This is a genomic window from Streptomyces sp. NPDC055189 (assembly GCF_053606765.1).
Genome location: NZ_JBSGSG010000002.1, coordinates 113462 through 170208, shown reverse-complemented (window position 1 = coordinate 170208; position 56747 = coordinate 113462). Strand labels below are relative to the sequence as shown.

51 protein-coding genes (2 of these 51 running past the window's edge) are annotated in these 56747 nt (G+C 70.6%); 37 read left to right on the top strand and 14 right to left on the bottom strand.

The window, feature by feature from the left end; all coding sequences use genetic code 11:
* Both ACWFR3_RS02550 and ACWFR3_RS02545 read right to left on the bottom strand, forming a co-directional pair.
* Window positions 1-288, bottom strand: the start of a protein-coding gene (locus tag ACWFR3_RS02550) for an ATP-binding cassette domain-containing protein (RefSeq protein ID WP_453732661.1). The gene continues 2007 nt to the left of window position 1, outside the view; 288 of the gene's 2295 nt are visible here — the first part of the coding sequence; the start codon lies at window positions 286-288; its stop codon lies beyond the left edge, outside the window.
* A 10-nt stretch (window positions 289-298) separates the two neighbouring features.
* The gene (locus ACWFR3_RS02545) at window positions 299-1930 is read right to left on the bottom strand and encodes an ABC-F family ATP-binding cassette domain-containing protein (RefSeq protein WP_453732660.1); all 1632 of its coding nucleotides are present in this window, start codon (window positions 1928-1930) and stop codon (window positions 299-301) included.
* Window positions 1931-2241: 311 nt separating this feature from the next.
* On the opposite strand from ACWFR3_RS02545, the gene ACWFR3_RS02540 reads away from it, so the two are divergent.
* Window positions 2242-2925: a GOLPH3/VPS74 family protein gene (locus tag ACWFR3_RS02540; RefSeq protein WP_453732659.1), complete on the top strand. Its 684-nt coding sequence runs from the start codon at window positions 2242-2244 to the stop codon at window positions 2923-2925.
* 98 nt (window positions 2926-3023) lie between these two features.
* Window positions 3024-3896 (top strand): isocitrate lyase/PEP mutase family protein, encoded by an 873-nt coding sequence (locus ACWFR3_RS02535; RefSeq protein WP_453732658.1) that lies wholly within the window; start codon window positions 3024-3026, stop codon window positions 3894-3896.
* A gap of 25 nt (window positions 3897-3921) precedes the next feature.
* On the opposite strand, the gene ACWFR3_RS02530 is transcribed toward ACWFR3_RS02535, so the two are convergent.
* On the bottom strand, window positions 3922-4338 hold the full coding sequence (locus tag ACWFR3_RS02530; RefSeq protein WP_453732657.1) for an SsgA family sporulation/cell division regulator: 417 nt from the start codon (window positions 4336-4338) through the stop codon (window positions 3922-3924).
* Between the two features lie 171 nt (window positions 4339-4509).
* Between ACWFR3_RS02530 and ACWFR3_RS02525 the strand changes: the two genes are divergently transcribed.
* Window positions 4510-5634, top strand: a complete 1125-nt coding sequence (locus ACWFR3_RS02525; protein ID WP_453732656.1) for a WD40/YVTN/BNR-like repeat-containing protein — start codon at window positions 4510-4512, stop codon at window positions 5632-5634.
* A gap of 18 nt (window positions 5635-5652) precedes the next feature.
* Here the strand turns inward: ACWFR3_RS02525 and ACWFR3_RS02520 are convergent, their stop codons facing one another.
* Window positions 5653-5949 carry a YciI family protein gene (locus ACWFR3_RS02520; protein WP_453732655.1) on the bottom strand — a complete coding sequence of 99 codons (297 nt, stop codon included), beginning with the start codon at window positions 5947-5949 and terminating at the stop codon, window positions 5653-5655.
* Between the two features lie 137 nt (window positions 5950-6086).
* Here ACWFR3_RS02520 and ACWFR3_RS02515 point away from each other — a divergent pair, with 137 nt between their 5' ends.
* Window positions 6087-6653, top strand: a complete 567-nt coding sequence (locus tag ACWFR3_RS02515; protein ID WP_453732654.1) for a hypothetical protein — start codon at window positions 6087-6089, stop codon at window positions 6651-6653.
* Entirely contained in the window at window positions 6650-7405 is a 756-nt protein-coding gene (locus ACWFR3_RS02510) for an endonuclease V (protein WP_453732653.1), read from the top strand. The genes ACWFR3_RS02515 and ACWFR3_RS02510 overlap by 4 nt, the downstream gene beginning before the upstream one ends.
* On the opposite strand, the gene ACWFR3_RS02505 is transcribed toward ACWFR3_RS02510, so the two are convergent.
* Window positions 7377-8597, bottom strand: coding sequence for a saccharopine dehydrogenase family protein (locus tag ACWFR3_RS02505; protein WP_453732652.1), 1221 nt, complete (start codon window positions 8595-8597; stop codon window positions 7377-7379). The genes ACWFR3_RS02510 and ACWFR3_RS02505 overlap by 29 nt on opposite strands.
* 183 nt (window positions 8598-8780) lie before the next feature.
* On the opposite strand from ACWFR3_RS02505, the gene ACWFR3_RS02500 reads away from it, so the two are divergent.
* The 6 genes from ACWFR3_RS02500 to ACWFR3_RS02475 all read left to right on the top strand — a co-directional run bounded on the left by ACWFR3_RS02500 (window position 8781) and on the right by ACWFR3_RS02475 (window position 16626).
* Window positions 8781-9929: a CaiB/BaiF CoA transferase family protein gene (locus ACWFR3_RS02500; protein ID WP_453732651.1), complete on the top strand. Its 1149-nt coding sequence runs from the start codon at window positions 8781-8783 to the stop codon at window positions 9927-9929.
* Window positions 9929-10954: an LLM class F420-dependent oxidoreductase gene (locus tag ACWFR3_RS02495; RefSeq protein ID WP_453732650.1), complete on the top strand. Its 1026-nt coding sequence runs from the start codon at window positions 9929-9931 to the stop codon at window positions 10952-10954. The genes ACWFR3_RS02500 and ACWFR3_RS02495 overlap by 1 nt, the downstream gene beginning before the upstream one ends.
* 19 nt (window positions 10955-10973) lie before the next feature.
* Window positions 10974-12116: an acyl-CoA dehydrogenase family protein gene (locus ACWFR3_RS02490; RefSeq protein WP_453732649.1), complete on the top strand. Its 1143-nt coding sequence runs from the start codon at window positions 10974-10976 to the stop codon at window positions 12114-12116.
* Between the two features lie 40 nt (window positions 12117-12156).
* Window positions 12157-13377: an acetyl-CoA C-acetyltransferase gene (locus ACWFR3_RS02485; protein ID WP_453732648.1), complete on the top strand. Its 1221-nt coding sequence runs from the start codon at window positions 12157-12159 to the stop codon at window positions 13375-13377.
* Window positions 13378-13626: 249 nt separating this feature from the next.
* Window positions 13627-15795 carry a 3-hydroxyacyl-CoA dehydrogenase NAD-binding domain-containing protein gene (locus tag ACWFR3_RS02480; protein WP_453732647.1) on the top strand — a complete coding sequence of 723 codons (2169 nt, stop codon included), beginning with the start codon at window positions 13627-13629 and terminating at the stop codon, window positions 15793-15795.
* A gap of 108 nt (window positions 15796-15903) precedes the next feature.
* Window positions 15904-16626, top strand: a complete 723-nt coding sequence (locus tag ACWFR3_RS02475) for a hypothetical protein (protein ID WP_453732646.1) — start codon at window positions 15904-15906, stop codon at window positions 16624-16626.
* Window positions 16627-16663: 37 nt separating this feature from the next.
* On the opposite strand, the gene ACWFR3_RS02470 is transcribed toward ACWFR3_RS02475, so the two are convergent.
* Window positions 16664-17398, bottom strand: coding sequence for a MerR family transcriptional regulator (locus ACWFR3_RS02470; RefSeq protein WP_453732801.1), 735 nt, complete (start codon window positions 17396-17398; stop codon window positions 16664-16666).
* Between the two features lie 162 nt (window positions 17399-17560).
* Between ACWFR3_RS02470 and ACWFR3_RS02465 the strand changes: the two genes are divergently transcribed.
* The 6 genes from ACWFR3_RS02465 to ACWFR3_RS02440 all read left to right on the top strand — a co-directional run bounded on the left by ACWFR3_RS02465 (window position 17561) and on the right by ACWFR3_RS02440 (window position 24265).
* The gene (locus ACWFR3_RS02465) at window positions 17561-19372 is read left to right on the top strand and encodes an AMP-dependent synthetase/ligase (RefSeq protein ID WP_453732645.1); all 1812 of its coding nucleotides are present in this window, start codon (window positions 17561-17563) and stop codon (window positions 19370-19372) included.
* A gap of 215 nt (window positions 19373-19587) precedes the next feature.
* Window positions 19588-21045: an amino acid permease gene (locus tag ACWFR3_RS02460; RefSeq protein ID WP_453732644.1), complete on the top strand. Its 1458-nt coding sequence runs from the start codon at window positions 19588-19590 to the stop codon at window positions 21043-21045.
* Between the two features lie 43 nt (window positions 21046-21088).
* Window positions 21089-21568, top strand: coding sequence for a macro domain-containing protein (locus tag ACWFR3_RS02455; protein WP_453732643.1), 480 nt, complete (start codon window positions 21089-21091; stop codon window positions 21566-21568).
* 151 nt (window positions 21569-21719) lie between these two features.
* On the top strand, window positions 21720-22199 hold the full coding sequence (locus tag ACWFR3_RS02450) for a F0F1 ATP synthase subunit B family protein (protein ID WP_453732642.1): 480 nt from the start codon (window positions 21720-21722) through the stop codon (window positions 22197-22199).
* 79 nt (window positions 22200-22278) lie between these two features.
* The gene (locus ACWFR3_RS02445) at window positions 22279-23088 is read left to right on the top strand and encodes an alpha/beta fold hydrolase (protein WP_453732641.1); all 810 of its coding nucleotides are present in this window, start codon (window positions 22279-22281) and stop codon (window positions 23086-23088) included.
* A gap of 310 nt (window positions 23089-23398) precedes the next feature.
* Window positions 23399-24265, top strand: coding sequence for an oxygenase MpaB family protein (locus ACWFR3_RS02440; protein ID WP_453732640.1), 867 nt, complete (start codon window positions 23399-23401; stop codon window positions 24263-24265).
* A 56-nt stretch (window positions 24266-24321) separates the two neighbouring features.
* On the opposite strand, the gene ACWFR3_RS02435 is transcribed toward ACWFR3_RS02440, so the two are convergent.
* Complete coding sequence (locus tag ACWFR3_RS02435; protein ID WP_453732639.1) at window positions 24322-25824, bottom strand: M1 family metallopeptidase; 1503 nt, start codon at window positions 25822-25824, stop codon at window positions 24322-24324.
* Between the two features lie 216 nt (window positions 25825-26040).
* Here ACWFR3_RS02435 and ACWFR3_RS02430 point away from each other — a divergent pair, with 216 nt between their 5' ends.
* From ACWFR3_RS02430 to ACWFR3_RS02410, 5 genes are all read left to right on the top strand, one after another.
* Window positions 26041-28008, top strand: a complete 1968-nt coding sequence (locus ACWFR3_RS02430) for a Xaa-Pro dipeptidyl-peptidase (protein ID WP_453732638.1) — start codon at window positions 26041-26043, stop codon at window positions 28006-28008.
* Window positions 28005-29303: a M14 family metallopeptidase gene (locus ACWFR3_RS02425; protein WP_453732637.1), complete on the top strand. Its 1299-nt coding sequence runs from the start codon at window positions 28005-28007 to the stop codon at window positions 29301-29303. The genes ACWFR3_RS02430 and ACWFR3_RS02425 overlap by 4 nt, the downstream gene beginning before the upstream one ends.
* A gap of 133 nt (window positions 29304-29436) precedes the next feature.
* Window positions 29437-31101 carry a BCCT family transporter gene (locus ACWFR3_RS02420; protein WP_453732800.1) on the top strand — a complete coding sequence of 555 codons (1665 nt, stop codon included), beginning with the start codon at window positions 29437-29439 and terminating at the stop codon, window positions 31099-31101.
* Window positions 31102-31367: 266 nt separating this feature from the next.
* The gene (locus ACWFR3_RS02415; RefSeq protein ID WP_453732636.1) at window positions 31368-32396 is read left to right on the top strand and encodes an oxidoreductase; all 1029 of its coding nucleotides are present in this window, start codon (window positions 31368-31370) and stop codon (window positions 32394-32396) included.
* A 96-nt stretch (window positions 32397-32492) separates the two neighbouring features.
* Window positions 32493-34139 (top strand): ABC-F family ATP-binding cassette domain-containing protein, encoded by a 1647-nt coding sequence (locus tag ACWFR3_RS02410; protein ID WP_453732635.1) that lies wholly within the window; start codon window positions 32493-32495, stop codon window positions 34137-34139.
* Between the two features lie 78 nt (window positions 34140-34217).
* Here the strand turns inward: ACWFR3_RS02410 and ACWFR3_RS02405 are convergent, their stop codons facing one another.
* The 3 genes from ACWFR3_RS02405 to ACWFR3_RS02395 form a co-directional block, all read right to left on the bottom strand.
* Complete coding sequence (locus ACWFR3_RS02405; protein ID WP_453732634.1) at window positions 34218-36599, bottom strand: Tex family protein; 2382 nt, start codon at window positions 36597-36599, stop codon at window positions 34218-34220.
* Window positions 36600-36662: 63 nt separating this feature from the next.
* On the bottom strand, window positions 36663-36818 hold the full coding sequence (locus ACWFR3_RS02400) for an LPFR motif small protein (protein WP_453732633.1): 156 nt from the start codon (window positions 36816-36818) through the stop codon (window positions 36663-36665).
* A 106-nt stretch (window positions 36819-36924) separates the two neighbouring features.
* Window positions 36925-37815, bottom strand: coding sequence for an SCO6745 family protein (locus ACWFR3_RS02395; protein ID WP_453732632.1), 891 nt, complete (start codon window positions 37813-37815; stop codon window positions 36925-36927).
* A gap of 164 nt (window positions 37816-37979) precedes the next feature.
* Here ACWFR3_RS02395 and ACWFR3_RS02390 point away from each other — a divergent pair, with 164 nt between their 5' ends.
* Together ACWFR3_RS02390 and ACWFR3_RS02385 are read left to right on the top strand one after the other, a co-directional pair.
* Window positions 37980-38990: a GlxA family transcriptional regulator gene (locus ACWFR3_RS02390; protein ID WP_453732631.1), complete on the top strand. Its 1011-nt coding sequence runs from the start codon at window positions 37980-37982 to the stop codon at window positions 38988-38990.
* A gap of 7 nt (window positions 38991-38997) precedes the next feature.
* Window positions 38998-39654, top strand: coding sequence for a DJ-1/PfpI family protein (locus ACWFR3_RS02385; protein WP_453732630.1), 657 nt, complete (start codon window positions 38998-39000; stop codon window positions 39652-39654).
* On the opposite strand, the gene ACWFR3_RS02380 is transcribed toward ACWFR3_RS02385, so the two are convergent.
* The gene (locus ACWFR3_RS02380; protein WP_453732629.1) at window positions 39620-40381 is read right to left on the bottom strand and encodes an enoyl-CoA hydratase/isomerase family protein; all 762 of its coding nucleotides are present in this window, start codon (window positions 40379-40381) and stop codon (window positions 39620-39622) included. The two genes, ACWFR3_RS02385 and ACWFR3_RS02380, sit on opposite strands and share 35 nt — an antisense overlap.
* Before the next feature lie 217 nt (window positions 40382-40598).
* Between ACWFR3_RS02380 and ACWFR3_RS02375 the strand changes: the two genes are divergently transcribed.
* Both ACWFR3_RS02375 and ACWFR3_RS02370 read left to right on the top strand, forming a co-directional pair.
* Window positions 40599-41183 (top strand): HdeD family acid-resistance protein, encoded by a 585-nt coding sequence (locus ACWFR3_RS02375; RefSeq protein ID WP_453732799.1) that lies wholly within the window; start codon window positions 40599-40601, stop codon window positions 41181-41183.
* 135 nt (window positions 41184-41318) lie between these two features.
* Complete coding sequence (locus ACWFR3_RS02370; protein WP_453732798.1) at window positions 41319-41807, top strand: ATP-binding protein; 489 nt, start codon at window positions 41319-41321, stop codon at window positions 41805-41807.
* Between the two features lie 33 nt (window positions 41808-41840).
* Here ACWFR3_RS02370 and idi read toward each other — a convergent pair whose 3' ends face one another.
* The 3 genes from idi to galE all read right to left on the bottom strand — a co-directional run bounded on the left by idi (window position 41841) and on the right by galE (window position 44625).
* Window positions 41841-42434 (bottom strand): isopentenyl-diphosphate Delta-isomerase, encoded by a 594-nt coding sequence (gene idi, locus ACWFR3_RS02365; RefSeq protein ID WP_453732628.1) that lies wholly within the window; start codon window positions 42432-42434, stop codon window positions 41841-41843.
* A gap of 112 nt (window positions 42435-42546) precedes the next feature.
* Complete coding sequence (locus tag ACWFR3_RS02360; RefSeq protein WP_453732627.1) at window positions 42547-43476, bottom strand: cation diffusion facilitator family transporter; 930 nt, start codon at window positions 43474-43476, stop codon at window positions 42547-42549.
* A 165-nt stretch (window positions 43477-43641) separates the two neighbouring features.
* A complete protein-coding gene (gene galE / locus ACWFR3_RS02355; RefSeq protein ID WP_453732626.1) occupies window positions 43642-44625 on the bottom strand; it encodes a UDP-glucose 4-epimerase GalE in 984 nt (327 codons plus the stop codon).
* A gap of 257 nt (window positions 44626-44882) precedes the next feature.
* Here galE and ACWFR3_RS02350 point away from each other — a divergent pair, with 257 nt between their 5' ends.
* From ACWFR3_RS02350 to ACWFR3_RS02300, 11 genes are all read left to right on the top strand, one after another.
* On the top strand, window positions 44883-46691 hold the full coding sequence (locus tag ACWFR3_RS02350; protein ID WP_453732797.1) for a DUF5941 domain-containing protein: 1809 nt from the start codon (window positions 44883-44885) through the stop codon (window positions 46689-46691).
* Window positions 46688-47425 carry a phosphocholine cytidylyltransferase family protein gene (locus tag ACWFR3_RS02345; RefSeq protein ID WP_453732625.1) on the top strand — a complete coding sequence of 246 codons (738 nt, stop codon included), beginning with the start codon at window positions 46688-46690 and terminating at the stop codon, window positions 47423-47425. Before ACWFR3_RS02350 ends, ACWFR3_RS02345 begins: the two co-directional genes overlap by 4 nt.
* Window positions 47413-48477 (top strand): iron-containing alcohol dehydrogenase family protein, encoded by a 1065-nt coding sequence (locus ACWFR3_RS02340; RefSeq protein WP_453732624.1) that lies wholly within the window; start codon window positions 47413-47415, stop codon window positions 48475-48477. Before ACWFR3_RS02345 ends, ACWFR3_RS02340 begins: the two co-directional genes overlap by 13 nt.
* Complete coding sequence (locus ACWFR3_RS02335) at window positions 48455-49234, top strand: CDP-alcohol phosphatidyltransferase family protein (RefSeq protein ID WP_453732623.1); 780 nt, start codon at window positions 48455-48457, stop codon at window positions 49232-49234. Before ACWFR3_RS02340 ends, ACWFR3_RS02335 begins: the two co-directional genes overlap by 23 nt.
* 20 nt (window positions 49235-49254) lie before the next feature.
* Complete coding sequence (locus tag ACWFR3_RS02330; RefSeq protein WP_453732796.1) at window positions 49255-50127, top strand: glycosyltransferase family 2 protein; 873 nt, start codon at window positions 49255-49257, stop codon at window positions 50125-50127.
* A gap of 95 nt (window positions 50128-50222) precedes the next feature.
* Complete coding sequence (locus ACWFR3_RS02325; protein ID WP_453732622.1) at window positions 50223-51158, top strand: ABC transporter permease; 936 nt, start codon at window positions 50223-50225, stop codon at window positions 51156-51158.
* Window positions 51133-51936, top strand: a complete 804-nt coding sequence (locus tag ACWFR3_RS02320) for an ABC transporter ATP-binding protein (RefSeq protein ID WP_453732795.1) — start codon at window positions 51133-51135, stop codon at window positions 51934-51936. Before ACWFR3_RS02325 ends, ACWFR3_RS02320 begins: the two co-directional genes overlap by 26 nt.
* A gap of 345 nt (window positions 51937-52281) precedes the next feature.
* Window positions 52282-53187 carry a squalene synthase HpnC gene (hpnC, locus tag ACWFR3_RS02315; RefSeq protein ID WP_453732621.1) on the top strand — a complete coding sequence of 302 codons (906 nt, stop codon included), beginning with the start codon at window positions 52282-52284 and terminating at the stop codon, window positions 53185-53187.
* Window positions 53184-54134, top strand: coding sequence for a presqualene diphosphate synthase HpnD (gene hpnD, locus ACWFR3_RS02310; RefSeq protein ID WP_453732620.1), 951 nt, complete (start codon window positions 53184-53186; stop codon window positions 54132-54134). The genes hpnC and hpnD overlap by 4 nt, the downstream gene beginning before the upstream one ends.
* Before the next feature lie 40 nt (window positions 54135-54174).
* Entirely contained in the window at window positions 54175-55656 is a 1482-nt protein-coding gene (gene hpnE, locus ACWFR3_RS02305; RefSeq protein ID WP_453732794.1) for a hydroxysqualene dehydroxylase HpnE, read from the top strand.
* Window positions 55653-56747 carry the 5' portion of a polyprenyl synthetase family protein gene (locus tag ACWFR3_RS02300; RefSeq protein WP_453732619.1) on the top strand. 36 nt of this gene lie beyond the right edge of the window, so the window shows 1095 of its 1131 coding nt (coding positions 1-1095); it begins with the start codon at window positions 55653-55655; its stop codon lies off the right edge, out of view. Before hpnE ends, ACWFR3_RS02300 begins: the two co-directional genes overlap by 4 nt.

Sequence of the window (56747 nt, the reverse complement as noted above, 5' to 3'; positions counted from 1 at the left end):
CCGGGAGTGGCCGCCGATCGGCCGCTGGTCGACGACGATCGCGGGCGAGAGCTCCTCGATGGTGTCCGCGTGCGGCCGCTCGTACTTCGGCAGCCGGTTGCGGACGAACCACGTGAAGGTCTCGTTCAGCTGGCGCTGCGACTCGACCGCGATCGTGTCGAACACGACCGACGACTTCCCCGACCCCGAGACGCCGGTGAAGACCGTGAGCCGGTCCTTCGGAATGCGCAGGCTCACCTCCTTGAGGTTGTTCTCACGGGCTCCGGTGATCGTGATGGATTGGTGCATACACGCGAAGCTAGCCCGAATACCCGACATCTTCTGTCGTGATTTCCTTCATCTCGCCGTCCAGGAGCAGCCAGCGTGTGATGCCGATCGACTCCAGGAACGGCACGTCGTGACTGGCCACGATCAGCGCTCCCTCATACGACTCCAGGGCCGTGGCCAGCTGCTTCACGCTCGCCATGTCGAGGTTGTTGGTCGGTTCGTCGAGCATCAGGAGCTGCGGCGCGGGCTCCGCGAGCAGCAGCGCGGCCAGCGCCGCACGGAACCGCTCGCCGCCCGACAGGGTCGCCGCCCGCTGGTCGGCCCGCGCCCCCTTGAACAGGAAGCGGGCCAGGCGGGCCCGGATCCGGTTGTTGGTGGCGTCGGGCGCGAAGCGGGCCACGTTCCCGGCGACGGTCAGCTCGTCGTCGAGCACGTCGAGCCGCTGTGGCAGGAAACGCAGCGGGACGTGCGCCAGTGCCTCTCCCTCCACGGCGTCCAGCTCCCCGGCGATGGTGCGCAGGAGCGTGGTCTTGCCCGCGCCGTTGCGGCCGACCAGTGCGATCCGCTCCGGACCACGGATCTCGAACTCGCCCTGTACGCGGGCCCCGTAACGCAAAGTCAGCTCGCTCAGGGTGAGCACGGTGCGGCCCGGCGGGACCGCGGTGAAGGGCAGGTCGACGCGGATCTCTTCGTCGTCCCGCACCGCCTCGACGGCGTCGTCAAGGCGCTCCTTCGCCTCGGTGAGTTTCTCCTCGTGCATGATGCGGTGCTTGCCCGCGGACACCTGGGCCTGGCGCTTGCGCTCGCTCATGACGACCTTCGGCTCGCGCTTGGTGTCCCACATCTTCTGGCCGTACCGCTTGCGACGGGCCAACTTGACCTGTGCGTCGGCCAGTTCGCGCTTCTGCTTCTTCAGGTCGGACTCGGCCACCCGCACCATGCGCTCGGCCGCCTCCTGCTCGGCGGCCAGTGCCTCCTCGTACGCGGTGAAGTTGCCTCCGTACCACTTGACCTCTCCGTCCCGCAGATCGGCGATCTGGTCGACCAGGTCCAGGAGCTCGCGGTCGTGGCTGACCACGACCAGGACACCGGACCACGCGTCGACGGCCTGGTAGAGACGCCGACGCGCGTACAGATCAAGGTTGTTGGTGGGTTCGTCGAGCAGGAGCACGTCGGGGCGGCGCAGCAGCAGCGCGGCCAGGCGAAGGAGCACGGACTCGCCGCCCGACACCTCCCCGGTGGTGCGGTCGAGACCGATGTGACCGAGGCCGAGCTGATCGAGGGTCGCCACCGCGCGCTCCTCGACGTCCCAGTCGTCGCCGACCGCCGTGAAGTGCTCCTCGGTCACGTCGCCCGCCTCAATGGCGTGCAGGGCGGCGCGAGTCGAGCTGATGCCGAGCACCTCGTCGACGCGCAGATTGGTGTCGAGGGTGACGTTCTGCGGCAGGTATCCGATGTCGCCCGCGACGCGTACGGCGCCCTCGCTCGGCCTGAGCTCACCTGCGACGAGCTTCAACAGGGTTGATTTCCCCGACCCGTTGACGCCGATGAGGCCTGTCCTGCCCGGTCCGAAGGCCACTTGGAGTCCATCGAAGACGCCGGTGCCGTCCGGCCAGGTGAAGTCGAGCGACGTGCAGGTGATGGAGGTGGGGGTAGTAGACATGTGGTCCTCGCGGTTGCGTGAGATGAAGCGCGGTCAAGGGGCAACGCGTTTCGGGACACCGCGGGGCGCGACAGCAGGACAGGAGCAGCGTCATCAGGAGGCGAGGACAGAAAAAAAGGGCCCTGCGCCGGGGGACGGCTCGTACGCCGAGGTCGCACGCAACGTACACGGCCCAGCCGTGTGACGCGGTGACTCCAGACCTCAGACGAGCAACGTCCTACTCCTATCGGCGACAACAGAACCGCTATACACCGTACGGTGCACCTCGGCGACTGTCAACGATTTATCGTGACCGCGGACAAGGAGGCCCCATGCCCTATGGCTCGCTCTCACTGCCGATGCGGATCTACCTGCTGGCCTGGGACACCGGTCGCAGCAGGATCACCGGCGCCCCCGACCTGCACTACGCGGTGCGGGCCTGCGCGCTCGCCGAGCTGGCCCAGCGCGGGCTCGTCTCGGACGCGGGCGGCATCGTCACCCCGGTCTTCGGCGCCCGCACCGGTGACGCGGGCCTGGACAGCGTCCTCGAACTCATCGAGGAGTCCCGGCCCCGCAAATGGCGCGGCTGGGTCACGCACAAGGCCCGCCACACCCTGGACCGGGTGCGCGACCAGCTGGTGTCCGAGGGCTTTCTGCGCACGGAGCGCACCCGGATCTTCGGGATCTTCCCCTCCCGGCGCTACGAGCTTGAGCGCGCCGGGTACGTCGAGGTCCTGCACGCCGAGGCGCTCGCGGTCCTGCGCGGTCCGGTGCCGGTGTCCGAGGTGCCCGCGGGCGACGCGGCCCTGGTGGTGTGCGCGGCGACGGGCAAACTGCGCGGCATCATCTCGGGCAAGGACCGCAGGCAGCACAAGGACCGGCTCGACGAGCTCACCGAGCGGAGCGGGGCGCCCGCCCCGGGGCTGCCCGAAGTGATGCAGCGGCTGCGCAAGGCGCTGGCATCGGCGGTCACGGCCGCGGAGGCGGCCAGGTCCGGCGGCAGTGGGGGCGGCTGAGGGGCGATCGCGCGGGCGATCGGGAGGGCCGCGCGGCGCACACGTACATGTCGGATTCTCGCCGGCTCAGGTCCCCGCGCCGCTGATTGAGTGACCGCATGACGACGAACCTTCGTGATCACGCTTCGACATTCCGGGCCCTGCACGTCGCGGGCCGGCCGCTCGTGCTGCCGAACGCGTGGGACGCGGCCAGTGCCCGCGTCATCGAGGCCGCCGGAGCCGCGGCCGTGGCCACCACCAGCGCCGGTGTCGCGTGGGACCTCGGCGCGGCGGACGGCGACCGGCTCGGCAGGGACCGTGCGCTCGGCGCGGTCGCCCGGATCGCGGCGGCGGTCGGGGTGCCGGTGACCGCCGACATCGAGAGCGGCTACGGGTCGGACCCGGCGGGTGTCGCGCGCACGGTGCGCGACGTGCTCGCGGCGGGTGCCGTCGGCGTGAACATCGAGGACGCGCTGTACGGAGGGGACGCACTGCGGGAAGGGGACGCGCTGTACGAGGCGGGGGACGCACCGCTGCGTTCGGTCGCCGGGCAGGCGGAGCGCATCGCGGCGGCCCGCGCGGCTGCCGACGCGGCGGACGTGCCGCTCTTCATCAACGCGCGCGTCGACACGTATCTGCGCGGGGTGGGGGAGCGGGCGGATCGCGCAGGTCTGACCCTGGAGCGGGCAGCCGCCTTCCTGGCCGCCGGAGCGGACGGGATCTTCGTGCCGGGGGCCGTGGATCCGGCGACGGTGAAGACGCTTGTCGAGGGCATCGAAGGACCGCTCAACGTGATGGCGGGACCCGGTGCCCCGTCGGTCGCCGAGTTCGCCGGTCTCGGGGTCGCGCGGATCAGCGTGGGCGCGGGCATCGCACAGGCCGCGCACGCGATCGCACGCGAGGCCGCGCGTGAGCTGCTCGCCGAGGGGACGTACACGTCGCTCGCGGGCGGACTCGACTACGGGGAACTGAACACGCTGCTCGCCGGGTGATGCCGGGGGTGACGCGGGCGAGGGTTCAGCAGGCGTCCCGCATCAGCTCGGCGAGGTCCTGGTCCAGGTCGACGTAGAGGTGCTCGTCGCCCGCGGGCACCAGGGCCAGCGTGCGGTGCAGGAAGCGGCGCAGCTCCCCGGTGCGGATGTGGACGATCGCCGTGCCCTCCGGAGCGTGGAACTCCACGACGGTGCGGTCGAATCCGTACGGCCGCACGCGGACGTCGCCGTCGCCCACCGCCTGCTCCATCCCCCGGGTGAACAGCTCGCGGGCAAAGGTCCAGTAGACCTCGATGCCCTCGAGCGTCGCCGGGGCGGGGAAGCTCATGCGGACGGCGAACGGATCACTCCGGTCGTAGTGCAGCGACGCGGGAATCGTCGGCATCCGCGGTGCGGCGGCGACGAGGCGGGCCTCTACGGCTTGATCGATGCTGGTGGACAAGGCCTGCTCCCTCAACTACAGCTGGACGACTCGGGTCGACACTTGGATAGACGTCGGAATGACGGAATCCGTGCACGCGAACACAGAGTGACCTCGGTCACCGCGCGCTCTTCACCGTCTTCACAGAAATCGCGGAAGGAATCATGCGTTCCGGTGGTAACTTCGCCGGCCATGAAGTCCTTGGGGAAGACGAGATGGTCGCGATCCGTGGGTCGCGTGGTGTCGGTGGGGCTGTGCGGGGCCGCTCTCGCCGCGACGTCGCTTGCCGCGCCGGGGCTTGCCCGGGCGGCTCCCGGGGCCTCGGAGAGCAGGTCACAGCCGCGCGGCAGCTGGGAACTCAAGGACAGCGGCACCGACGCCCGCTTCCGCGGTCTCGCCGCCGTCAGCCGCAGGACCGCCTGGGCGGCGGGCACGAAAGGCACCGTGCTGCGTACCTCGGACGGCGGCGGCAGATGGCGTAACGTCTCGCCGCCCGGAGCCGGGGAACTGGAGTTCCGCGACATTGAGGCGTTCGACGGCCGCCGCGCGGTGGTCCTCGCCATCGGCGAGGGGGAGGCATCCCGGGTCTTCCGCACGGCGGACGGCGGGGCGACCTGGACTGAGTCCTTCCGCAACACCGACCCCAAGGCCTTCTACGACTGCATGACGTTCTTCGACCGCAGCCACGGCCTGGCGATGAGCGACCCGGTGGACGGCAGGTTCCGCATCCTGTCCACCGCCGACGGCGGCCGCTCCTGGAAGGTCCTGCCCGACAAGGGCATGCCCGCCGCGCAGGAGGGCGAGGCGGGCTTCGCCGCGAGCGGCCAGTGCCTGGTGAGCTCCGGCCCGCGCGACGTATGGCTGGCCACCGGGGGCGCGGCACGCGCGCGTGTCCTGCACTCCGCCGACCGCGGCCGCACCTGGAGGGCCACCGACGCCCCGATCCCGGCGGGCGACCCGGCGCGCGGCGTCTTCGGCCTCGCCTTCCGCGACCGTACGCACGGCATCGCGGTCGGCGGCGACTACCGCGCCGACCAGCCCTCTCCGAAGGCCGCGGCCACCACCGGCGACGGCGGCCGCACCTGGGCCACGGCCGAGCAGCCCCCGCCCGCCTACCGGTCCGGGGCGGCCTGGCTGCCGGGCAGCCGCACGGGCGCCCTCGCGGTCGGGCCGAGCGGCACGGATGTCACCACGGACGGCGGGCGCACCTGGCGGACGGTCGACACGGGGTCGTACGACACCGTGGACTGCACGCGGGACCGGGCCTGCTGGGCGTCCGGCGAGAAGGGCCGGATCGCGCGCTGGGAGCGGGACTAGGCGGCTTCTGCGGCGTGCCTAGGGAAGCACCTGCCGGTAGGGGGCGAGTTCCGGGGCCGTCTTCGTGGCGATGAACTCGGTGATGCGGTACTCGCAGACCTCCGCGACCACGAAGGGGTCGCTCGACGCGATCTTCTCGATGGCCGCACGGTCGTCGGCCACGGCGATGAGGACGCCGCCGTCGCGCGGATTCTTGCGCCCCGACGCGATGACGACGCCCTGCGCGTACAGCTGGTCGAGCCAGGCGACGTGGGCCTCGAGCTCCTTGTCGACGGCGGACACGGGCGCGGTGTAGGTCAACTCGAGAACGAACATGATCGCGAGGCTACCGCCGCCGCCCGCCGGGCGTCGCCGCGGCCCCGGGGCGTTCGCTTTATCCTGATCGTTCAACCGGTCGCTCCATGGGGCGACTTCTTGATGCGTGGCCGCCCCATTTCTGCCGGGAGTTCGCTTTGCTGTACAGGAAGACCGCTCCGCGCGCCGCCGCGACCGTGGCCGTGCTCGCCCTCGCGCTGACCGCCTGCGGGGGCGGCGACGGCAAGAAGGACGCCGCGCAGACGTCCGAGGGCGGGGTGCGCGCGACCGGCGAGAGCGCCACCGGCGAGGCCAACGAGGGCCTCGTCTCGGTCTTCTACGACGTCACCGCGCAGAAGGTCGAACTGGGCACGGAGGCCGAGACCGCGAAGATGGTGGTGGAGCCCGAGCTGGCCAAGGGCCTGATCCCGGCCGTCGCCTACGTGAAGTACACGCACGAGACCGGCCCGACCCTCACGCAGAGCCCCCGCGCCAGCCAGCCCGCCAGGGTCTGGGCGGACGGCAGGCGCGGAACCCTGATCGTGGGCGCCGCCGACCACAGGCCGGGCTGCGAGGCTCCCTCGTCCATCAAGGGCTGGAAGAAGGGCGAGACGCACGTCATGTGCGAGACCTACCTGGTCCCCAAGGACGCCAAGAAGCTCGAGGTCCACTGGTCCCAGCTGAACGGCGAGCCGTTCATCTGGAAGTTCGCGGCCACCAAGTGACGGCCTTCGACGCGCCGGCCGTCTTCGACGCGCCCGCCGACTGGCCCGCCGACGAGCGGACCGCCCGCGCCGTCCAGGACGGCCTCCGCGCCAGGACCGTGCTCGACGAGGAGGGCCCGCCGCCGGGCACGGGGCACGTCACGGGAGTCGACGTCGCCTACGACGACGAGCGCGACATCGTCGCCGCGGCAGTTGTCGTCCTGGACGCCGCGACACTCGACGTCGTCGAGGAGGCGACCGCGGTGGGCCGCGTGGCCTTCCCCTACGTGCCCGGCCTGCTCGCCTTCCGTGAGGTCCCCGCCGTCCTCGCCGCCCTGGGGCGGCTCGCAGCCGATCCGGGCCTGGTCGTCTGCGACGGCTACGGCATCGCGCACCCCCGCCGGTTCGGCCTCGCCAGCCACCTCGGCGTCCTCACCGGGCTGCCCACGATCGGCGTGGCCAAGAACCCCTTCACGTTCACGTACGAGGCGCCCGGCGCACCGCGGGGCAGCGCGGCCCCCCTCCTGGACGGAGCGGAGGAGATCGGCCGCGCCCTGCGCACCCGCCAGGACGTCAAGCCGGTCTTCGTCTCCGTCGGTCACCGGGTGAGCCTGGACAACGCCTGTGCCCACACGCTGCGCCTGACGCCGCGCTACCGCCTCCCGGAGTCGACGCGGCGCGCGGACGCCCTGTGCCGCGCGGCCCTGCGCGAGGCGAGCGGCGCGGCACAGGGCGACGGGTCCGCTACCGCGACGCCGCCACCCGGAACCTGAGCCCCGCGGCCGTCAGCCGCTCCGTCAGCGCATCGCCCATCGCCACGGCCGTGGTCAGCTGCCCTGCCACCGGCGGCAGGTCGTCGACGGCCAGGCACAGCGCCGCCTCGCCCAGCATCTTCGCCGTCTCGTCGTACCCCGGATCGCCGCCCGAGACCTCCGTGAAGACCCGCTTGCCGCCGCCCTCGCCGACGAACCGCACGGAGAACCAGCTCTCGGCCCGCCGCTGCTCGCTGGGTCCCTCGCCCGGCTTCATCCGGGAGGACAACCACCGCCGGGCGGGCGGCAGCTGCGCCGCGACCGCAAGACCGCTGACGGCCGCAGCGCCGCCGACCGCGAACGGCAGGGTCTTCACGGCCGCGTAGTGGCGGTAGCGGAAGTCGGGCCCGTAGCGCTCCAGGGCCCGCGCCGAGCGCTGCACCACCTGCGGGTCGATCGTCGGCAGGGGCAGGGCCCAGGCGCCGACCTCGCCCGCGTACCGGGGCGCGCTCGGCGGTGCGTACGCCTTGCGGCCCACCTGGCGCGGCTCGTGCCGGCGGCGGTCCCGCGCGGCGGCCATCATCTGCGGCCCGCGGGAGAACTGGGTGAGCGCGGAGGCGAACGTGCCGCCGGAGAACGTGGCGTTGGTGCGCACGAACCCGTCGACGCGCAGCGGCACGCCCTCCGGGAGCTGGCGCACCGTGAAGTACGCGCCCAGGTCGTGCGGGACGGAGTCGAAGCCGCAGGAGTGCACCAGGCGCGCGCCCGTCTCCCTGGCCGTGGCGTCGTGCCGCACGTAGGTGAGGTCGACGAACTCGGGCTCGCCGGTGAGGTCCACGTAGTCCGTGCCCGCCTGAGCGCACGCGGCGACGAGCTCCTGGCCGTACGTGAGGTAGGGGCCGACGGTCGTGGCCACCACGCGCGCCCGGCCCGCCATCTCGCGCAGGGACGCCTCGTCCGCCACGTCCGCGCGGACCAGGGGGAGCTCCGCGCAGGCCGGGTGGTCGACGGTGAGCTTGTCCCGCAGCCGCTCCAGCTTCGCGGTGTCACGTCCCGCGATCGCCCAGCGCAGCCCTGCGGGCGCGTGCGCGGCGAGGTACCGCGCGGTGAGCACTCCCACGAAACCGGTCGCTCCGAAGAGGACGATGTCGTACGCGCGGTCCGCCGCGCGCTTCTTGCCGTTGCCGCCGTCGTTGCCGTTCTGACTGGTCATGGCACCTCTCTGCCGTGCGCCCCACGTCGATGTCGGACGCAGAGGCTAGCGCGCGAAGGGGGACGGCCACACGGCCCGTCCCCAATTTGTCTAAGCGCTTGCTTGCTAGGGTCTTGTGCGGAGTGGAACACGTTCTTAGCATCACTGGTGTTACATCAGTTGTGTCATAACGCTGGGGGCTCAATGGCAGTTCCGGACAAGGGCGTTCTCGGACCGCTCGCAGGGGTGCGCGTGGTCGAACTGGCGGGCATCGGCCCCGGCCCGTTCGCGGCCATGCTCCTCGCCGACCTCGGCGCCGACGTCGTACGCGTCGACCGTCCCGGCGGCGGCGGTCTCGCGATCAATCCCGAGTACGACGTCACCAACCGCAACAAACGCTCCGTGATCGTCGACCTCAAGGCGGCGGACGGCGCGGACCGCGTCCTGGACCTGGTGGACCGCGCCGACGTGCTCATCGAGGGCTACCGCCCCGGCGTCGCCGAGCGCCTCGGCGTCGGGCCCGGCGCCTGTCACGCCCGCAACCCGAAGCTCGTCTACGGCCGGATGACCGGCTGGGGGCAGGAGGGCCCGCTCGCCCAGCGCGCCGGGCACGACATCGCGTACATCGCGATCACCGGCACCCTCGGCATGATCGGCAACCCCGGTGAGCCGCCCACCGTCCCCGCGAACCTCGTCGGCGACTACGCGGGCGGCTCGCTCTATCTCGTCGTCGGCATCCTCGCCGCCCTGCACCACGCGCGCGAGAGCGGCGCAGGCCAGGTCGTGGACGCCGCGATCGTCGACGGCACCGCGCACCTCACGTCGATGATCCACGGCATGCTCGCGGGCGGCGGCTGGCAGGACCGGCGCGGCGCCAACCTCCTGGACGGCGGCTGCCCCTTCTACGGCAACTACGAGACCGCCGACGGCGGTTACATGGCCGTCGGCGCCCTTGAGCAGCAGTTCTACGACGAGTTCAGCGAGCTCCTCGGCCTGACGGACGAGGCGCCCGCCCGCAAGGACCTCGCGCGCTGGGGCGAATTGCGCGAGGCGGTCGCCGCCCGCTTCAAGGCGCGCACGCGCGAGGAGTGGACGGCCGTCTTCGAGGGCTCCGACGCGTGCGTCGCGCCCGTGCTCTCGCTCTCCGAGGCTCCCGGCCATCCCCACCTCGCGGCCCGCGGCACCTTCGTCGACCACGGCGGCATCACCCAGCCCGCTCCCGCGCCCCGCTTCTCCGCGACCCCCACGCATGTCCGGGGCGGCCCCGCCCAGCCGGGCGCCGACACCGAGGACGTGGCCCGCGACTGGGGCGTACCGGCCCTCACGGACACCACCACGAAGGAAGAAAGCTGATGGAGATCTCCGCACCTCTCGCCTACGCGGGCGACCCGCGGCAGGCCGCCGACGAGGTGGCCGCGCTGGAGTCCGCGGGCCTGGACGCCGTCTGGGTGGCGGAGGCGTACGGCTTCGACTCGCCCACCATCATGGGCTACCTGGCCGCGCGCACCGAGCGTATGAAGATCGGCGCCGCGATCCTCAACGTCTACTCGCGCACCCCCGCCCTCATCGCCCAGACGGCCGCCGGACTCGACGCGATCTCCGGCGGCCGGGCGATCATCGGACTCGGCGCTTCGGGCCCGCAGGTCGTCGAGGGCTGGCACGGAAAGCCGTACGACAAGCCCCTGGCCCGCACCCGCGAGGCCATCGAGCTGACCCGCCGCATCCTGCGCCGCGAGGTCATCGACCACCACGGCATCACGGACATGCCGCTGCCCGCGGAGAAGGGCGGCAAGCTGGGCAAGCCGCTGAAGATCCTCACCAAGCCGGTCCGCTCCGAAGTGCCCCTCTACGTAGCGTCGCTCGGCCCCGCCAACGTCCGCATGACCGCGGAGATCGCCGACGGCTGGCTGCCCACGCTGTTCATCCCGGAGAAGGCCCACCAGGTGTGGGGCGCTTCGCTCGCCGAGGGCAAGGAGAAGCGCGATCCGGCGCTCGGCCCGTTGCAGACGGTCGCCGGCGGCCTCCTGTCCATCGGGGAGGACGCGGCCGCCGCACGGGATTTGGCCCGGCCGCAAATCGCCCTCTACGTAGGCGGCATGGGCGCACCGGGGAAGAACTTCTACAACGACCTCGCGGTCGCGTACGGCTACGAGGAGGAGGCCAGGTGCATCCAGGAGCTGTATCTCTCGGGCAAGAAGAAGGAAGCGGAGGCCGCCGTCCCGGACGAGTTCTGCGAACTCATGACGCTGTGCGGGCCCGAGAGCTACGTCCGCGAGCGCGTCGAGGCCTTCCGTGAGGCGGGCGTCACCATGCTCAACGTCATTCCCGTCGGTCCCGAGCCGGCCAAGTCGATCGAAACCGTCAAGGGCTGGCTCTGAAGGCTCCAGGAGGCCGTACGTGAAGCGACAGATCTTCTCCGCAGAACACGAGGCGTTCCGCGAGACCGTCCGCACCTTCCTCAGCAAGGAAGTGCTGCCCCACTACGAAGAGTGGGAGAAGGACGGGATCGTCAGCCGTGACGCCTGGCTCGCCGCGGGCAAGCAGGGACTGCTCGGGCTCGCCGTGCCCGAGGAGTACGGAGGCGGCGGGAACACCGACTTCCGCTACAGCGCGGTCCTCGCCGAGGAGTTCACCCGCGCGGGCGCGGCCGGGCTCGCGCTCGGCCTGCACAACGACATCATCGGCCCGTATCTGACCTCCCTGGCCACCGACGACCAGAAGCGGCGCTGGCTGCCCGGCTTCTGCTCCGGCGAGATCATCACGGCCATCGCGATGACCGAACCGGGCGCGGGCTCCGACCTCCAGGGCATCCGCACCACCGCCACCGACCAGGGCGATCACTGGCTGCTCAACGGCTCCAAGACCTTCATCTCGAACGGCATCCTCGCCGACCTCGTGGTCGTCGTCGCCAAGACCTCCCCGGAGGGCGGCGCGAAGGGCCTGTCCCTCCTCGTCGTCGAGCGCGGCATGGACGGCTTCGAGCGGGGCCGCAACCTCGACAAGATCGGCCAGAAGTCCCAGGACACCGCCGAGCTGTTCTTCAACGACGTACGCGTCCCCAAGGAGAACCTCCTCGGCGAGCTGGACGGCGCCTTCATCCACCTGATGACGAACCTCGCGCAGGAGCGCATGGGCATCGCCGTCGCCGGGATCGCCGCCGCCGAGCACCTCTTGGAGATCACGAAGACGTACGTCAAGGAGCGCGAGGCCTTCGGACGCCCGCTCTCCAAGCTCCAGCACATCCGCTTCGAGATCGCCGAGATGGCGACCGAGTGCGCGGTCACCCGGACCTTCCTCGACCGCTGCATCGTCGATCACTCGAACGGCGAGCTCGACGCCGTGCACGCCTCGATGGCCAAGTGGTGGGCCACCGAACTGCAAAAGCGCGTCGCCGACCGCTGCCTGCAACTGCACGGCGGATACGGCTACATGACCGAGTACCGCGTCGCCAAGGCCTTCACCGACGGCCGCATCCAGACGATCTACGGAGGCACGACCGAGATCATGAAGGAGATCATCGGCCGCTCCCTGCTCGCCTGACCCTCACCTTCGAAGTTCTTTTTTGCGAAAGGCTGCTGTCTTGACCACCGAAGCGTACGTATACGACGCGATCCGCACCCCGCGCGGACGCGGCAAGGCCAATGGCGCCCTGCACGGCACCAAGCCGATCGACCTCGTCGTCGGTCTGATCCACGAGATCCGGGCGCGGTTCCCCGACCTGGACCCGGCGGCCGTCGACGACATCGTGCTCGGCGTCGTGGGCCCCGTCGGCGACCAGGGCTCCGACATCGCGCGCGTCGCGGCCATCGCCGCCGGTCTTCCGGACACCGTCGCGGGAGTCCAGGAGAACCGCTTCTGCGCCTCGGGCCTCGAAGCGGTCAACATGGCCGCGATGAAGGTGCGTTCGGGCTGGGAGGACCTCGTCCTCGCGGGCGGCGTCGAGTCGATGTCGCGCGTCCCGATGGGCTCGGACGGCGGCGCCTGGTTCGCCGACCCGATGACCAACTACGAGACGGGCTTCGTGCCGCAGGGCATCGGCGCCGACCTGATCGCCACGGTGGAGGGCTACTCCCGGCGTGACGTCGACGAGTACGCGGCCCTGTCCCAGGAGCGCGCCGCCGCTGCCTGGAAGGACAACCGCTTCGAGAAGTCCGTCGTGCCGGTGAAGGACCGCAGCGGCCTGGTCGTCCTGGACCACGACGAGTTCATGCGTCCCGGCACCACCGCCGACTCGCTCGCGAAGCTGAAGCCGTCCTTCAAGGACATCGGCGACCTCGGCGGCTTCGACGCCGTCGCGCTCCAGAAGTACCACTGGGTCGAGAAGATCGACCACGTCCACCACGCGGGCAACTCCTCCGGCATCGTGGACGGCGCCGCCCTGGTCGCCATCGGCACCAAGGAGGTCGGCGAGCGCTACGGGCTCACCCCGCGCGCCCGCATCGTCTCCGCGGCCGTCTCCGGCTCCGAGCCGACCATCATGCTCACGGGGCCCGCCCCGGCCGCCCGCAAGGCGCTCGCCAAGGCGGGTCTGACCATCGACGACATCGACCTCGTCGAGATCAACGAGGCCTTCGCGGCGGTCGTGCTGCGCTTCGTCAAGGACATGGGCCTGTCCCTGGACAAGGTGAACGTCAACGGCGGCGCGATCGCGTTGGGCCATCCCCTGGGCGCGACCGGGGCGATGATCCTGGGCACGCTGGTCGACGAGCTGGAGCGTCAGGACAAGCGGTACGGGCTCGCCACGTTGTGCGTGGGCGGAGGCATGGGGATCGCCACGATCGTCGAGCGGATCTCCGGCTAAGCGCCGCAGGGGCTGCTGTCCGTCGCCGACTGCGGGTGCTTCGTGGCTGGTCGCGCAGTTCCCCGCGCTCCTGAAAGCTGCGGCTTCGCCGCGCTTTCCCCTGAGGAGGCAGCGCACGAAGTGCGCGGCTCCTCAGGGGCGCGGGGAACTGCGCGAGCAACCCACCACGATCCGCAGTCGGCGACGCACAGGTCAGTCCACCCCAGTAGCCGCCCACCCCGCCCGCAACAGACTTCACGGAGAAACGTCATGACGCAAAGCACCATCCGCTGGGAACAGGACGACACCGGCGTCGTAACCCTCGTCCTCGACGACCCCAACCAGTCCGCGAACACCATGAACCAGGGCTTCAAGGACTCCATCGCGGCGATCGCCGCGCGCGCGGAGGCCGAGAAGGACTCCATCCGCGGCATCATCTACACCTCCGCGAAGAAGACCTTCTTCGCGGGCGGTGACCTCAAGGACATGATGCAGGCGGGCCCCGAGAACGCGCAGGACGCGTTCGAGGCGGGCGTCGCCATCAAGGCCTCCCTGCGCCGCATCGAGACCCTGGGCAAGCCGGTCGTCGCCGCGATCAACGGCGCGGCCCTGGGCGGCGGCTACGAGATCGCCCTCGCCAGCCACCACCGCGTCGCGCTCGACGCGTCCGGCTCCAAGATCGGCCTGCCCGAGGTCACCCTCGGCCTGCTCCCGGCGGGCGGCGGCGTGACCCGCACCGTGCGCCTCATGGGCATCGCGGACGCGCTGCTCAAGGTGCTCCTCCAGGGCACCCAGTACTCCCCGAAGCGCGCCCTGGAGAACGGCCTCGTCCACGAAGTGGCGGCCACCCGCGAAGAGATGATCGAGAAGGCCCGCGCCTTCATCGACGCCAACCCCGAGTCGGCCCAGCCCTGGGACAAGCCGGGCTACCGCATCCCGGGCGGCACCCCCGCCAACCCGAAGTTCGCGGCGAACCTGCCCGCGTTCCCGGCCAACCTCAAGAAGCAGATCAACGGCGCCCCCTACCCGGCCCCGCGCAACATCCTCGCGGCCGCCGTCGAGGGCTCCCAGGTCGACTTCGAGACCGCGCTGACCATCGAGGCCCGGTACTTCACCGAGCTGGTCACGGGACAGACCGCGAAGAACATGATCCAGGCGTTCTTCTTCGACCTGCAGGCCGTCAACTCCGGCGCCAACCGGCCCAAGGGCATCGAGGCACGCCAGGTCCGCAAGGCCGCCGTCCTGGGCGCCGGGATGATGGGCGCGGGCATCGCCTACTCCTGCGCCCGCGCGGGCATCGAGGTCGTCCTGAAGGACGTCTCCGCCGAGGCCGCCGCCAAGGGCAAGGCGTACTCCGAGAAGCTGTGCGCCAAGGCGGTGCAGCGGGGTCGTACGACTCAGGAGAAGGCCGACGCGCTGCTCGCCCGCATCACGGCGACCGCCGACCCGCAGGACCTCGCGGGCTGCGACGCCGTGATCGAGGCCGTCTTCGAGGACACCGCCCTCAAGCACAAGGTGTTCCAGGAGATCCAGGACGTCATCGAGCCGGACGCGCTGCTCTGCTCCAACACCTCGACGCTGCCCATCACGCAGCTCGCCGAGGGCGTCACGCGCCCCGTCGACTTCATCGGCCTGCACTTCTTCTCGCCCGTCGACAAGATGCCGCTCGTCGAGATCATCAAGGGTGAGCGGACCGGCGACGAGGCCCTGGCCCGCGCCTTCGACCTCGTACGCCAGATCAACAAGACGCCGATCGTCGTCAACGACTCGCGCGGCTTCTTCACCTCCCGCGTCATCGGGCACTTCATCAACGAAGGCGTCGCGATGGTCGGCGAGGGCATCGAGCCCGCTTCCGTCGAGCAGGCAGCGGCCCAGGCGGGCTACCCGGCGAAGGTCCTCTCCCTGATGGACGAGCTGACCCTCACCCTGCCGCGCAAGATCCGCAACGAGACCAAGCGCGCCGTCGAGGAAGCCGGCGGCACCTGGGCCGGGCACCCCTCGGACTCCGTCATCGACCGCATGGTCGACGAGTTCGAGCGCCCCGGCCGCAGCGGCGGAGCGGGCTTCTACGAGTACGTGGACGGCAAGCGCGCGGGCCTGTGGCCGGGTCTGCGCGAGCACTTCACCAAGCCGGGCACGGAGATCCCGTTCAAGGACATGCAGGAGCGGATGCTCTTCTCGGAGTCGCTCGACACCGTGCGCCTGGTGGAGGAGGGCGTCCTGACGTCGGTCGCGGACGCCAACATCGGCTCCATCTTCGGCATCGGCTTCCCCGGCTGGACCGGCGGCGTGCTCCAGTACATCAACGGCTACGAAGGCGGCCTGCCCGGATTCGTGGCACGTGCGCGTGAGCTGGCCGACCGCTACGGCGAGCGGTTCACGCCGCCCGCGCTGCTCGTCGAGAAGGCGGACAGGGGCGAGAAGTTCAGCGACAGCTGACGCTCTTCACCTGCGGTTCCGTCCCCTCCGGGGCGGAACCGCAGGCCTTCGCCCCCGCGTCGTATCCTCCCGTAGGACATGATCACGACAAACGGAGGATGTACCGCTGTGCGGTTCACGACTGGGGGAACGACGCGAGCAGTCGGCGTCGGAGTGCTGGTCCTCTCGCTGGCCCTGACGGGCTGCGGGGGCAAGAAGAAGAACAAGAAGCACAAGTCGCGTTCGGGCTCGTCGCACAGCCGCACCATCGGCGGCGCGGCCGGCGGTTCCGCCGCCAAGGGCGCCGGTTCGCTGAGCGGCGCGCGGGACGCCAAGGCGATCCTGCCGCCCGCCGAGACGATGCCCGCCGCCCTGCGCACCGTCTCCGCCGAGCTGCACAGCCGCGCCAAGGCGCCCTCCGTGTGCAAGGAGCCGACCGGCAAGTGCAAGGGCGCCGTCGCCAACGGCCGGGTCGGTTACCGCAGCAACGACAAGGCCGAGGGCGCGAGTTACGACCTGATCGTGTACCGCAACGAAAGCGCCGCCGGGCTCGCCTTCGCGGTCTGGGACCGCTACGTGCGCAACAACAAGCACGAGCTGCAGGTCGTTCAAGCGCCGCGGCAGGGCTCCGGCAGCGTCACCTTCGGGTTCGCGGGCCCCGCGCAGCAGAACACCCGGGAGATCGTCATCCTCCAGGGCAAGTTCGTCGCCACCCTGAAGGTCCGGGACACCTCCGGGGCCGCGGAGGCCACGAAGGACCTGAACGTTCTGGCCGAGGTCTATGCCACGCGGCTGCGGCAGGCCGCGCAGAACGAGACGCCGACGGCCACCGCGGCCAACGCCAGGGTCTAGCAGGGGAGCCGGGTCCGGCAGCGGAGCCGGGAGTGGCTCAGGAATCCTTGAGCCACTCCCGCAGCTCTTCCTTGAGGGAGCGCTGGAACGCCGTGACCAGCGCCTGCACCACCATCGGCTGCATATGGGCCGAAAGGGACCGCATCGCCGCCACGTGCTCGGGGTCCGACTCCCGCTCCCGGTAGGGACCCCACACCTCGTCGCGGAAGAGCCGGGACAGCTCGACGGCCGCCGAGCGCGTGTGCTCCATCAGGACCGTGCGCGCCGCCAGGATCGTCTCGTGCGCGATGGGCACGTCGAGCAGCTGCACACCGAGGCGCAGCAGTCCCGGATCCACGCTGTAGACCCCGGCGGGCTCGGCGGGCGCCACGACGCCCATCGCCGAGAGCCGGTCCAGGTCAGCGTCGGACAGCGGCCGTCCCGCCCGGCGCTCCAGCTCCGCGCGGTCGGTCTCCTCGGCCGAGTCGGGGGCCCAGGAGGCCACCACCGCGCGGTGGATGGCGAGGTCGTGCGCGCTCAGGTCGGGCGGCAGCTGCTCCAGATACCGCTCGATCGCGGCCAGCGTCATGCCCTGGTGCTGGAGCTCCTCGATGAGCCCGAGCCGGGACAGATGCTCCTGGCCGTAGTGACCGACCCGGCGCGGGCCGATCACGGGCGGCGGCAGCAGGCCCTTGGTGCCGTAGAAGCGGATCGTGCGGACGGTGACGCCCGCGCGGGCGGCCAGTTCGTCGACCGTGAGCGTCGGCTCGTCGGTGTCCGACGTCTTCGTCATCGTCATGGCAGCACATCGCCTTTCCGTTCGCGCACCGGCAGTTGTGCACCGATCAGGTGCAACAGTATTGCTGTCTCACCACTGTTGTGAAAGCGTCCCGCCCAGTCACTTGAAAGCGTCCGGCCCGGTCACTTGCTTCGTCGATGACGCCAGGAGGCGGTCATGACCACGATCCTGCGACTTCCCGGGGAACCCGCCGGCATCACCCTCCCCGCCCTGCTGCTGCGCAACGCCGAGGACCACGGTGACCGTCCCGCACTCTCCTGGCGCGCCGCTCCCGAAGGGGAGTGGACGACACTGACGTGGAGCGAGGCCCGCCGCAAGGTCGCCGTCCTCGCCGCCGGATACGCGGCGCTCGGCGTGCGGCGCGGCGAACACGTCCTCATGATGATGGGCAACCGTCCCGAACACTGGCTGAGCGATCTCGCCCTCGTGCACCTCGGCGCGGTCCCCGTCACCGTCTACGGCACATCCGCCCCCGAGCAGATCGCGCACATCGCCCGCCACAGCCGGGCCCGCTTCGCGGTCGTCGAGGGCGCCCGCGAACTGGACAGCTGGGAGCCCCTCCTTCCGGACGAGACGGTCCCGCTGGAGCGCCTGGTGGTCGTCGAGCCCGCCGAGGCGGGGACGCACCGCACGTACGGCTCCCTGCACGCCACAGGAAGCCGCCTCTTCGACCCGGACGGCTTCGAGAAGGCCTGGCGCGAGACCCGCGCCGCGGACCCGCTCACCGTCGTCTACACCTCGGGCACCACCGGCGATCCCAAGGGCGTGCGCATCACCCACCGCAACGTCGTCCTCAACGGCGTCGCCCTGGACGCCGTCGTCGAGGTGCCCGACTTCGTGGAGCACATCAGCTACCTCCCGTTCGCACACGTCGCGGAGCGCATGCTGGGCATCTACCTGCCGGTGTTCCGCGCCGCACACGTGTACCTGTGCGCGGATCCCGCCGCCGTGGCCGCGACCGCGCGCGAGCTGCGTCCCGCGCAGTTCTTCGGCGTCCCGCGCGTGTGGGAGAAGCTCGCCGCGTCGGTGAAGGCCGTGCTCGCGGGGCTTCCGTCGGAGAAGCGGGAGGCGATCGAGGCGGCGAACGAGACGACACGCGCGCGTGTGGAGTACGTCGAGCGCGGCGAGGACCCGCCGGCCGACCTGGAGGCGGCGTACCGCGAGGCCAAGGAGGAGATCCTCGACCCGCTGCTCTCCCTGGCCGGATTCGACCGCCTGGTGTGGACCGCCAGTGCGGCGGCGTCGATGCCCCTGGACGTCGTGCGCTTCTGGGCGGGCTTCGACATTCTGATCATGGACGCGTGGGGTCTGACGGAGACGACCGGGGTCGTCACCATCAACACTCCGGCCGATTTCCGGCTCGGCTCGGTGGGCAAGCCCCTGGACGGCCTGGAGGTCCGCACCACCGGCGACGGAGAGATCCTCGTGCGCGGCGCGACGGTCTTCGACGGCTATCTCCTTCCCGACGGCGGCGTCGAGTCGGCCTGCGACGCGGACGGCTGGTTCGCCACCGGCGACGTCGGGCGGATCGACGAGGACGGCTTCCTCTGGATCACCGACCGCAAGAAGGAACTGATCGTGACCTCGACGGGCAAGAACGTCTCGCCCGCGCTCGTCGAGAACACCCTCAAGGAGCACCCCCTCATAGGCCAGGCCCTCGTCCACGGCGACGGCCGCTCCTACCTGGTCGCGCTGCTCGTCCTGGACCCCGAGATGGCCCCCGTCTGGGCCGCCGCGCGGGGAGTCACGGGCGACCTGATGGCGAGCGAGGCCGTACAGGAGGAGGTCGAGCGGGCCGTGGAGGCGGCCAACGCGCGCCTCAACCGCACCGAGCAGGTCAAGCGCTACCGGCTCCTGGGGGAGGAGTGGAGCCCGGAGACGGGAGAACTGACCCCGTCCCTGAAGCTGCGCCGCAGGGTCATCCGGGAGAAGTACGGGGACGCCATCGACGGGCTGTACACGCAGTGACGCACCCGGTGATCCACGGTCTTTACACCCGGTGATCATTGTGTGTACACCCCCTGCCCACCATGTGAGAAGTGCCGCTATGTGACGTGCGCCACCGCATGTCGAGCGATCCCCGGGGGAAGGTGTCGCGTCGGTCCACGCACGTCAGGGGTGTCGTGGACCGAAGCACATCCGGACACCGGAGCTTTCCGGGCACCAGAGAGTAGACCCCCCACGTGAGCAAGGAAGCCGTAGACACGGCCGCTGCGGACGCATCCCGCACAGATGCGTCCCAGGCCCCCGCGGACGCGGGCGACGCCGGTTACAGCAAGGACCTCAAGGCCCGTCACGTCAACATGATCGCGATCGGTGGCGCGATCGGAACTGGACTCTTTCTCGGTGCGGGCGGCCGCCTGCACTCCGCGGGCCCCGCGCTCGCCGTCGCGTACCTCGTGTGCGGCATCTTCGCCTTCTTCGTCGTGCGCGCCCTCGGCGAGATGGTCATCTACCGGCCGTCGTCGGGTTCGTTCGTCAGCTACGCGCGCGAGTTCCTCGGCGAGAAGGGCGCCTACGTCGCCGGCTGGATGTACTTCCTCAACTGGTCGACCACCGGCATCGCCGACATCACCGCGATCGCGCTCTACACGCACTACTGGAGCCTCTTCACCGACATCCCCCAGTGGGTGCTCGCGCTGATCGCGCTCGCCGTCGTTCTCGTGATCAACCTGATCTCGGTGAAGTACTTCGGCGAGATGGAGTTCTGGTTCGCGATCGTCAAGGTCGCCGCCCTGATCGCCTTCATGCTGATCGGCATCTTCCTGCTGCTCACCCAGCACAAGGTCGGCGGCGAGACACCCGGCCTGAGTGTGATCACCGACAACGGCGGCTTCCTGCCGCACGGCCTGATGCCGGTCGTGATCGTCATGCAGGGCGTCGTCTTCGCGTACGCGTCCCTTGAGCTGGTAGGCGTCGCGGCGGGCGAGACCGCCGAGCCGCAGAAGGTCGTCCCGCGCGCGGTGAACTCGATCATGTGGCGCGTGGGCCTCTTCTACGTCGGCTCGGTCGTCCTGCTCGCGCTGCTCCTGCCGGGATCGGTGTACTCGGCCGACCAGAGCCCGTTCGTGACGGTCCTCTCCAAGATCGGTGTGCCCGCGGCCGGTGACGTGATGAACCTGGTCGTCCTCACGGCGGCGATGTCGTCGCTGAACTCGGGCCTGTACTCCACGGGCCGCATCCTGCGCTCGATGGCGATGGCGGGCTCCGCGCCGAAGTTCACCGCGAAGATGAACAAGAGCCAGGTGCCCTACGGCGGCATCCTGCTCACCTCCGCGGTGTGTGTGCTCGGCGTCGGCCTGAACTTCCTCATGCCGAGCCAGGCCTTCGAGATCGTCCTGAACGTGGCGTCCCTCGGCATCATCAGCACCTGGGTGATCATCATGGTCTGTCACCTGGCGTTCGTCCGCCGCGCCAAGGAGGGCGTGATCACCCGGCCCGGCTTCCGGCTCCCCGGCAGCCCGGTCACGGAGATCGTCACCATCGTCTTCCTGCTCTCCGTCCTCGTCCTGATGTGGAAGGACCCGGAGATCGGCCGCAAGACGCTCTACCTCATCCCGATCATCGCCGCCGCGCTGGTCGCGGGCTGGTACGGGATCCGCCGCAGGGTGGACCGCGAGGCGGCAGGCCTCACGAAGTAGCAGCTCAGGGGCCATTGTCGGTGGCAGCGTCTACGGTGGCGTCATGTCGGAGATCTCTTATGTCCGGGGTGACGCCACCGCGCCGTTCGGCAAGGGCGTCAAGCTGATCGCCCATGTCTGCAACGACCTCGGGGGCTGGGGCAAGGGCTTCGTCCTCGCGGTGTCCCGCCGCTGGCCCGAGCCGGAGGCGGCGTACCGCCGGTGGCACCGCGAGCGCGCCAAGAACGACTTCGGCCTGGGCGCCGTCCAGTTCGTCGAGGTCGGCTCGTACACCTGGGTGGCCAACATGATCGGCCAGCACGGCATGCGTACGGGCAGCAAGGGCGTCCCCGTGAGGTACGAGGCGATCGACACCGCCCTGGGAACACTCGCCGACAAGGCGGTCGAACTCGACGCCTCCGTGCACATGCCGCGCATCGGCTGCGGTCTCGCGGGCGGCAAGTGGTCCCGCATCGAGCCGCTGATAACCCGGCGGCTGGTGGAGCGGGGTGTCGCGGTGACGGTGTACGACTTCGGGGACTGAGCCATGCCGGGTCGGGTCGAGCCACGCCGGATCGGGTCGGGCCGTCCATGTGCCCGGCGTGGCGGCCGAGCATGCGGGAACGTGGCGGGAATCACTCAACTGCCGTGCAGGTGTGCGTTGTTGTGCACGCATGAGCGGGTAGATCGCCGACATGCAGCTCATTCCCATGCCATTAGGGCCCATCAACCCGGATGTCGAGCACATGGTCGTCGGAGCCGTGCTGTTCGCCCCCGTCTACTTCCTCGTCAGGCGCATGGTCCTCCGCCTCAACCGCGTACTCGAAACGCGGGCCACGATCCTCGAAGGGGTGACCGGCGGACCGGCGGCGGAACTGCGCCACGAGGCCGAGCGGATACGCGCCGAACAGGACGCGATGCTGTCCGAGGCCCGTCGCGAGGCGGCTCAGGTGCGCCAACAGGCCCGCGAGGAAGGCGCTGCGCTGATCGCCGCGGCCCGCGAGGACGGCGTACGGGAACGCGACGAGGTGCTGGCGGGCGGGAAAGCCGGGATCAAGGCCGAGCGTGCGTCGGCGGATGCCGAACTGCGCGGGCACGTATCGGAGTTGGCCTCCGCGCTGGCGAGCAGGATCGTGGGGGAGCCGGTCTCCGCGGTGTCGGGTTCCGGCCGCTAGAAGACGCTTTCGCGTCTCACGGGGCGCAGGCCGGGCCGTCGGCCTGGCGCCCCGCGTGGTGTCGCGGCAGGCTCGGACCATGGAACTCATGGTGCCGGTCAAGGACGGCGAGGTCTGGGCCGAGGACTCGGGAGAGCCCGGCGGCCCGGCGGGGGCGAGTGGCGGGGGCGGTGACGCGCTGCCGCTGGTCCTGCTGCATCCGGGCGTCGCGGACTCCCGGATCTGGGACGGCATCCTGCCCCGCCTCACGGAGCGGCGCCGCGTCATCCGCTACGACGCACGGGGGTACGGCAGGTCTCCCGCCCCCACCGCCCCCTTCTCCCTGGTCGAGGACCTGACCGCGGTCCTCGACCACTTCGGCGTGGCCCGCGCTTTCCTCGCGGCATCGAGCATGGGCGGCACCACGGCCATCGGCCTGGCGCTCGGCGACCCCGGCCGGGTGGCGGGGCTGGCCCTGCTGGTCCCCGGCATCACCGGCAACCCGGACTTTCTCATGGCGGAGTTCACGTCCGAGGTGGGCCGGCTCGCGGAGGCCGGCGACATGGACGGCATCGTGGCGCTGGTCAAGCGCACGTCGGCGGCTTCGGGGCCCGGGAACGACCCGGCGGAGGAGCTCATCAGGGCGGTGATCCCGGCCTGGTTCGCGGTCCACCCCCACCAGGTGCCCGACCCGCCCGCCTTCGACCGGCTCGGCGAGCTCGACGTGCCGTGCGTCCTGGCCCTGGGGGAGCACGACGACCCCGAGGTGGTCCGCTGCAACGAGGAGATGGCGGCCCGCATCCCCGGCTGCCGGCTCCTGCGGCTGCGGAACAGCGACCACTTCCCGACCCTGCGCGAGCCGGACGCGGTCGCGGACATCATCCTGGAGGCACACGCGACCGCGCGATAGCGCCGGAAGGCCGGCGGTCACAGCGGGCAGCCCGCACCGTCGTCGTGCCGCACCCCGCCGCCGCGCAGCCATAACCACCCGACATCTGCCTGCCCGCCGGACAAACCGGATCGGCCCGGGTCGGTCCGACCTGGCTCGGCCCCGTCCGGCCCCCGCGCCCGGGGAGAGCGCAAGCCGCGTCGCTCGGCCGGAGGGTGGCGGTGCTCGTCCCGCCACCCCCGCGGACCGCCGTGGCCACGGTCGTCGCATACTGGAACGCACGCAAACCGGGCACCGACCGGCGGGCCCGCCGATCTCTGGGAGCCGTGTGATGCAAAGTCGCCGTCAGGCTCCCGAGCCGCCGCCGCCCGGTGGGGTCCTGTGGGATGTCGCGGGCGACGTCCGTGCTCTCCTCGCTCTGCCCGCCGCGCTCACAATGCAGGTCGCGCACCCCGCGGTGGGCGCGGGGGTCGACACGTACTCCGTGTTCCGCACCGATCCCTGGGGGCGCGGCGAGCGGTCGCTGCGGTCGCTGCAGACCTGGGTGTACGGCGGGGACAGTGCGGCCGAGGAGGGGCGCAGGCTGCGTGCCCTGCACAAGGACATCCGGGGTACGGACGCGCACGGACGCGGCTATCACGCGCTGACACCCGCGTACTACGCGTGGGTCCACGCCACCGGGTTCCCCGTCTACCGCCACGCCCAGAAATACCTGGGCCGCCCCTTCACCGAGGCGCAGGAACGGCAGCTGTACGCGGAGTGGCTCCAGGTCGGGCGGATCCTCGGCATCCGTGACCGGGACATGCCGCAGACGATCGAGGAGTTCTGGCCCTACTTCGACAAGATGCTGGCCGACGAGATAGAGCTGACGACGGTCGCCGAGGAGCTGGTGGCCGTCGACCAGCCCGTCCCGCCCCCGGACCGGGGCCCGCGTGCGCTGCGGTTGGTGCTACGCGTGCTGTGGCCCCTCCTGCGTCCCCTGCTGGCCCGCTTCCGCCGCTTCATCACGATCGGCCTGATGCCGCCGGAGGCGAGATCGGCCATCGGCCTGCCGTGGACCGCCGCCCGGGAACGCCGCCTGCGCCGCCTCGGCCGAGTGATCCGCGTGATCGTCCCGCGCCTGCCGGAACGCATCCGCTACCTGCCGATGGCGTACGAGGCGCGGCGCACGACCGCCCACCCGATCGACGCGGGGTAATCGGGTGGGCGGGCGGGAGACATCCGCCGCGAAGCGACGGGCCGGTATCACCGCTATCAGTGGCCGTGGTCGTGCACGCCGTTCGTCGCGGCGATCGACTTCCACGACTTCGGCGCGGCCGGAGCCGAAGCCGCAGAGGAGCGAGCGATCCCCGCACTCTTCGCGGCGGGCGCGTCCGGCCGGGACGGCTGGAACAGCCACGCGTCGAACAGTGAAGCCAGCGGCTTGCCGGAGACCTTCTCCGCGTACTTCACGAAGTCACTCACCTTCGCGTTCCCGTACGCGTGCTGCTTCGGCCACCCCTTGAGGATCGCCGAGAAGGACTTCTCGCCGATCTCGTTGCGCAGCGCCTGCAGGGCCAGCGCCCCGCGGTCGTACACGGCGATGTCGAACTGGTTGTCCGGGCCGGGGTCGCCCGGCTTGACCTTCCAGAAGGGGTCGTCGGCGGGGTGCTGGGCGTACACGTAGTCCGCCAGCTCCTGCGCCGTCCCCTCGCCCTCCTTCTCCGACCACAGCCACTGGCTGTACCGCGCGAAGCCCTCGTTGATCCAGATGTCCTTCCAGCCGTCGACGGACACGCTGTCGCCGTACCACTGGTGGGCCAGCTCATGGACCACGACGGACACGTTCGCCCCGTTCGCGAACTGCTTCGGGCTGTAGAACGGCCGCGTCTGCGTCTCCAGGGCGAAGCCGCTGGTCACGTTCGGGACGTAGCCGCCCAGGGCGTTGAAGGGGTACTTGCCGAAGACCGTCTCCAGCCACTCCGCCACCTCGGCCGACCGCTCGATGCTCGCCCGCGCGGCCCCCGCGTTGTCGCCGAGGTCCTTGCTGTAGGCGTTCAGGACGGGCAGACCGTCCGCCGTCTTGTCCGTCGTGATGTCGAACTTGCCGACGGCGAGCGTCGTCAGATAGCTGGCCTGCGGCTTGTTCGAGCGCCAGTTGAAGCGCGTCCAGCCCAGCTTCGAACTCTGCGACTGCAGCACGCCGTTGGAGATGGCCTGCGAGCCGTCGGGCACGGAGACCGAGACGTCGTAGGTCGCCTTGTCGAGCGGGTGGTCGTTGGACGGGTACCACCAGGCGGCCGACTCCGGCTCCTGCGCCGCCACCCCGCCGTCCGGCGTACGCGCCCACGCGGTGAAGCCGTTGATCTTCACCTCGGACGGCTTGCCCGCGTACCGCACGACGACGGTGATGGGCGTGCCCTTGGGCAGGCCGGCCACCGGAGTGATCTCCAGCTCCTGCTCGCCGGACTTCTTGAAGGCCGCCTTCTTGCCGTTGACGCGCACCTCGCTGACCTTCAGGCCGAGGTCGAGGTTGAAGCGGGAGAGGTCCTGCGTCGTCGTGGCGTTGATGGTCGCCGTGCCTTCGAGCAGGTCGGTCTTCGGCTGGTACTTCAGTCGCAGGTCGTAGTGCGAGACGTCGTAGCCGCCGTTGCCGCTCGCCGGGTAATAGGGATCGCCGATACCCGGTGCCCCGGGCGTGAAGTCGGCGGCCGATGCCGGGATCGCCAGCAGGAGAGAGGCCGCGAGCGCGCCAGGGGCGATGAGTCTGCGGTGCACAAGAGCTCCAAGTCGTACAAGTCGTAGGGGGACTCCGGCAGATGGGACCGAAGCTGGATCCGACCTTATTGAGCCCCGCGGCCACGCGTCATGTCCATGGTCGCTACTGTCACACGATCGCCATTCGGCCGACATGTGCCAAAACGCCCCATGAGCCTGTCACCGGCGCGTACCGCCCTCTGTCGCACGGGAGTTGACCCGTGTACCTTCCGCGCCATGCCGATACGTGCGCGCCGCACGCGCTTGTTCTGGAGATCACTGCTGACGGCGGCCCTGGCCGCCCTCCTTGCCACACTCGTGGCGGCCCCGGGAGCCGCCCGAGGGGCGCCGGGTGCCCCGCGCGAGAGCAAGCCCGTCTACTCGTACGAGAGCGCGATCCGCGAATCCGTCTGGGTCGACACGAAGATCGACGGAGACGGCGACGGGAAGTCCGACCGTGTCGCCGTCGACATCGTCCGGCCCCGCGAACCGGCCCAACAGGGCCGGAAGATACCCGTGATCATGGATGCCAGCCCGTACTACTCCTGCTGCGGGCGCGGCAACGAGAGCCAGAAGAAGACGTACGACGCGGACGGCAACCCTGTCCAGTTCCCGCTCTACTACGACAACTACTTCGTGCCCCGCGGCTATGGATTCGTCGCCGTCGACCTCGCAGGAACGAACCGCTCCGACGGCTGCGTGGACGTCGGGGGCCGCTCCGACATCCAGTCCGCCAAGGCCGTCGTCGACTGGCTGAACGGCCGTGCCCACGGCTACACCACCCGCACCGGGGGCAAGAGCGCCAAGGCGTCCTGGACGACCGGCGCGACCGGAATGATCGGCAAGAGCTACGACGGCACGATCGCCAACGGCGTGGCCGCCACCGGCGTCAAGGGCCTGAAGACGATCGTCCCGATCGGCGCGATCTCCTCCTGGTACGACTACTACTTCGCCAAGGGCGCCCCGCTCTACGACAGCGGCCCCGAATGGCTCTCGGACTACGTGGAGAGCCCCGAGGCGCGCGCCCGCTGCGCCGCCGTACAGAAGCGACTTGTCGACGAAGCGCCGCGCACCGGCGACTGGACGCGGCTGTGGAGCGAGCGCGACTACACGCCGGACGCCGACAAGGTGAAGGCCAGCGTCTTCGCCGTGCACGGCGGGCAGGACCTGAACGTCCGCATGAAGCACTTCGGCCAGTGGTGGGACGCACTCGCCGACGCCGGCGTCGACCGCAAGGTGTGGCTCAGCCAGACCGGCCACGTCGACCCCTTCGACTTCCGCCGCGGTGACTGGGTGCGCACCCTGCACCGCTGGTTCGACCACGAGCTCCTCGGCTACGACAACGGCATCGACCGCGAGCCGATGGCCGACATCGAGCGCGCCCCCGGCCAGTGGTCCACCGACCGCGTCTGGCCCCCGCGAGCCACGGACACGGTGAAGCTGCGCCCCGGCAAGGGCACGTCCCCCGGCGTCGGCACCCTCGGCACGAAGCCCGGCACCGGCAGCGAGACCTTCACCGACGACCCGAAGCTGAGCGAGACCGACTGGGCCGCGCAGATCGACACCTCGACCCCGTCGAAGGCCGGGTTCATCAGCAGACCCCTGGGACGCGACCTGCGTCTGTCGGGCTCCTCCGAGGTGACCGTCACCGCGACCCCCACCACCCGCACCGCCCACCTCTCCGCGGTCCTCGTCGACCTCGGCCCCGACACCATCCGTGACTACGCGGGCGCGGGCGAGGGCATCACCACCCTCCCCGAGCGCACCTGCTGGGGCGCGAGCACCGGCGGCGACAGCTCCTGCTTCAAGGAGACCGCGGCCAAGACCGCCGACGTGGACTACACGGTCTTCAGCCGCGGCTGGGCCGACCTCGGCAACTGGGCCGACGACCACAAGGGCCGCCCCCTCACGCCGGGCAAGAAGTACACCATCACCCTCGACCTGGCCGCGAGCGACCACGTCGTCCCCAAGGGCCACCGGCTCGCGCTGATCGTCGCGGGCACCGACAAGGACCTCATCGATCCCCCCGCCGACACACCGACCCTCGCCATCGACCTGGCCCGCACCTCGGCGAGCGTCCCGCTGGTCGGCGGCGCCGACGCGTTCCGTACCTCCTCCGGGACCGCCAACCCCCGCGAATCCCGTCTCGACGGCGTGGCCCCGCCGCGTCCGTTCCGCCCCGTACCGGGAGGCAGCACCTCATGAGACCCCGCACCGGCCTCACGCCCCGCATCCGCACCCTGGCGCTCGCCTGCGCCACCGCGGCGCTCGCCGCACCCCTGGTGACCGCGCCCGCACAGGCGACGCCGACCCCGCCGCGCACCGGATTCGAGGAGACCGACGGAGCGCGCTGGACCAGCCAGCCCGAGGAGCAGAAGCTCCTGGCAACCATCGACAAGGCGACCGACCGGGTCTCCGTCTCCCGCATCGGCACCACCAAGCAGAACCGGCCCGTCCAACTGGTCCGCATCGGCGAACGCCCCACGAAGAACACGGTGTTGCTGATCTGCAGCCAGCACGGCGACGAGCCGTCGGGCCGCGACGCGTGTCTGTCGACGATCCGCGACCTGGCGTACGCGAAGGACAAGAAGACCCGCACGTTCCTCTCCCGCACCACGCTTCTCGTCGTCCCCACCGCCAACCCGGACGGCCGCGCCGCCGACACCCGCGGCAACTCCGACGGCGTGGACATCAACCGCGACCACATCTCGCTGAAGACAGCGGAGGCCCGCGCCATGGCCGCCGTCATCCGCGACCGGCAGCCCGACTCCATCTACGACCTGCACGAGTACGGAGCGACCCCGAAGTACTACGACAAAGACCTGTTCGACCTGTGGCCGCGCAACCTCAACACCGACGAGGCGGTGCACGAGGAGGCACAGACCCTCTCCGAGGCGTACGTCAGGCCCGCCGCCAACAAGGCGGGCCACACGACGGGGACGTACGGAATCTGGACCGACCCCGTCACCGGCGATCCCGTCAAACAGACGGCGGGCGACGGCCAGGAACGCATCCTGCGCAACGTCTCCGGCATCAAGCACGCCGCGGGCCTGCTCATCGAGAGCCGCGTCGATCCGCTCACGGACGCCGAGAAGAAGGACGAGGCACTGAACAACCGGCGTCGCGTAAAGTCCCAACTCGCCGCGCTGGGCGGCCTGTTCGCCTACGCCGACGAGCGGCGCGGCCAGTTGGAGGAGGCCACCGCCGCGGCCCGCGCCGAAGGCTTCCGCGACCGCGGGCCCGTCTATGTCGGCGGCGCGGACAACGACCCCGCCGAGCCGTCCGAAGTGATCCAGGACCCGCCCTGCGGCTACTGGCTGAACGCCGCCCAGTACGGCGACGTCAGGGACGAACTCGCCCTGCACGGAGTCAAGGTCAGACGGGACGGAGCAGGCGCCTACGTGCCGATGCGGCAGTCCGCCCGGGCGCTCGTGCCGCTGCTTCTCGACGAGCGTGCCGCCTACCACATCGTCACAGGTTCACCCGACACCAACTGTTGAGTGGTTGATAGGTGCGTCACATGTGGTACTGGGTAGCGGACCACAGAGTTTGTACGAATGCGAAACCGTGAGAGGTGTACTTGTGACGCAAGACCAACAGAAAGCGGACGACGGGGGAGGGGACGGGCATCTGATGCATGCCGCCCACGGCGGCAGCCATCCCCAGACCGACCGCATCGTCTTCGGTGTGACGGCGGTGCTCACCCTCGCCTTCGTGGTCTGGGGCGCCGTCGCCACGGACTCGCTCGAGAGCGCCTCCACGAAGATGCTCAACGGCCTCATCCACAACGGTGGCTGGGCCTTCATGCTGGCGGCGAGCGGGTTCGTGGTCTTCGCGCTCTGGCTCGCCATCAGCCGGTACGGAAAGATCACCCTGGGTGAGGAGGGTGAGGACCCGGAGTTCCGCACCGTCTCCTGGGTCGCGATGATGTTCAGCGCCGGTATGGGCATCGGCCTGATGTTCTACGGCGTCAGCGAGCCGCTCGCCCACTTCACCACGCCCCCGCCGGGCACCGATCCCGCCGACTCGGCGGCGAAGATGGAAACGGCGATGTCCACCACCCTCTTCCACTGGACGCTCCACCCGTGGGCGATCTACGCGGTCGTGGGTCTGGCCATCGCGTACAGCACCTTCCGGCGCAAGCGCAGGCAGACCATCAGCGCCGTCTTCACGCCCCTCATCGGCGAGAAGCACGCGAACGGCGCCTGGGGCAGGGTCATCGACATCATCGCGATCTTCGCGACGCTGTTCGGCTCGGCGGCCTCCCTGGGCCTCGGCGCGCTGCAGATCGGCAGTGGCTTCGAGGTGCTCGACTGGAGCAGCGACGTCCCCACCAGCCTGCTCGTGGCCATCATCGCCGTCCTGACCGTGGCGTTCGTGGCCTCCGCCATCTCCGGTGTGGAGAAGGGCGTGCAGTGGCTGTCCAACATCAACATGGTGCTCGCGCTGCTGCTCGTGGTGTTCGTCTTCATCGCGGGCCCGACCGTCATCGTCCTCGACATGCTGCCGACGTCCATCGGCTCCTACATCGGTGATCTTCCCCAGCTCATCGGGCGCACCGAGGCGTCGAGCGGCAAGGGCGTCTCGGACTGGCTGGGCAGCTGGACGGTCTTCTACTGGGCCTGGTGGATCTCCTGGACGCCCTTCGTGGGCATGTTCATCGCCCGGATCAGCCGGGGACGCACGATCCGGCAGTTCGTCGGCGGCGTCATCCTGGTGCCCAGCACCGTCAGCCTGATCTGGTTCGCCGTCTTCGGCTCCAGCGCGATGAAGGTGGCGGAGAGCGGCGGTCTCGCCGACGAGTCGACCGCCGAGGGTCAGCTCTTCGGCCTGCTGCACGAGTACCCGATCGCCACCGTGACGAGCCTGCTCGTGATGATCCTCGTGGGCATCTTCTTCGTCTCGGGCGCCGACGCGGCGTCGATCGTCATGGGCACGCTGTCCCAGAAGGGCGCCCTCGAACCCGGCAAGCTGGTGGTCGTGTTCTGGGGTGTCGTGACCGGAGCCGTGGCGGCGATCATGCTGCTCATCGGCGACGGGTCGGGCAATGCCCTCCAGGGCCTGCAGAACCTGACGATCCTTGTCGCCGCGCCGTTCGTGCTTGTGATGATCGGCATGTGTGTGGCGCTCATGCGGGACCTGCGCCACGACCCGCTGATCGTCCGGGGCGAGCACGGCACGGAGGCCGTCGAGAAGGCCGTGATCGCGGGCCACGAGCAGTACGACGGTGACTTCGAGCTCCGCATCGGTCCGAGCGAGAACGGCGACGAGGAGGACACCGGAGCCACGAAGGTCTGAGTCCACTCCGCTTACAGGAGGCGGCCGCCTCGTCCGCGAGGCGCGCCGCCTCCTGCGCGTATCGTCCAGCCGGAGACCGCTGCGTACGCCATCGACCGTGCGTACGCCCGTCCGAGCCACGCACCATGTCAACCCCGCTCAAAATACGGGGAATTGGGGCGCCCGGCCGTCATCGCATCGCTGTCATTTGTCCCGTCCGCCACCGGAACGTAGCGGAATGACTCATGCCGTGCTCACATCAGCCCGCGGATGGGGATACTCACAGCATGTCTGCCGAGTACGCGACCTTCGGTCTGGCACCGGCCATGCGCGCCGGTGGAGTTCTCGCCAACGGTGAATATCAAGTCCACCGGGATTTCCTCGACTTCATCGTGAACGGGCGCCCGCTGCTTTTCCACCTCTCCGACCTCGACGCCGTCTCCCCGCTGGCCTCCGACGTACCACCCGCGATCTTCACCCACCATGTACGCGGACTCCTCCTGGAGGCGGAGGCGCCCCTGAGCGACGACCGGCACGTCATCTACGGCTGTCCCGAGTGCGAGGGCCTGGAGTGCGGGGCGGTCACGGCGGTCATCGAGCGGGCGGCGGACGGCACCGACACCTACGTATGGCGGGACTTCGCCTGGCAGACGGCCGAGCGGGCCGATCTGGAACTCAACGGCTACCACGGCATAGGGCCCTTCCGCTTCGAGGGCGCCGAATACCGCGAGGCCCTGGGGCAGTTGCTGACCGGCGAACCGACGGCGCGGCGCAGGGTGCTGCTGATCGGCGCCCGCGTCGCCGTCCTTGCCAAGCTCGCGGCGGCGCTGCGCACGATCGGCATCGGCGCCGAGATCGCGGCGGACGCGGCCGGTGTGCCGCCGGACGAGCTGCGGACGTACGGCGCGGTGGTCTTCGGGCGTGCCGTGCCGGCGGCGACGCGCGAAGGGGTGCGCGCGGCATTCGACGGAGCGGATATCCAGGTCGCGTACGTCGACGGCATGGCCCCGGTCATCCCGCTCCTGGTCGCGCAGATCGAGGACGCCCTGGACCCCAGCCCGCTGGAGCAGCGCCGCCTGATGCGGCTCGGGGCGGTCGACGGCACGGCGGACGTCGAGATCACCTCGACCTGCCGGGTCCAGCTCATCGCGTACCGCCTCGACCGGCTCTCCCGCACCCAGGTCCACCAGGTCTTCGACGGCGTCCTGGAGCCGGGGGAGCACCGCATCACGCTGGACGCGAAGGCGACGAAGGGGGAGTCGTTCGTGGTGGCACGGACGACGGACAGTGTCCTGGTGACACCGATAGTGAGGTAGTCGAGGGCTCTACGGCACCACGTACCCGTGCGGCAGCACCACGCACGCGTGCTGCCGGAAGAGCGGGCCGCGGCCTCGCCTAAACTCGGTCCCCTGATGACCGCAACCCTCGTCGCCAAGAATCTCGCCGCCGGCCACGGCGACCGCTCCCTGTTCTCCGCCCTGGAGCTGGTCGTCGCCCCCGGCGACGTCATCGGCCTGGTCGGCGCCAACGGCGCCGGCAAGTCGACCCTGCTCCGCCTCCTCGCGGGCCTGGACACCCCGGAGAGCGGCGAACTGCGCCTCTCGCCGCCGACCGCCGCCGTGGGCCACCTCCCGCAGGAGCCCGAACGCCGCCCGGGCGAGTCCGTCCGCAGCTTCCTGGCCCGGCGCACCGGCGTCGAGGAAGCCCAGCGGACCATGGACGAGGCGACGCAGGGCCTGGTCGACGGCACACCGGGCGCGGACGACGCGTACGCCCTGAGCCTGGAGCGCTGGCTGGCGCTCGGCGGCGCCGACCTGGACGAGCGGGCCGACGAGGTCGCGGCATCCCTGGGCCTCGACATCAGCCTCGACCAGCCGATGACCTCCCTCTCCGGTGGCCAGGCCGCCCGCGCGGGTCTCGCCTCGCTGCTCCTCTCCCGCTACGACGTGTTCCTCCTGGACGAGCCGACCAACGACCTCGACCTGGCGGGCCTTGAACGCCTGGAGAGCTTCGTACGGGGACTGCGCGCCGGCACGGTCGTCGTCAGCCACGACCGCGAGTTCCTCACCCGCACCGTCACCAAGGTCCTCGAACTCGACCTCGCCCAGCAGCAGATCAACCTCTACGGAGGTGGCTACGAGGCGTATCTGGAGGAGCGCGACGTCGCGCGCCGCCACGCCCGCGACGAGTTCGAGGAGTACGCCGACAAGAAGTCCGCCCTGGAGGGCCGCGCCCAGATGCAGCGCGGCTGGATGGACAAGGGCGTCAAGAACGCCCGGCGCAAGGCGGGCGACAACGACAAGATCGGCAAGAACTTCCGCAGCGAGTCCAGCGAGAAGCAGGCCGCGAAGGCCCGCCAGACGCAGCGCATGATCGAGCGGCTCGACGTCGTCGATGAGCCCCGCAAGGAGTGGGAGCTGCGCATGGAGATCGCGTCGGCGCCGCGCTCCGGCAGCGTCGTCGCCACCCTGCGCGACGCCGAGGTGCACCGCGGCGACTTCACCCTCGGCCCCGTGACGCTGCAGCTCGACTGGGCGGACCGGGTGGCGATCACCGGTGCGAACGGCTCGGGCAAGTCGACCCTGCTCGGCACCCTGCTGACCCGCATCCCCACGGACGCGGGACACGCGGCCCTCGGCTCGGGGGTGCTCGTCGGCGAGGTGGACCAGGCCCGCGCGCTCTTCCACGGCCCGGAGTCGCTCCTGGACGCGTTCTGCGCGGCCGTGCCGGACACCGAACCGGCCGAAGTGCGCACGCTGCTCGCCAAGTTCGGCCTGAAGGCGGCCCACGTGCTGCGCCCGGCGGTCACGCTCTCGCCGGGCGAACGCACCCGCGCGGGCCTCGCGCTGCTCCAGGGCCGGGGCGTCAACCTCCTGGTCCTCGACGAGCCGACGAACCACCTCGACCTGCCGGCGATCGAACAGTTGGAGTCGGCCCTCGACGCGTACGAGGGCACGCTGCTCCTGGTGACGCACGACCGCAGGATGCTGGACGCGGTGCGGGTGACGAGGCGTCTGGAAGTGACTGACGGCAAGGTGCTGGAGCTTCCCGCGCCTTGATGGTTCGGGGCGATCGGGTGGTTGAGCGGGAAAGCCCCGGCCGCCAGGCCGGGGCAACCACCCGCTCACCCGCGGAATTCAGCGCCGCTTGGGGTCCAGGAGTCCGGCCCGCCGCAGAGCATCCGCCATCGCGTCATTGGCCGGCGGCGGCCCTTGCTGCCGCTTTCCCTGGCCGCCGCCCTGCCGCTGGGGGCGCTGGCCGCCGCCCTGCTGGCGCTGCTGCGGGGGGCGTCCACCCCGCTTGGGCTGCTGCTCGCCGCCCGCAGGGCTCGCCTCGTCGTCCAGGCGCAGCGTCAGCGAGATCCGCTTGCGCGGGATGTCGACGTCCATCACCTTCACCTTGACGATGTCGCCCGGCTTCACCACGTCGCGCGGGTCCTTGACGAACGTCTTGGACATCGCGGAGACATGCACGAGCCCGTCCTGGTGGACGCCGATGTCCACGAAGGCGCCGAAGGCCGCGACGTTCGTGACGACGCCCTCCAGGACCATCCCGCCCGCGAGGTCGGAGATCTTCTCGACGCCGTCCTTGAAGGTCGCCGTCTTGAAGGCCGGACGCGGGTCGCGCCCCGGCTTCTCCAGCTCCTTGAGGATGTCGGTCACGGTCGGCAGACCGAAGGACTCGTCCACGAACTCGTCCGCCCGCAGCGAGCGCAGCGTCGCCGTGTCACCGACGAGCGAGGCGACCTCGCCGCCCGTCTTCTTCGCCATCTTGCGCACCACCGGATACGCCTCGGGGTGCACGGCGGAGGCGTCGAGCGGGTCGTCGCCGCCGCGGATGCGCAGGAAGCCCGCGCACTGTTCGTACGCCTTGGGGCCCAGCCGTGCCACGTCCTTGAGGCCCTTGCGGGAGGAGAAGGGGCCGTTCGTGTCGCGGTGCGACACGATGTTCTCGGCGAGGCCCGCGCCGATGCCGGAGACCCGGGAGAGCAGCGGGGCGGACGCCGTGTTGACGTCCACGCCGACGCCGTTCACACAGTCCTCGACGACCGCGTCCAGCGAGCGGGACAGCTTCACCTCGGAGAGGTCGTGCTGGTACTGGCCGACGCCGATGGACTTCGGGTCGATCTTCACCAGCTCGGCGAGCGGGTCCTGGAGGCGGCGGGCGATGGACACGGCGCCGCGCAGCGACACGTCCATGTCGGGCAGTTCCTGCGAGGCGAACGCCGACGCGGAGTACACCGAGGCGCCCGCCTCGGAGACCATCACCTTGGTGAGGTTCAACTCCGGGTGCTTGGTGATCAGTTCACCGGCGAGCTTGTCCGTCTCGCGCGACGCCGTGCCGTTGCCGATCGCGATCAGGTCGACCGCGTGCTCCTTGGCCAGCTTCGCGAGCGTGGCAAGCGACTGGTCCCACTTGTTCGCCGGGACGTGCGGGTTGATGACGTCGGTGGCCACGACCTTGCCGGTCGCGTCGACCACGGCGACCTTCACGCCCGTACGGAAACCGGGGTCGAGGCCCAGTGTCGCGCGCGTGCCCGCCGGTGCGGCGAGCAGCAGGTCGCGCAGGTTCGACGCGAAGACCCGCACGGCCTCGTCCTCGGCGGCCGTACGAAGGCGCAGGCGCAGGTCGATCCCCAGGTGCACCAGGATGCGGGTCCGCCAGGACCAGCGCACCGTGTCCTGCAGCCACTTGTCCGCCGGACGCCCGCGGTCCTGGACGCCGAAGCGGTGGGCGACCATCCCCTCGTACGAGGAAGGGCCCTCCGTGGCCTCCTCCGGTTCGAGGACGAGGTCGAGGACGTCCTCCTTCTCGCCGCGCAGCATCGCGAGGATGCGGTGCGAGGGCAGCTCCTTGAAGGGCTCGGCGAAGTCGAAGTAGTCGGCGAACTTGGCGCCGGCCTCCTCCTTGCCGTCGCGGACCTTGGCGGCGAGACGGCCGCGCACCCACATGCGCTCGCGCAGCTCGCCGATCAGGTCGGCGTCCTCGGAGAACCGCTCGGCGAGGATCGCGCGGGCGCCGTCCAGGGCGGCCTGCGGTTCGGCGACGCCCTTGTCGGCGTCGACGAAGGCCGTGGCCGCGGCGAGGGGCTCCACCGACGGGTCGCCGAGCAGCCCGTCGGCCAGCGGCTCAAGACCCGCCTCGCGGGCGATCTGCGCCTTCGTGCGGCGCTTCGGCTTGAACGGCAGGTAGATGTCCTCGAGGCGCGCCTTGGTGTCCGCCGCGCGGATCTGCGCTTCCAGCTCGTCGGTGAGCTTGCCCTGCTCGCGCACCGATTCGAGGATCGACGCGCGCCGCTCCTCCAGCTCCCGCAGATAGCGCAGGCGCTCCTCGAGCGTGCGCAGCTGCGCGTCGTCGAGCATCTCGGTCGCTTCCTTGCGGTAGCGAGCGATGAAGGGCACCGTCGAGCCGCCGTCGAGCAGGTCGACGGCCGCCTTCACCTGCCGCTCCCGTACGCCGAGTTCTTCGGCGATCCTGCCTTCGATCGATGCTGGAGTGGACGTCTGCAGAGGTGCCACGTTTCCCGCCTTCTCACTGGGGTTGCCGGGCAATTGTGGCAGGTGGCACCGACAGCGGGGGGATCAGACCCGGCGTGCCCGCGCCGACCGGGCTCCCGTCCGGCCTCCGGAGCGTGACCCTTTGCCGAAGAGGCGGGCCAGGGCACGGAACGGCCAGGTCACCAGGAGGCCGAGTGCCGTGCCGATCGTGCGCAGGACATCCGCGATCGCACGGAACACGGGTTTTCCCCTTTCGTCGCCCGGTCCGGCACGAAGGTGTGCGGGACCGGAGACGACGGGTACCTCGGACGGCGCCGGTCATGCCCCGGCCGCGCCGTGGTCCTGCCTACTCCTTGCCGAGCAGGTCCGCCGGGAACGCCCCGGCCTGCAGGGCTGCGCCCGCGAAGACCGTCCCCAGCTCCGTCAGACGCTCGACGTCCGCCGCGCCCAGGTGCTCGTAGGGCGCACGGTCGAGGCGGTCCGTGGCTTCCTCGACGTCCTTGCGCAGCTCGATGCCCGCCTCGGTCAACTCGGCCACGCCGTCGTGCAGTCCGCGGGCGTGCAGCCGCTGCACGGCGGCGTCCCATTCCTCCTGGTTCCAGCCGCGCGTGGAGAAGTTCCACTTCGGCCGCATGCCCTTGCCGGTCGCCGTGTGGCTCACCAGGGCTTCGAGGCCGTCGAGTTCGGCGTGCTGGAGCACCGTGAGGTGGCCGTCGCCCCGGTGCTCGCGCAGCAGGGTCGCGGCGTGCCAGAGCGCGAGGTGCGGCTGCTCCGGGACGGGCAGGTCGGCGTGGGCGGAGTACAGGGGGCGTGCGGAACGGGAGCAGGCCTCGGCGGCGCGCAGCGCGAGCTCTGCCGCCTCCGCCATCTCCGGGGACGCGAGGGCTTCCTCGCCCAGGAGGCGCCGCAGCGTCGAGTCGACGGCACGCGCGCGTGCCGCGAGGACGTCCTCGGGGGAGGCGAGGCGCCAGATACCGGGGACGTGCCGGGCGACGGCCTCGTGCTTGTAGTTGTAGAACGCCGCCGTGACCACTCCCGCGCCGACCGGTCCCATCGCCGCCGTGCGCACGGCGAAATTGACGGCCTTGGGGTGGGATATCCCGATTTTGGTCAGCTCGCGGCCCGTGTCGGGCGAGAAGTAGTGCGTCGAGTGCAGCGAATTGAGCACGTTGTGACATCGACGTCCCGCGCGAGGGTGCAGTGCCGCGGCCGGAGTGGGGGGCGAGAGAGAAGTCATGAAGGCACGTTACCGACTGGTTGGTATGAGGTGAAGCCCGGGGCGCCCGCGGACGAACCACTGCGCCCGCGTCGGCGGGCCGCTCCGGCGCCGCACCCGCCGATGGCAGGAAAAGTGGGGCACCCGTCATTGCGGCCATCGGGTGCGGGGCCAAGAATCAGGGCATGGAGCAGCGAACCGTTCTGGTCGTCCTCTTCGACGGGGTGCAGAGTCCCGACGTCACCGGGCCCGTGGAGGTCTTCGCGGGCGCCGCCGCCTGCCGCGGCGGTGAGAAGTCCGCCTACCGCATCCACACCGCGTCCCTGGACGGTGCTCCGGTCCGCACCTCCAGCGGCCTCACGCTCGTACCGGACTCCTCCCTCGCCGACGCCCCCGCGCCGCACACCCTCCTGGCCCCCGGCGGCCTCGGCACCCGCGAAGCCGACCCGTGCCTGATCGCCTGGCTCCGGGAGAACGCCCCTCGCGCCCAGCGCCTGGTCTCGGTCTGCACCGGCGCCATCCTGCTCGCCGAAGCCGGCCTCCTGGACGGCCGCCGGGCGACGACGCACTGGGCGTTCTGCGGCAAGCTCGCCCGTGAGCATCCCGCCGTCGAGGTCGACCCCGATCCGATCTTCGTCCGCGACGGCCACGTCTCGACGTCCGCGGGTGTGACCGCGGGCATCGACCTGGCCCTGGCCCTCGTGGAGGAGGATCTGAGCCGGGACGAGGCGCTGACCGTCGCGCGCCATCTGGTCGTGTTCCTGCGGCGGCCCGGTAACCAGGCGCAGTTCAGCGCCCAGCTCGCCGCGCAGACCGCCAGGCGCGAGCCCCTGCGCGAGGTCCAGCAGTGGATCACCGAACACCCGGACGGCGACCTCTGTGTCGAGTCGCTCGCCGCCCGTGCCCGGCTCTCACCCCGGCACTTCGCCCGCGCGTTCCAGACGGAGACCGGGATGACGCCGGGCAAGTACGTCGAGCGCGTGCGCGTCGAGCACGCGAGGCGCCTCCTGGAGGACACCTCCGACGGGGTCGAGGAGGTCTCGCGCGCCTGTGGCTACGGCACTCCTGAGGCGATGCGCCGCGCCTTCGTCAAGATCCTCGGCGCGGCTCCCGCCGAGTACCGGCGGCGCTTCCACGCCCCTCTCGCCCCTCTCACCCCTCGCACACCCCGGCCGGCACCCGCCCTCAACGGATAGGCACCTCATGCAGATCGCCATCGTCCTGTTCGACCGCTTCACCGCCCTGGACGCGGTCGGCCCGTACGAGACCCTCAGCCGCATGCCCGGCGTCGAGACCGTCTTCGTGGCGGAGCGCCCCGGACCCGTGCGCAACGACAACGGCTCGCTCGCGCTAGTCGCCGACCGGGCCCTGGCCGACGTGCCGGATCCCGACGTCCTCGTCGTCCCCGGCGGGCCCGGTCAGAGCGACCAGATGACGAACGAGACGCTCCTGGACTGGCTGCGCTCCGCCGACGCCACCAGCACCTGGACCACGTCCGTGTGCACCGGCTCCCTCCTGCTCGCCGCCGCCGGGCTGCTCAAGGGCCGCCGCGCCACCTCGCACTGGCTCGCGCTCGCGGAGCTCGAACGGTTCGGCGTGGAGCCGACGGGGGAGCGGGTCGTGTTCGACGGCAAGTACGTCACGGCGGCCGGAGTCTCCTCCGGCATCGACATGGGGCTCACCCTCATCGGCCGGATCGCGGGCGACGAGCGTGCCCGGGCCGTGCAGCTCCTGACGGAGTACGACCCTCAGCCGCCCTACGACGCGGGGTCCCCGCAGAAGGCGCCCGCGCGCCTGGTCGAGCAGTTCCGCTCGGCCGGCCGCTTCAGTCGGGAGGGGCTGCCCGAGGCGTCCACGTGAAGCGCGGCTCGCGGCGCTCCAGGAAGGCGGCGACCCCCTCGGCGGTGTCGCCGCCCGCGCGTGCCTGCCGGCCCCAGTGGGCGTCCCGGTCCAGGCGCCCCGCGGCGAACTCCTTGGCCGCCGCCTGTGTCAGCTGCGAGCGTGCGGCGAGGATTTTGGTGAACTCCGCGACGCGCTTGTCCAGCTCGCCCGGGGGCAGCACCTCGTCCACGAGGCCGGTGCGCAGCGCACGCCCGGCGTCGATCAACTCGCCGGAGAACAGCAGGTACTTGGCGGTGGCGGGCCCCACCAGCGACACCAGGCGCCGCGTGGACGAGGACGGGTAGACGATCCCCAGCTTCGCGGGAGTGATCCCGAAGAGGGCGCCTTCGTCAGCGAACCGCAGATCGCAGGCCGCCGCGAGCTGGCTCCCGCCGCCCACGCAGTAGCCGCGCACCGAGGCGAGGGTCGGCTTCGGGAAGGCCGCGAGCGCCTCCTCGGCCCGCACCGCGAGCTCCTGCGCCTCGGCCGGAGACTGCCGCAGCGAGGAGATGTCGGCCCCCGCGCAGAAGGTCGCCCCCTCGCCGGTCAGCACGACCGCCCGTACGGACCCGTCGGCGGCGAGCCCGGCGAGCAGCGGCGGCACCTGGCGCCACATGTCCGCCGTCATGGCGTTGCGCTTGGCCGGATGGTCGATGACGACGGTGGCGACACCGTGGGTGACGGCGTGCCTCAGCTGCGGCTCCATGCGCCGGATGCTATCCGCACGCCTCGAACGTACGATCAAGAAGGGGCGGCCCTGAGAACTCTGCGCAGCCGGGGGAAGCAGGACGGAGACGCTGATGGCCCCATTCAAGACCGCCAAGACCGCCAAGACCTCCAAAGCCGCGAAGACCTCCAAAGATGCCGCGCCGGAGGGCGAGGGCGCCAGGCAGCTCAACCGCAGCCTCGGCTGGCTCGCCCTGATGGGCGCGATCCTGGCGCTGGCGGGGATCGTGGGCCTGGTGTACACGGGCGTCGCCACCCTGACCTCCATGTTCCTCTTCGGCTGGCTGCTCCTGATCGGCGGTTTCGTCGGGCTGCTGCACGCGGTGCAGTCGCGCGGCACGAACTTCTTCTGGCTGGGCGTCGTGGTGGCGGCGCTGAATCTCGCGGCCGGTGTCGTGATCATCCGCAGGCCGGAAGTGGCGGCGGAGGCGCTGACGATGTTCGCGGCGCTGCTGTTCCTGACCGGTGGTGTCTTCCGTCTGGTCGGCAGCCTGGTGGTGCGCGGCCCGCAGTTCGGCTGGACGCTCGTGCAGGGCGCCTTCGGGCTGCTCCTCGGCATCCTGGTGCTCGCCAACTGGCCCAGCAGCAGTCAGTACGTGATCGGCTGCTTCTTCTCGCTCGCGCTGCTCTTCGACGGTCTCGGCCTGCTGGCCGCGGGCCTCGGCGGGCGCCGGATCGTGAGCATGGTCGCGGAGCGGCCGGAGGGCCTCGGACAACCCGGACAACCCGTACAACCCGAAGAAGGCACGAAAGCGAAGCCGGAGGGACAGGAACTGTCGTAGGGCTGACGCGGTCGGACGTCCGTGATCAAATGCCGTCGATAGTCGCTGACTTCTGGTCAGTCATGCGGTCCGGACCAGTGCGTTCCCAACACTCGATGCGTGGTGACAATCGAGCGCAAGGGCGGCGACCGGACGATGGACGACGATGGGAGGGGGCCGGGCCCACTCCCTCGGGAAACCGGAAGGGTGCCGTACGAGGGTGTGTGGCGGTTCACCGCCGCCGCCGTCGACGCCTCGGTGCCCCAGGCGCGGCACGCGGTGCGTGACCTGCTCGCCCGGCAGGGCGTGCCCGCGTCGGACGACCTCGTGCAGGGCCTGCTTCTGATCGTCTCCGAACTGGTCACCAACGCGGTGCGGCACGCGGCCCTGCTCTCGCCCATGCTGGCGGTGGAGGTGGCGGTGGGCGCCGAGTGGGTGCGGGTCTCCGTGGAGGACGACCATCCCTACCGCCCGACCGCCCTGGTGGCCGACCACGGCCAGACCGGCGGCCGCGGCCTTCTCCTGGTCCGCGAGATCACGCAGGAGGCGGGCGGGACCTGCGACGTCGAACACACCGCGAGCGGGGGCAAGGTCATCTGGGCCGCTCTGCCCCTGAAACCCAACGGCGGGCCGCCCCGCCCCTGAAACCCGACGGATCTGCCCCGGCCGGGAGTTGACTCACCAGCCGGCGGAAGGCCCCGTCAGCTCCCGGATCGCGGGCCGCGCCGCGTCGAGGACCGTCATGAACCACGCGGAGAACGGCCCCTCGGCATGCCGCTCCGCAAGCTCCCCGGCCGTCACGAACACGGTCTCGCCGACCTCGTCGGCGTCCGGGCGCAGCGGCGACTGGACCATCCCCACGAAGAGATGGTTGAACTCCTGCTCCACAAGACCGGAGTCCGGGTCCGGGTGGTTGTAGCGCACGGTGCCCGCCTCCGCGAGCAGCGAGGGCGAGACACCCAGCTCCTCGTACGTCCGGCGCGCGGCGGCCGCGAACGGGGCCTCGCCGGGGTACGGGTGGCCGCAGCAGGTGTTCGACCAGACGCCGGGCGAGTGGTACTTGCCAAGGGCGCGCTGCTGCAGCAGCAGCCGCCCCTGCTCGTCGAAGAGGAAAACGGAGAACGCCCGGTGCAACTGCCCGGGCGCCTGATGCGCGGAGAGTTTCTCCGCTGTGCCGATCGTCCTGCCGTCCTCGTCCACGAGTTCCAGCAAGATCGCTTCTCCGGTGCCGTTCGACGAGCTGTTCGCCGCGGTGGCAGGTGTGGTCGGCATACCCATCCTTCGCTTCGGTCTTCGAGCCTCAAGTCTGCCGTACGCGACCGGCCCTCCTCGCAAGGAACCACCGGAAGTCACCCTCAGCGGTGGACGGTCCAGGGGTGGACGGTCAGTGGCAGAGCTTCGCCTCGTGCTCCGCGTGGCCGACCGGCTCAAGCTGGAAGGTGCAGTGCTCGACGTCGAAGTGGTCGCCCAGGCAGCCCTGCAGTTCGTGCAGCATCTTTTCGTTGCCGATCGCGTTCAGCGTCTCGGTGCTGACGACCACGTGTGCGGAGAGGACCGGCATCCCCGAAGTGATGGTCCAGGCGTGCAGGTCGTGGACGTCCTCGACGCCCGGCAGATCCAGTATGTGCGAGCGGACCTCTGCCATGTCGACGCCCTTCGGCGCGGACTCCAGGAGCACGTTCAGGGTCTCCCTGAGCAGCTTCACCGTACGCGGGACGATCATGAGGCCGATGACGAGCGAGGCGATCGGGTCCGCGGCCTGCCAGCCGGTCGTCAGGATGAGCACCGCCGCGACGATCACGGCCAGGGAGCCGAGCGCGTCGGCCATGACCTCCAGGAAGGCGCCGCGTACGTTCAGGCTGTCCTGCTGGCCGCGCATCAGGAGCGAGAGCGAGATCATGTTCGCCACCAGGCCGACGATGCCGAAGACGATGGTCAGTCCGCCCTCGGTCTCGGCGGGCGTGATGAACCGCTGGATCGCCTCGAACAGGACGTAACCGCCGACGCCGAGCAGCAGCAGACAGTTGGCGAGCGCGGCCAGGATCTCCGCGCGGGCAAAGCCGAAGGTGCGGTTCTCCGTCGCCGGGCGGCTCGCGAACTGGATCGCGAGCAGCGCCATGCCGAGGCCGAGCGCGTCCGTCGCCATGTGCGTCGCGTCCGCGATGAGCGCGAGCGAATCCGCCATGATGCCGCCGACGATCTCGACCACCATGACGGTGACGGTGATGCCGAGCGCGATACGCAGCCGCCCCCGGTACGCCGCCGTCGCGGTTCCCCCCTGATGTGCGTGTCCGTGGTCGTGCCCTGCCCCCATGGAAGCCGCCTCCGTGTGTTCGGTATCGGTCTTCTGTTCCCCGGTCGCGCGTCTGTCGCGATCACAGTGAACTACGGGTAGGGGGTATCCGGCAACACGGCACTGAACACCGTTGTCATATGCTCTGACCTGCGGAAATGTCCGCAGGTCAGAGCGTTGACGTGGCTAGCCCCGGCGCGCCTCGGGGTGGTGGAGGCACCAACCCGCCCACGCGGATTCGACCATCTCGCGTACTCCGCGCCGCGCCTTGAAGCCCAGCGCATCGGCGGCCAGGCCCGCGTCGGCGACGGCGCGCGGCGCGTCACCCTCGCGACGCGGCTCGACGAGTGCGGGACGGCTGTCGCCGGAGACCTCACCGATGAGGGTGATCAGTTCGCGTACGGAAACACCCTCGCCCCGTCCGATGTTCACCGTCAGGTCCCCCTCGGGGTGCGCCTCGACGCGGCGGGCCGCCGCGAGGTGGGCCTCGGCGAGGTCGGCGACGTGGATGTAGTCGCGCACACACGTGCCGTCCGGCGTCGGATGGTCGTCGCCGAAGATGCGTGGCGCCTCGTCGCGGGTGAGCCGGTCGAAGACCATCGGGATCACGTTGTAGACCCCGGTGTCCGCGAGCTCGGGAGCCGCGGCGCCCGCCACGTTGAAGTAGCGCAGGCACACCGTCGCGATGCCGTGCGCCCGCCCCGCGGCCCGCACCAGCCACTCCCCGGCGAGCTTCGTCTCGCCGTACGGGTTGATCGGGGCACAGTCGGTGGACTCCGTCACCAGGTCCACGTCCGGCGGGTTGCCGTACACCGCGGCCGAAGAGGAGAAGACGAACCGCTTGATGCCGGCCTCGGCCACCGCTTCGAGCAGCGTCACCAGGCCGCCCACGTTCTCCCGGTAGTAGCGCAGCGGCTGCTCCACGGACTCGCCGACCTGCTTGCGGGCCGCGAGGTGCACCACACCCGTCACGCCGTGCTCGGCGAAGACCCGCCGCAGCAGGTCGCCGTCGAGCGAAGAGCCCCTAATGAGCGGGATGTCCGCCGGAAGCCGCTCGGGCACCCCGGCCGATACGTCGTCCAGGACGACGACCCGCTCCCCGGCACCGGCCATCGCCCGCGCCACATGTGCCCCGATATAACCCGCTCCACCTGTGATCATCCATGTCATGGGCGTCGACTTTATGTCGTTTGTGCCGGTCGCACGAAGCGCGGTTTGTGGGTGCCGCCCCCGATCGACCATGATGATCGAGTCGGCGGCAGCCCTCGCAGGCCACGCTTATCGGGCCGTAAACGGGCGGTGAACGCCTGCTTCCAATCATCCGATAGCCTCTGCCGACGTGCCGCCCGGCCCCTTTCGGCCAGGGGCGCCCCTCGTCAAGCACGTGCCCGGCGCGAGCCGCGCCGGCAATCAAGGAGTGAGTTCGTCTGTCGACCGCCATCCTGACCGGTCAGCCGGTCCCCGGGTCGCCGCTCGAAGGCGATCTGCGGTCCCTGGGGTTTGACGTCCGGGTCGCATCCGACGCGGCGGACACCGAGACACTGCTCGCCGCCGTCCCGGCCGGACAGCGGGTCGCGGTCGTCGACGCGCGCTTCGTGGGCCACGTCCATGCCCTGCGCCTCGGCCTCACGGACCCGCGCTTCCCGGCATCGGCCGTCACCGGCGCCGTCACCGCACAGCCCGAGGCCAGGGCCGACCTGACGCGCGCCCTCGGCGCCACCACCGGCTCCGGCAACGGCGGCGGCTCGGCTCTCGCTGTCGACGCGATCGCCGATCACGTCGCCGAGGCGATCGAAGCCGGCGGCCGAGCGCTCCACCGCCCCGACCTCGGCACCCTCGTCGCCACCGTGCCCAGCGATCCGCAGACGCGCAACGAGGCACGCCAGGCCGTCGCCGCCGTGGACGACGAAGCCGTACGCCTGCGCACGGCCGTCAAGTCGCGGGACGGCTTCTTCACGACGTACTGCATCTCCCCCTACTCGCGCTACATCGCCCGCTGGTGCGCGCGCCGCGGCCTGACCCCGAACCAGGTCACCACCGCCTCGCTGCTGGTCGCCCTGATCGCGGCGGGCTCCGCGGCCACCGGCACCCGCGCCGGCTTCGTCGCGGCCGGCCTCCTTCTGCTCTTCTCCTTCGTCCTGGACTGCACGGACGGGCAGCTCGCCCGCTACTCCCTGCAGTACTCGACGCTCGGCGCCTGGCTGGACGCGACCTTCGACCGCGCCAAGGAGTACGCCTACTACGCGGGCCTGGCGCTTGGTGCGGCGAACGCCACGGGCGACGACGTCTGGGCGCTCGCACTCGGCGCGATGGTCCTGCAGACCTGCCGGCACGTCGTGGACTTCTCCTTCAACGAGGCGAATCACGACGCGACCGCCAACACCAGCCCCACCGCGGCCCTCTCGGACAAGCTCGACAGCGTCGGCTGGACGGTCTGGCTGCGCCGGATGATCGTGCTCCCGATCGGTGAACGCTGGGCGCTGATCGCCGTGCTCACCGCCGTGACCACCCCGCGCATCACCCTGGTCGTGCTGCTCATCGGCTGCGGCCTCGCCGCCTGCTACACCACGGCGGGCCGTGTCCTGCGCTCGCTGACCCGCAGGGCCACCCGCACCGACCGCGCCGCACAGGCACTGGCGGACCTCGCCGACACCGGGCCGCTCGCGTCCGCCTTCGCGGCGCTCAGGAGCGTCCCGCTGCCCGCGCCGGTCGTCGCCTTCACGGGCGGCGCGGTGGTGACCGGTGTGGCCGCCTTCACGTCGTACGGCAGCCCGTGGGTCGTCGTCGCCGCGGTGATCTACGTCGTCACCTCGGGTCTCGCCGTCGCCCGCCCCCTCAAGGGCCCCCTTGACTGGCTGGTGCCGCCGTTCTTCCGCGCGGCCGAGTACGGCACGATCCTGCTGATCGCCGCCAAGGCGGACGTGAACGGCGCCCTGCCCGCGGCTTTCGGACTGGTGTCCGCCGTCGCCTACCATCACTACGACACGGTGTACCGCATCCGCGGCGACGCCGGCGCCCCTCCGCACTGGCTGGTGCGGGCGATCGCCGGACACGACGGCAGGACCCTCGTGGTCGCTGTCGCCGCCGCCCTGTTCACCGGCACAGATTTCACCGTCGCGCTCACGGCACTGGCCGGGGTCGTGGCACTTGTGGTGCTCGTCGAGAGCATCCGCTACTGGGTGACCGCTCACAAGCGCGGCGCACCCGCCGTACACGATGAAGGAGAACCCGCATGATCGGCCTTGTGCTGGCGGCCGGCGCCGGACGGCGTCTTCGCCCCTACACCGACACGCTTCCCAAGGCCCTGGTGCCGGTCGACGGTGACACCACCATCCTCGACCTGACCCTCGGCAACTTCGCGGAGATCGGTCTGACCGAGGTCGCGATCATCGTCGGTTACAAGAAGGAAGCGGTCTACGACCGCAAGGCGGCGCTCGAGGCGAAGTACGGCCTCAAGCTCACGCTGATCGACAACGACAAGGCCGAGGAGTGGAACAACGCCTACTCCCTCTGGTGCGGTCGTGACGCGATCAAGCACACGGTGATCCTCGCCAACGGCGACACCGTGCACCCGGTCTCCGTCGAGAAGACGCTGCTCGCCGCCCGCGGCGAAGGCAAGAAGATCATCCTCGCCCTCGACACGGTGAAGAACCTCGCCGACGAGGAGATGAAGGTCATCGTGGACCCCGAGAAGGGCGTCCAGAAGATCACCAAGCTGATGGACCCGGCGACCGCCACCGGTGAGTACATCGGTGTCACGCTCATCGAGGGCGACGCCGCCGAGCAGCTGGCCGACGCCCTGAAGACGACCTTCGAGCGCGACCCCGACCTCTACTACGAGGACGGCTACCAGGAGCTCGTCAACCGCGGCTTCAAGGTCGACGTGGCCCCCATCGGCGACGTCACGTGGGTCGAGATCGACAACCACGAGGACCTCGCCAAGGGCCGGGAGATCGCGTGCCAGTACTGACGAGGCTCATCCCCTCGCCGGTCGTCGTGGACATCCGGCCGGGGGCGCTCAACGACCTGGCCGGGGTCCTGGCCGACCAGCGGATCTGCTCGTCAACCGGCAAGCTCGCCGTCGCCATCAGCGGCGGCTCCGGCGCGGTCCTGCGCCAGCGGCTCGAACCGTCGCTGCCCACCGCCGAGTGGTTCGAGGTCGGCGGCGGCACGCTCGACGACGCCATCAAGCTCGCCGACGCCATCAAGAAGGGCCGCTACGACGCGGTCGTCGGCCTCGGCGGCGGCAAGATCATCGACTGTGCCAAGTTCGCCGCAGCGCGGGTCGGCGCGCCGCTGGTCGCCGTCGCGACGAACCTGTCGCACGACGGTCTGTGCTCGCCGGTCGCCACGCTCGACAACGACGCGGGCCGCGGCTCGTACGGAGTCCCGAACCCCATCGCGGTCGTCATCGACCTCGACGTGATCCGTGAGGCTCCCGTGCGCTTCGTGCGTTCGGGCATCGGTGACGCCCTGTCCAACATCTCCGCGATCGCGGACTGGGAGCTCGCGGCGCGTGAGCGCGGCGAGGACATCGACGGCCTCGCGGCCGCCATGGCGCGCCAGGCCGGCGAAGCGGTCCTGCGCCACCCCGGTGGTGTCGGCGACGACGGCTTCCTGCAGGTCCTGGCCGAGGGCCTGGTCCTCACCGGTATCGCGATGTCCGTGTCGGGCGACTCCCGCCCGGCGTCCGGCGCCTGCCACGAGATCAACCACGCCTTCGACCTCCTCTTCCCCAAGCGCGCGGCGAGCCACGGCGAGCAGTGCGGCCTGGGCGCGGCCTTCGCGATGTTCCTGCGCGGAGCCAAGGAGGAGTCCGCGTACATGGTGGAGGTGCTGCGCAGGCACGGTCTGCCCGTGACGCCGGAGGAGATCGGCTTCACCGTGGACGAGTTCGTCCAGGTCGTGGAGTACGCCCCGCAGACGCGCCCCGGGCGCTACACGATCCTCGAGCACCTCAATCTGAATTCCGACCAGATCAAGGACGCATACGCCGACTATGCCAAGGCCATCGGTAGCTGAACTCCGCCCCGTCGTTCACCCCGCAGGGGTGAAGGACCGGCGCAGCGGTGAGCACTGGGCGGGACGCCTGTACATGCGAGAGATCTCGCTGCGCTGCGACCGCTACCTGGTGAACACCAGGATCACGCCCAACCAGCTCACGTATCTGATGACCGTGGCCGGCGCCCTGGCCGCCCCGGCGCTTCTGGTGCCGGGGATCACGGGCGCCGTGCTCGGCGTGATCATGGTCCAGCTGTATCTCCTGCTCGACTGCGTCGACGGCGAGATCGCCCGCTGGCGCAAGCAGTACTCGATGGCCGGGGTCTACCTCGACCGGGTCGCCGCCTATCTGTGCGACGCCGCGGTCCTGGTCGGCTTCGGGCTGCGCGCCGCCGACCTGTGGGGCTCGGGCCGCATCGACTGGCTGTGGGCCTTCCTCGGCACGCTCGCCGCGCTCGGCGCCATCCTGATCAAGGCGGAGACCGACCTCGTCGGTGTCGCCCGGCACCAGCAGGGCCTCGCGCCGGTCAAGGAGTCGGCCTCCGAGCCGCGCTCCTCCGGCATGGCGCTGGCCCGCAAGGCCGCCGGCGCCCTGAAGTTCCACCGGCTCGTGCTCGGCATCGAGGCGTCGCTGCTCATCCTGGTCCTCGCGATCGTGGACCAGGTGCGGGGCGACCTGTTCTTCTCGCGGCTCGGTGTCGCGGTCCTCGCCGGAATCGCCCTGCTGCAGACCCTGCTGCACCTCGTGTCCATCCTCGCCTCCAGCAGGCTCAAGTGAGTGCGGCGGGGAGCCGGCCCCTGAAGGTCGGCGCGGTCATCATCACCATGGGCAACCGGCCGCAGGAGCTGCGCGCCCTGCTCGACTCGGTCGCCAAGCAGGACGGCGACCCGGTCGAGGTGGTGGTCGTCGGCAACGGCGCCCCCGTGCCCGACGTCCCCGAGGGCGTGCGCACCGTCGAGCTGCCGGAGAACCTCGGCATTCCCGGCGGCCGCAACGTCGGCATCGAGGCGTTCGGCCCCGGCGGCACCGAGGTCGACGTCCTCCTCTTCCTCGACGACGACGGCCTCCTTGCCAACATGGACACGGCCCAGCTGTGCCGCGAGGCGTTCGCCGCCGACTCGAAGCTCGGCATCATCAGCTTCCGCATCGCGGATCCGGACACGGGGGAGACCCAGCGCCGCCACGTGCCGCGCCTTCGTGCCTCCGACCCGATGCACTCCTCGCGCGTGACGACCTTCCTCGGCGGCGCCAACGCCGTCCGTACGAAGGTCATCGCCGAGGTCGGCGGGCTGCCCGACGAGTTCTTCTACGCCCACGAGGAGACCGACCTCGCCTGGCGTGCGCTGAACGCGGGCTGGATGATCGACTACCGCGCCGACATGGTGCTCTTCCACCCGACGACCGCCCCCTCGCGGCACGCGGTCTACCACCGGATGGTCGCGCGCAACCGGGTCTGGCTCGCACGCCGGAATCTGCCCGCGCTCCTGGTCCCGGTCTACCTCGGGGTGTGGATGCTCCTGACCCTGGCCAGGAAGCCCTCGGGCCCCGCGCTCAAGGCCTGGTTCGGCGGGTTCAAGGAGGGCTGGACGACGCCTTGCGGACCTCGCAGGCCGATGAAGTGGCGTACGGTGTGGCGCCTGACCCGACTGGGCCGACCTCCTGTCATCTGAGAAGCTCGGGTCTGAGAGCATCTGGGCCATACCCCGGTCCCTGGCCCATGCCTACGCCCGACCGGCTGCGCATCTGAAGACGAAAGTTTCCACTCGTGAGTGAGACAACGCATGACGGCGGAGTCGCGGTGACCGCGCCTCCGTCGCCCGATGACGGGCTCTCCCGGGCCGATCTCGCCGCCAAGTACGGTCTGACCGTCAGCGGCGCACGGCCCGGACTTTTCGAGTACGTCCACCAGCTCTGGGGACGGCGCCACTTCATCCTCGCCTTCTCCCAGGCGAAGCTGACCGCCCAGTACAGCCAGGCCAAGCTCGGCCAGCTGTGGCAGGTGGCGACGCCGCTCCTGAACGCCGCGGTCTACTTCCTCATCTTCGGTCTGATCCTGGAAGCGGACCGGGGCTTCGAGCGTGAGGTCTACATCCCGTTCCTGGTCACCGGTGTCTTCGTCTTCACCTTCACGCAGTCCTCGGTGATGGCGGGTGTCCGGGCGATCGCGGGCAACCTCGGTCTGGTGCGCGCGCTGCACTTCCCGCGGGCCTCGCTGCCGATCTCCTTCTCGTTGCAGCAGCTCCAGCAGCTGCTGTTCTCGATGATCGTGCTGTTCGTCATCACGATCGGCTTCGGCAGCTACCCCAAGCTGTCGTGGCTGCTGATCGTTCCGGCCCTCGCCCTGCAGTTCCTGTTCAACACGGGCCTGGCGATGATCATGGCCAGGCTGGGCAGCAAGACCCCCGACCTCGCTCAGCTGATGCCGTTCGTGATGCGTACGTGGATGTACGCGTCCGGCGTGATGTTCTCCATCCCGGTCATGCTCAAGGGCAAGCCGGAGTGGATCGCCGACATCCTGCAGTGGAACCCGGCGGCCATCTACATGGACCTGATGCGCTTCGCGCTGATCGACGGGTACGGCATCGAGTACCTCCCGTTGGGTTACTGGACCTGGGCGATCGCCGCGGGCTGGGCCGTGCTGGTCGCCGTCGGCGGCTTCGTGTACTTCTGGAAGGCTGAGGAGCGTTACGGCCGTGGCTGACGAACCCGGCGTCGACAGGACGCACATCCCCACCGTCATCGCCGACGAGCTGCACATCGTCTACCGCGTGAACGGCGCCAAGACGGGCAAGGGCAGCGCCACCTCCGCACTGAGCCGCATCCTCAAGCGCGGCGAGGAGCGGGGCGTGCGCAAGGTGCACGCCGTGCGCGGCGTCAGCTTCACCTCCTACCGAGGCGAGGCCATCGGCCTGATCGGCTCGAACGGCTCCGGCAAGTCGACCCTGCTGCGCGCCATCGCGGGCCTGCTGCCCGCCGAGAAGGGCAAGGTCTACACCGACGGCCAGCCCTCGCTGCTCGGCGTCAACGCGGCCCTGATGAACGACCTGACGGGCGAGCGCAACGTCATACTCGGCGGGCTCGCGATGGGCATGACACGCGAGCAGATCAGGGACCGCTACCAGGAAATCGTCGATTTCTCGGGCATCAACGAGAAGGGTGACTTCATCACCCTGCCGATGCGTACCTACTCCTCGGGCATGGCGGCCCGCCTGCGCTTCTCCATCGCGGCCGCCAAGGATCACGACGTACTGATGATCGACGAGGCGCTGGCGACCGGCGACCGCAAGTTCCAGAAGCGCTCCGAGGCCCGCATCCGCGAGCTGCGCAAGGAGGCCGGCACGGTCTTCCTCGTCAGTCACAACAACAAGTCCATCCGTGACACCTGCGACCGCGTCCTTTGGCTGGAACGCGGCGAGCTGCGCATGGACGGGCCGACCGACGAGGTCATCAAGGAGTACGAGAAGTTCACGGGCAAATAGCCCCTCTCGTACACCCGAATGAGACAAGGCCTCGCCGGAGTCAACCCGGCGGGGTCTTTCTGCGTCCTGAGTCTTCGACCACCTCAGTGGTCCCGCCGGGCCCCTCAAGTCCCTTGCGCCCGGGGAAGATTGACGCCAATCGGTGTGTTGTTGTGATGCGCGGAACACCCCGACGATGCACGCTGCGTTGTACAACGTAAGCTGTACCGGTGCTGATTCGCGGCAAGTGGGGCGATATCGCGCGGCGCCCCGGCTCATGGCACGGTCCGCCTCGCGGAGGGCCGGGCGGCGTGTCCGAAATAGGATGTATTGGGTCGGCAGTGTAGAACGGGAGATGTGACGGCAATGGCTACGGATGATCTCCAGCTACGCGATGCATCCGCCGTCCTCGCGAAGGCCGCGGACGAGAACTTCCCCGTGGCGCCCTTCTTCCTGCCCCGCGCCTGGCGCGCCGACCTCATGGCCGTCTACGGCTACGCCCGCCTCGTCGACGACATCGGCGACGGCGACCTGGCCCCCGGCGGCGCAGACGCCCGCTATCTGGGCGTCGACCCCGGGGCCGCCGACGACCGGGTCGCCCTGCTGGACGCCTTCGAGGCCGACCTGCACCGGGTCTTCGGCGCGGCGTCCGGCGAGCCCCGCCACCCCCTGCTGCGCGCCCTGCGGCCCACCGTGCGCCGCTGCGGCCTCACGCCCGAACCCTTCCTGGGCCTGATCGCGGCCAACCGCCAGGACCAGCTCGTCGCCCGCTACGAGACCTACGACGACCTCCTCGCCTACTGCGAGCTGTCCGCGAACCCCGTGGGCCGCCTCGTCCTCGGCATCACCGGCACCGCGACCCCGGAGCGGATCCGCCGCTCGGACGCGGTGTGCACCGCCCTCCAGATCGTCGAGCACCTGCAGGACGTCGCCGAGGACCTGGAGCGGGACCGCATTTACCTGCCCGCCGAGGACATGAAGCGATTTCATGTCCAGGAGCGGGATCTGGCCGCACCGACGGCAGGCGCATCGGTGCGCGCGCTGGTTGCATATGAAGCAGAACGCGCCCGCTGCCTCCTGAATGAAGGAACCCCCTTGGTGGGTAGCGTCCACGGCAGGCTGAAGGTGCTGCTTGCGGGCTTCGTGGCTGGGGGGAGGGCGGCGGTCCACGCGATCGCCGCCGCCGGATACGACGTACTTCCAGGACCGCCCAAGCCCGCCAAGCCGCGTTTGCTGCGTGAGGTGGGAGCGGTTCTGCGAGGAGAGGGGTGAGCCGGACCGTGGAGTCAGGCCCGAACGTGTCCGCGCCGGTACTCGCCGCATACAGCTACTGCGAGGCCGTCACCGGACAGCAGGCACGCAATTTCGCGTACGGCATCAGGCTGCTTCCGATGCCCAAGCGCCGCGCCATGTCGGCGCTCTACGCCCTCTCGCGGCGCGTGGACGACATCGGCGACGGCGCGCTCGCCCCGGACGTCAAGGCCGAGCGCCTCGACGAGACCAGGGAGCTGCTCGTCCGCATTCGCGAGGGGCAGGTGGACGAGGACGACACCGACCCGGTGGCGGTCGCCCTCGCCCATGCCGCCGCGCACTTCCCCATCCCGCTCGGCGGTCTCGACGAGCTCATCGACGGCGTCCTGATGGACGTCCGCGGTGAGACGTACGAGACGTGGGAGGACCTCAAGGTCTACTGCCGGTGTGTGGCCGGGGCCATCGGGCGGCTCTCGCTCGGCGTGTTCGGTACGGAGCGGGGGGCGCTCAATGCCGAGCGCGCGCCGGAGTACGCGGACACGCTCGGCCTCGCGCTCCAACTGACCAACATCCTGCGCGACGTTCGCGAGGACGCGGAGGACGGTCGCACCTACCTGCCCGCCGACGACCTCGCCAAGTTCGGGTGCTCCGCCGGGTTCTCGGGCTCGGAGCCGCCCGCCGGGTCCGACTTCGCCGGGCTCGTGCACTTCGAGGTGCGCAGGGCGCGCGCCCTCTTCGCCGAGGGGTACCGCCTTCTCCCCATGCTCGACCGGCGCAGCGGGGCCTGTGTCGCCGCCATGGCGGGCATCTACCGGCGGCTCCTCGACCGCATCGAGCGGGAGCCGGAGGCGGTCCTGCGGGGCCGTGTCTCGCTGCCGGGACGTGAAAAGGCGTATGTCGCCGTGCGCGGTCTCTCGGGCCTGGATGCGCGCACCATCTCCCGACAGACCATCAGGAGGCGTACTTGATGGGCATCCACGGCAGATGCGGCGAACGTAGGACAACCTCCTGCAACCGGCGGGCAACCCTCCGCTCCGCCCCGGCGTCCCAGACTGCAACGGCCGAGGGGGAAAGAGCATGAAGGACGACGGCATGCGATCGGCTGAGGAGGCCGACGGCGAAGCAGGACGGGGGGCCGCCGTGGTGGTCGGCGGAGGTCTCGCCGGCATCACCGCGGCGCTGTCCCTCGCCGACGCGGGACTGCGCGTCACGCTGCTCGAAGGACGGCCGCGCCTGGGCGGGCTCGCCTTCTCCTTCAAGCGCGGCGAGCTGACCGTCGACAACGGCCAGCACGTCTATCTGCGCTGCTGCAACGCCTACCGCTGGTTCCTCGACCGCGTCGACGGAGCAGCTCTCGCGCCCCTGCAGGAACGTCTCGACGTGCCCGTGCTCGACGCCGGCCTGAACCGGCTCGGACGGCTTCGCCGCACCGCGCTGCCCGTGCCGCTGCACCTGGCGGCAAGCCTCGCCACGTATCCGCACCTGTCGCTCGCGGAGCGCGCCAACGTGGGCCGCGCCGCGCTCGCCCTCAAGGGACTCGACCCGGCCGACCCCAAGCTCGACGGCCAGGACTTCGGCAGCTGGCTCGCCGCTCACGGTCAGTCGGCGCGTGCGATCGAGGCCCTGTGGGACCTCGTCGGTGTGGCCACGCTGAACGCCGTCGCGGGGGACTCCTCGCTCGGACTCGCCGCGATGGTCTTCAAGACCGGGTTGCTCTCACAGCCGGGCGCCGCCGACATCGGCTGGGCACGCGTGCCCCTCGGTGATCTCCATGACACGCTCGCCCGCAAGGCGCTCGACTCCGCGGGCGTGCGAACCGAACTGAGGACACGAGTCACCTCCATCTCCCGTACGGAAAACGGGAGTTGGAAGGTCGAAGTTCCCGGCGAGGTAATCGAGGCGGAAACGGTCGTGCTCGCCGTGCCGCAACACGAGACGCACGACCTGCTCCCCGATGGCGCGCTCGACGAGCCCGACCGGCTCCTCGACATCGACACCGCGCCGATCCTCAACATCCACGTCGTGTACGACCGCAAGGTCCTCAAGCGGCCCTTCTTCGCGGCCATCGGCTCGCCGGTCCAGTGGGTCTTCGACCGGACCGACGCCTCCGGGCTCACCGAGGGCCAGTACCTCGCGCTGTCCCAGTCCGCCGCCCATGACGAGATCGACGCTCCCGTCGCCGCGCTGCGCGAGCGCTATCTGCCGGAGCTCGAGCGGCTGCTGCCCGCCGCGCACGGCGCGGAGGTACGGGACTTCTTCGTGACCCGGGAGCGTACGGCGACGTTCGCGCCGACTCCCGGAGTGGGCCGGCTGCGGCCCGGTGCTCGCACCAAGGCTCCCGGCCTGTACCTGGCCGGGGCGTGGACCGCCACCGGGTGGCCCGCGACCATGGAGAGCGCCGTCCGCAGTGGCATCAGTGCCGCCGGGGCAGCCCTCTCCGCGCTGGACCGACCACGTGACCACCTCTTCGACGTCGAGGAGGCCGCGTGAAGCCAGACCTTCTGGGGTCAGTTCCCCAGGAATTCAGCTCCGGAACAAGAGGAGAGACTGTGCCGACTGTGCCCTCGGCCGAATCGGCTGCCGACACGGTGGACGTGACCTCACTGCTCGAGCGCGGAAGGACGTTGGCCACCCCGGTGCTGCGATCGGCCGTGGACCGTCTCGCGCCGCCCATGGACACCGTCGCCGCCTACCACTTCGGCTGGATCGACGCCGAGGGCAACCCGGCGGACGGCGACGGCGGCAAGGCCGTGCGTCCCGCGCTCGCCCTGCTCTCCGCGGAAGCCGCCGGCGCCGCGCCGGAAGTCGGCGTACCCGGAGCTGTCGCCGTCGAGCTGGTGCACAACTTCTCGTTGCTGCACGACGATCTGATGGACGGCGACGAGCAGCGCCGCCACCGCGACACGGTGTGGAAGGTGCACGGCCCCGCGCAGGCCATCCTCGTCGGCGACGCCCTCTTCGCGCTCGCCAACGAGATCCTCCTGGAGATCGGCACCGTCGAGGCGGGCCGCGCCACGCGCCGCCTGACCACCGCGACCCGCGCCCTGATCGACGGCCAGGCGCAGGACATCTCCTACGAACACCGCGAGCGGGTCACCGTCGAGGAGTGCCTGGAGATGGAGGGCAACAAGACCGGCGCCCTCCTCGCCTGCGCGGTCTCCATCGGCGCCGTACTCGGCGGCGCCGACGACCGCACCGCCGACGTCCTGGAGAAGTACGGCTACCACCTCGGCCTCGCCTTCCAGGCCGTGGACGATCTGCTCGGCATCTGGGGCGACCCGGAGTCCACCGGCAAGCAGACCTGGAGCGACCTTCGCCAGCGCAAGAAGTCGCTGCCGGTCGTGGCCGCGCTCGCCGCCGGCGGCCCCGCGTCCGAGCAGCTCGGCGAGCTGCTCGCGGCCGACGCCAAGAGCAACGACTTCGACAGCTTCTCCGAGGAGGAGTTCGCCGCGCGTGCCGCCCTGATCGAGCAGGCGGGCGGCCGCGAGTGGACCGCCGAGGAGGCCCGGCGCCAGCACACCATCGCCATCGAGGCGCTCGACACCATCGAGATGCCGGAGCGGGTACGGGCCCAGCTCGTC

Excerpts from the sequence above, each read along its gene's own strand:
- ACWFR3_RS02535 (WP_453732658.1), top strand. The coding sequence starts at position 3,024 with ATGACGACGAACCTTCGTGATCACGCTTCGACATTCCGGGCCCTGCAC.
- ACWFR3_RS02445 (WP_453732641.1), top strand. The coding sequence starts at position 22,279 with ATGGAACTCATGGTGCCGGTCAAGGACGGCGAGGTCTGGGCCGAGGAC.
- ACWFR3_RS02415 (WP_453732636.1), top strand. The coding sequence starts at position 31,368 with ATGTCTGCCGAGTACGCGACCTTCGGTCTGGCACCGGCCATGCGCGCC.
- ACWFR3_RS02420 (WP_453732800.1), top strand. The coding sequence starts at position 29,437 with ATGCATGCCGCCCACGGCGGCAGCCATCCCCAGACCGACCGCATCGTC.
- ACWFR3_RS02430 (WP_453732638.1), top strand. The coding sequence starts at position 26,041 with ATGCCGATACGTGCGCGCCGCACGCGCTTGTTCTGGAGATCACTGCTG.
- ACWFR3_RS02470 (WP_453732801.1), bottom strand. The coding sequence starts at position 17,398 with ATGACGAAGACGTCGGACACCGACGAGCCGACGCTCACGGTCGACGAA.
- ACWFR3_RS02390 (WP_453732631.1), top strand. The coding sequence starts at position 37,980 with ATGGAGCAGCGAACCGTTCTGGTCGTCCTCTTCGACGGGGTGCAGAGT.
- ACWFR3_RS02450 (WP_453732642.1), top strand. The coding sequence starts at position 21,720 with ATGCAGCTCATTCCCATGCCATTAGGGCCCATCAACCCGGATGTCGAG.
- ACWFR3_RS02455 (WP_453732643.1), top strand. The coding sequence starts at position 21,089 with ATGTCGGAGATCTCTTATGTCCGGGGTGACGCCACCGCGCCGTTCGGC.
- ACWFR3_RS02520 (WP_453732655.1), bottom strand. The coding sequence starts at position 5,949 with ATGTTCGTTCTCGAGTTGACCTACACCGCGCCCGTGTCCGCCGTCGAC.
- ACWFR3_RS02500 (WP_453732651.1), top strand. The coding sequence starts at position 8,781 with ATGGCAGTTCCGGACAAGGGCGTTCTCGGACCGCTCGCAGGGGTGCGC.
- ACWFR3_RS02380 (WP_453732629.1), bottom strand. The coding sequence starts at position 40,381 with ATGGAGCCGCAGCTGAGGCACGCCGTCACCCACGGTGTCGCCACCGTC.
- ACWFR3_RS02360 (WP_453732627.1), bottom strand. The coding sequence starts at position 43,476 with ATGGGGGCAGGGCACGACCACGGACACGCACATCAGGGGGGAACCGCG.
- ACWFR3_RS02395 (WP_453732632.1), bottom strand. The coding sequence starts at position 37,815 with ATGACTTCTCTCTCGCCCCCCACTCCGGCCGCGGCACTGCACCCTCGC.
- ACWFR3_RS02410 (WP_453732635.1), top strand. The coding sequence starts at position 32,493 with ATGACCGCAACCCTCGTCGCCAAGAATCTCGCCGCCGGCCACGGCGAC.
- ACWFR3_RS02375 (WP_453732799.1), top strand. The coding sequence starts at position 40,599 with ATGGGCGCGATCCTGGCGCTGGCGGGGATCGTGGGCCTGGTGTACACG.
- ACWFR3_RS02425 (WP_453732637.1), top strand. The coding sequence starts at position 28,005 with ATGAGACCCCGCACCGGCCTCACGCCCCGCATCCGCACCCTGGCGCTC.
- ACWFR3_RS02385 (WP_453732630.1), top strand. The coding sequence starts at position 38,998 with ATGCAGATCGCCATCGTCCTGTTCGACCGCTTCACCGCCCTGGACGCG.
- ACWFR3_RS02465 (WP_453732645.1), top strand. The coding sequence starts at position 17,561 with ATGACCACGATCCTGCGACTTCCCGGGGAACCCGCCGGCATCACCCTC.
- idi (WP_453732628.1), bottom strand. The coding sequence starts at position 42,434 with ATGCCGACCACACCTGCCACCGCGGCGAACAGCTCGTCGAACGGCACC.
- ACWFR3_RS02540 (WP_453732659.1), top strand. The coding sequence starts at position 2,242 with ATGCCCTATGGCTCGCTCTCACTGCCGATGCGGATCTACCTGCTGGCC.
- ACWFR3_RS02440 (WP_453732640.1), top strand. The coding sequence starts at position 23,399 with ATGCAAAGTCGCCGTCAGGCTCCCGAGCCGCCGCCGCCCGGTGGGGTC.
- ACWFR3_RS02345 (WP_453732625.1), top strand. The coding sequence starts at position 46,688 with ATGATCGGCCTTGTGCTGGCGGCCGGCGCCGGACGGCGTCTTCGCCCC.
- hpnC (WP_453732621.1), top strand. The coding sequence starts at position 52,282 with ATGGCTACGGATGATCTCCAGCTACGCGATGCATCCGCCGTCCTCGCG.
- ACWFR3_RS02335 (WP_453732623.1), top strand. The coding sequence starts at position 48,455 with ATGCCAAGGCCATCGGTAGCTGAACTCCGCCCCGTCGTTCACCCCGCA.
- ACWFR3_RS02545 (WP_453732660.1), bottom strand. The coding sequence starts at position 1,930 with ATGTCTACTACCCCCACCTCCATCACCTGCACGTCGCTCGACTTCACC.
- ACWFR3_RS02480 (WP_453732647.1), top strand. The coding sequence starts at position 13,627 with ATGACGCAAAGCACCATCCGCTGGGAACAGGACGACACCGGCGTCGTA.
- ACWFR3_RS02495 (WP_453732650.1), top strand. The coding sequence starts at position 9,929 with ATGGAGATCTCCGCACCTCTCGCCTACGCGGGCGACCCGCGGCAGGCC.
- ACWFR3_RS02505 (WP_453732652.1), bottom strand. The coding sequence starts at position 8,597 with ATGACCAGTCAGAACGGCAACGACGGCGGCAACGGCAAGAAGCGCGCG.
- ACWFR3_RS02370 (WP_453732798.1), top strand. The coding sequence starts at position 41,319 with ATGGACGACGATGGGAGGGGGCCGGGCCCACTCCCTCGGGAAACCGGA.
- galE (WP_453732626.1), bottom strand. The coding sequence starts at position 44,625 with ATGACATGGATGATCACAGGTGGAGCGGGTTATATCGGGGCACATGTG.
- ACWFR3_RS02525 (WP_453732656.1), top strand. The coding sequence starts at position 4,510 with ATGAAGTCCTTGGGGAAGACGAGATGGTCGCGATCCGTGGGTCGCGTG.